Origin of the sequence: Martinezella lusitana, assembly GCF_010668395.1 — a bacterium.
Lineage (GTDB): Bacteria > Pseudomonadota > Alphaproteobacteria > Rhizobiales > Rhizobiaceae > Rhizobium > Rhizobium lusitanum_A.
The window spans coordinates 398,963-455,341 of sequence record NZ_WUEY01000005.1; the positions used below are offsets into that span (position 1 = coordinate 398,963).

General features: G+C 60.5%; 54 protein-coding genes and 2 tRNA genes (2 of these 56 only partly in view). 33 read left to right on the plus strand and 23 right to left on the minus strand.

Annotated elements, in window-relative coordinates; translation table 11 throughout:
- A protein-coding gene (locus GR212_RS14585) for a nucleotide sugar dehydrogenase (RefSeq protein ID WP_163987280.1) crosses the window boundary here: on the plus strand, positions 1 to 316 show its end. It extends 971 nt beyond the left edge of the window; the window shows 316 of its 1,287 coding nt (coding positions 972-1,287); its start codon lies beyond the left edge, outside the window; the stop codon is at positions 314 to 316.
- Positions 317 to 331: 15 nt separating this feature from the next.
- Here the strand turns inward: GR212_RS14585 and GR212_RS14590 are convergent, their stop codons facing one another.
- On the minus strand, positions 332 to 1,267 hold the full coding sequence (locus tag GR212_RS14590; protein WP_163987281.1) for a UDP-glucose 4-epimerase family protein: 936 nt from the start codon (positions 1,265 to 1,267) through the stop codon (positions 332 to 334).
- Between the two features lie 188 nt (positions 1,268 to 1,455).
- Here GR212_RS14590 and GR212_RS14595 point away from each other — a divergent pair, with 188 nt between their 5' ends.
- Both GR212_RS14595 and GR212_RS14600 read left to right on the plus strand, forming a co-directional pair.
- Positions 1,456 to 2,031 (plus strand): sugar transferase, encoded by a 576-nt coding sequence (locus tag GR212_RS14595; protein ID WP_163987282.1) that lies wholly within the window; start codon positions 1,456 to 1,458, stop codon positions 2,029 to 2,031.
- Positions 2,032 to 2,188: 157 nt separating this feature from the next.
- Entirely contained in the window at positions 2,189 to 3,574 is a 1,386-nt protein-coding gene (locus tag GR212_RS14600; protein ID WP_163987283.1) for an O-antigen ligase family protein, read from the plus strand.
- A 63-nt stretch (positions 3,575 to 3,637) separates the two neighbouring features.
- Here GR212_RS14600 and galE read toward each other — a convergent pair whose 3' ends face one another.
- The 4 genes from galE to GR212_RS14620 all read right to left on the minus strand — a co-directional run bounded on the left by galE (position 3,638) and on the right by GR212_RS14620 (position 9,531).
- Complete coding sequence (gene galE, locus GR212_RS14605) at positions 3,638 to 4,621, minus strand: UDP-glucose 4-epimerase GalE (protein ID WP_163987284.1); 984 nt, start codon at positions 4,619 to 4,621, stop codon at positions 3,638 to 3,640.
- A gap of 123 nt (positions 4,622 to 4,744) precedes the next feature.
- Entirely contained in the window at positions 4,745 to 7,417 is a 2,673-nt protein-coding gene (locus GR212_RS14610; protein ID WP_163987285.1) for a methyltransferase domain-containing protein, read from the minus strand.
- Between the two features lies 1 nt (position 7,418).
- Entirely contained in the window at positions 7,419 to 8,789 is a 1,371-nt protein-coding gene (locus GR212_RS14615; protein ID WP_163987286.1) for an ABC transporter ATP-binding protein, read from the minus strand.
- Entirely contained in the window at positions 8,779 to 9,531 is a 753-nt protein-coding gene (locus tag GR212_RS14620; RefSeq protein ID WP_246725757.1) for an ABC transporter permease, read from the minus strand. The genes GR212_RS14615 and GR212_RS14620 overlap by 11 nt, the downstream gene beginning before the upstream one ends.
- Before the next feature lie 650 nt (positions 9,532 to 10,181).
- On the opposite strand from GR212_RS14620, the gene GR212_RS14630 reads away from it, so the two are divergent.
- Positions 10,182 to 11,015: a glycosyltransferase family 2 protein gene (locus GR212_RS14630; RefSeq protein ID WP_163987289.1), complete on the plus strand. Its 834-nt coding sequence runs from the start codon at positions 10,182 to 10,184 to the stop codon at positions 11,013 to 11,015.
- Positions 11,016 to 11,219: 204 nt separating this feature from the next.
- Here the strand turns inward: GR212_RS14630 and rfbC are convergent, their stop codons facing one another.
- The 7 genes from rfbC to GR212_RS14665 all read right to left on the minus strand — a co-directional run bounded on the left by rfbC (position 11,220) and on the right by GR212_RS14665 (position 16,589).
- A complete protein-coding gene (rfbC, locus tag GR212_RS14635) occupies positions 11,220 to 11,768 on the minus strand; it encodes a dTDP-4-dehydrorhamnose 3,5-epimerase (RefSeq protein ID WP_163987290.1) in 549 nt (182 codons plus the stop codon).
- Positions 11,769 to 11,828: 60 nt separating this feature from the next.
- Complete coding sequence (gene rfbA, locus GR212_RS14640) at positions 11,829 to 12,716, minus strand: glucose-1-phosphate thymidylyltransferase RfbA (RefSeq protein ID WP_163987291.1); 888 nt, start codon at positions 12,714 to 12,716, stop codon at positions 11,829 to 11,831.
- Between the two features lie 82 nt (positions 12,717 to 12,798).
- A complete protein-coding gene (gene rfbD / locus GR212_RS14645) occupies positions 12,799 to 13,701 on the minus strand; it encodes a dTDP-4-dehydrorhamnose reductase (RefSeq protein ID WP_163987292.1) in 903 nt (300 codons plus the stop codon).
- Complete coding sequence (rfbB, locus tag GR212_RS14650) at positions 13,698 to 14,765, minus strand: dTDP-glucose 4,6-dehydratase (protein ID WP_163987293.1); 1,068 nt, start codon at positions 14,763 to 14,765, stop codon at positions 13,698 to 13,700. Before rfbB ends, rfbD begins: the two co-directional genes overlap by 4 nt.
- Positions 14,766 to 15,089: 324 nt before the next feature.
- Positions 15,090 to 15,163 (minus strand) — tRNA-Gln (locus GR212_RS14655).
- A gap of 237 nt (positions 15,164 to 15,400) precedes the next feature.
- A complete protein-coding gene (locus GR212_RS14660; protein ID WP_163987294.1) occupies positions 15,401 to 16,036 on the minus strand; it encodes an NrsF family protein in 636 nt (211 codons plus the stop codon).
- Positions 16,023 to 16,589 (minus strand): sigma-70 family RNA polymerase sigma factor, encoded by a 567-nt coding sequence (locus GR212_RS14665; protein WP_163987295.1) that lies wholly within the window; start codon positions 16,587 to 16,589, stop codon positions 16,023 to 16,025. Before GR212_RS14665 ends, GR212_RS14660 begins: the two co-directional genes overlap by 14 nt.
- A gap of 303 nt (positions 16,590 to 16,892) precedes the next feature.
- On the opposite strand from GR212_RS14665, the gene GR212_RS14670 reads away from it, so the two are divergent.
- The 6 genes from GR212_RS14670 (at position 16,893) to GR212_RS14695 (ending at position 21,076) form a co-directional block, all read left to right on the plus strand.
- Complete coding sequence (locus GR212_RS14670) at positions 16,893 to 17,159, plus strand: BufA1 family periplasmic bufferin-type metallophore (protein WP_163987296.1); 267 nt, start codon at positions 16,893 to 16,895, stop codon at positions 17,157 to 17,159.
- A 46-nt stretch (positions 17,160 to 17,205) separates the two neighbouring features.
- Positions 17,206 to 17,490: a BufA1 family periplasmic bufferin-type metallophore gene (locus tag GR212_RS14675; protein ID WP_163987297.1), complete on the plus strand. Its 285-nt coding sequence runs from the start codon at positions 17,206 to 17,208 to the stop codon at positions 17,488 to 17,490.
- Positions 17,491 to 17,576: 86 nt separating this feature from the next.
- Positions 17,577 to 18,428: an MNIO family bufferin maturase gene (gene bufB / locus GR212_RS14680; protein ID WP_163987298.1), complete on the plus strand. Its 852-nt coding sequence runs from the start codon at positions 17,577 to 17,579 to the stop codon at positions 18,426 to 18,428.
- 10 nt (positions 18,429 to 18,438) lie between these two features.
- Entirely contained in the window at positions 18,439 to 19,194 is a 756-nt protein-coding gene (locus GR212_RS14685; RefSeq protein ID WP_163987299.1) for an HvfC/BufC N-terminal domain-containing protein, read from the plus strand.
- Between the two features lie 18 nt (positions 19,195 to 19,212).
- Positions 19,213 to 19,698, plus strand: a complete 486-nt coding sequence (locus GR212_RS14690; protein ID WP_163987300.1) for a DoxX family protein — start codon at positions 19,213 to 19,215, stop codon at positions 19,696 to 19,698.
- Positions 19,699 to 20,152: 454 nt separating this feature from the next.
- Positions 20,153 to 21,076 (plus strand): DUF1003 domain-containing protein, encoded by a 924-nt coding sequence (locus GR212_RS14695; protein WP_163987301.1) that lies wholly within the window; start codon positions 20,153 to 20,155, stop codon positions 21,074 to 21,076.
- A gap of 140 nt (positions 21,077 to 21,216) precedes the next feature.
- Here the strand turns inward: GR212_RS14695 and GR212_RS14700 are convergent, their stop codons facing one another.
- Entirely contained in the window at positions 21,217 to 22,398 is a 1,182-nt protein-coding gene (locus GR212_RS14700) for a TCR/Tet family MFS transporter (RefSeq protein ID WP_163987302.1), read from the minus strand.
- Between the two features lie 75 nt (positions 22,399 to 22,473).
- Between GR212_RS14700 and GR212_RS14705 the strand changes: the two genes are divergently transcribed.
- The gene (locus GR212_RS14705; protein ID WP_163987303.1) at positions 22,474 to 23,184 is read left to right on the plus strand and encodes a TetR/AcrR family transcriptional regulator C-terminal domain-containing protein; all 711 of its coding nucleotides are present in this window, start codon (positions 22,474 to 22,476) and stop codon (positions 23,182 to 23,184) included.
- Here GR212_RS14705 and GR212_RS14710 read toward each other — a convergent pair.
- Both GR212_RS14710 and GR212_RS14715 read right to left on the minus strand, forming a co-directional pair.
- Positions 23,116 to 23,901 carry a flavin reductase family protein gene (locus GR212_RS14710; RefSeq protein ID WP_246725758.1) on the minus strand — a complete coding sequence of 262 codons (786 nt, stop codon included), beginning with the start codon at positions 23,899 to 23,901 and terminating at the stop codon, positions 23,116 to 23,118. The genes GR212_RS14705 and GR212_RS14710 overlap by 69 nt on opposite strands.
- 33 nt (positions 23,902 to 23,934) lie before the next feature.
- The gene (locus tag GR212_RS14715; protein ID WP_163987304.1) at positions 23,935 to 25,305 is read right to left on the minus strand and encodes a GGDEF domain-containing protein; all 1,371 of its coding nucleotides are present in this window, start codon (positions 25,303 to 25,305) and stop codon (positions 23,935 to 23,937) included.
- Between the two features lie 530 nt (positions 25,306 to 25,835).
- On the opposite strand from GR212_RS14715, the gene GR212_RS14720 reads away from it, so the two are divergent.
- Genes GR212_RS14720 through GR212_RS14730 form a run of 3 tightly spaced genes read left to right on the plus strand, consistent with a single transcriptional unit; the run spans position 25,836 to position 29,590 of the window.
- The gene (locus GR212_RS14720) at positions 25,836 to 26,906 is read left to right on the plus strand and encodes an ABC transporter ATP-binding protein (protein ID WP_163987305.1); all 1,071 of its coding nucleotides are present in this window, start codon (positions 25,836 to 25,838) and stop codon (positions 26,904 to 26,906) included.
- A gap of 32 nt (positions 26,907 to 26,938) precedes the next feature.
- Positions 26,939 to 27,898, plus strand: a complete 960-nt coding sequence (locus tag GR212_RS14725) for an ABC transporter substrate-binding protein (RefSeq protein ID WP_163987306.1) — start codon at positions 26,939 to 26,941, stop codon at positions 27,896 to 27,898.
- A gap of 12 nt (positions 27,899 to 27,910) precedes the next feature.
- The gene (locus GR212_RS14730) at positions 27,911 to 29,590 is read left to right on the plus strand and encodes an ABC transporter permease (protein ID WP_163987307.1); all 1,680 of its coding nucleotides are present in this window, start codon (positions 27,911 to 27,913) and stop codon (positions 29,588 to 29,590) included.
- Between the two features lie 37 nt (positions 29,591 to 29,627).
- Here GR212_RS14730 and GR212_RS14735 read toward each other — a convergent pair whose 3' ends face one another.
- Entirely contained in the window at positions 29,628 to 30,089 is a 462-nt protein-coding gene (locus GR212_RS14735) for a winged helix-turn-helix transcriptional regulator (RefSeq protein ID WP_163987308.1), read from the minus strand.
- A gap of 156 nt (positions 30,090 to 30,245) precedes the next feature.
- Here GR212_RS14735 and GR212_RS14740 point away from each other — a divergent pair, with 156 nt between their 5' ends.
- Both GR212_RS14740 and GR212_RS14745 read left to right on the plus strand, forming a co-directional pair.
- Positions 30,246 to 31,166 (plus strand): alpha/beta fold hydrolase, encoded by a 921-nt coding sequence (locus tag GR212_RS14740; protein ID WP_163987309.1) that lies wholly within the window; start codon positions 30,246 to 30,248, stop codon positions 31,164 to 31,166.
- A gap of 209 nt (positions 31,167 to 31,375) precedes the next feature.
- On the plus strand, positions 31,376 to 31,771 hold the full coding sequence (locus GR212_RS14745; RefSeq protein ID WP_163987310.1) for a cupin domain-containing protein: 396 nt from the start codon (positions 31,376 to 31,378) through the stop codon (positions 31,769 to 31,771).
- Between the two features lie 1,000 nt (positions 31,772 to 32,771).
- Here the strand turns inward: GR212_RS14745 and GR212_RS14750 are convergent.
- Positions 32,772 to 32,861: transfer RNA gene (locus GR212_RS14750), tRNA-Ser, on the minus strand.
- Positions 32,862 to 33,168: 307 nt separating this feature from the next.
- Between GR212_RS14750 and rplU the strand changes: the two genes are divergently transcribed.
- The 11 genes from rplU (at position 33,169) to modC (ending at position 42,780) form a co-directional block, all read left to right on the plus strand.
- Entirely contained in the window at positions 33,169 to 33,486 is a 318-nt protein-coding gene (gene rplU / locus GR212_RS14755; protein ID WP_047634068.1) for a 50S ribosomal protein L21, read from the plus strand.
- 32 nt (positions 33,487 to 33,518) lie between these two features.
- Positions 33,519 to 33,788: a 50S ribosomal protein L27 gene (gene rpmA, locus GR212_RS14760; protein ID WP_163987311.1), complete on the plus strand. Its 270-nt coding sequence runs from the start codon at positions 33,519 to 33,521 to the stop codon at positions 33,786 to 33,788.
- Positions 33,789 to 33,917: 129 nt separating this feature from the next.
- Entirely contained in the window at positions 33,918 to 34,553 is a 636-nt protein-coding gene (locus GR212_RS14765; RefSeq protein ID WP_163987312.1) for a GNAT family N-acetyltransferase, read from the plus strand.
- Positions 34,550 to 35,137 carry a GNAT family N-acetyltransferase gene (locus GR212_RS14770; RefSeq protein ID WP_163987313.1) on the plus strand — a complete coding sequence of 196 codons (588 nt, stop codon included), beginning with the start codon at positions 34,550 to 34,552 and terminating at the stop codon, positions 35,135 to 35,137. The genes GR212_RS14765 and GR212_RS14770 overlap by 4 nt, the downstream gene beginning before the upstream one ends.
- A 267-nt stretch (positions 35,138 to 35,404) precedes the next feature.
- The gene (gene obgE, locus GR212_RS14775; protein ID WP_163987314.1) at positions 35,405 to 36,505 is read left to right on the plus strand and encodes a GTPase ObgE; all 1,101 of its coding nucleotides are present in this window, start codon (positions 35,405 to 35,407) and stop codon (positions 36,503 to 36,505) included.
- Positions 36,502 to 37,671 (plus strand): glutamate 5-kinase, encoded by a 1,170-nt coding sequence (gene proB / locus GR212_RS14780; RefSeq protein WP_163987315.1) that lies wholly within the window; start codon positions 36,502 to 36,504, stop codon positions 37,669 to 37,671. Before obgE ends, proB begins: the two co-directional genes overlap by 4 nt.
- Positions 37,664 to 38,947: a glutamate-5-semialdehyde dehydrogenase gene (locus GR212_RS14785; protein ID WP_163987316.1), complete on the plus strand. Its 1,284-nt coding sequence runs from the start codon at positions 37,664 to 37,666 to the stop codon at positions 38,945 to 38,947. Before proB ends, GR212_RS14785 begins: the two co-directional genes overlap by 8 nt.
- 37 nt (positions 38,948 to 38,984) lie before the next feature.
- Positions 38,985 to 39,566: a nicotinate-nucleotide adenylyltransferase gene (locus tag GR212_RS14790; RefSeq protein WP_246725775.1), complete on the plus strand. Its 582-nt coding sequence runs from the start codon at positions 38,985 to 38,987 to the stop codon at positions 39,564 to 39,566.
- A 558-nt stretch (positions 39,567 to 40,124) separates the two neighbouring features.
- Entirely contained in the window at positions 40,125 to 40,922 is a 798-nt protein-coding gene (gene modA / locus GR212_RS14795) for a molybdate ABC transporter substrate-binding protein (RefSeq protein WP_163987318.1), read from the plus strand.
- Positions 40,923 to 41,008: 86 nt separating this feature from the next.
- Positions 41,009 to 41,710 (plus strand): molybdate ABC transporter permease subunit, encoded by a 702-nt coding sequence (gene modB, locus GR212_RS14800; RefSeq protein WP_163987319.1) that lies wholly within the window; start codon positions 41,009 to 41,011, stop codon positions 41,708 to 41,710.
- The gene (modC, locus tag GR212_RS14805; RefSeq protein WP_163987320.1) at positions 41,707 to 42,780 is read left to right on the plus strand and encodes a molybdenum ABC transporter ATP-binding protein; all 1,074 of its coding nucleotides are present in this window, start codon (positions 41,707 to 41,709) and stop codon (positions 42,778 to 42,780) included. The genes modB and modC overlap by 4 nt, the downstream gene beginning before the upstream one ends.
- Before the next feature lie 6 nt (positions 42,781 to 42,786).
- Here the strand turns inward: modC and GR212_RS14810 are convergent, their stop codons facing one another.
- Positions 42,787 to 43,170 (minus strand): winged helix-turn-helix domain-containing protein, encoded by a 384-nt coding sequence (locus GR212_RS14810; RefSeq protein ID WP_163987321.1) that lies wholly within the window; start codon positions 43,168 to 43,170, stop codon positions 42,787 to 42,789.
- Between the two features lie 401 nt (positions 43,171 to 43,571).
- On the opposite strand from GR212_RS14810, the gene rsfS reads away from it, so the two are divergent.
- From rsfS to GR212_RS14840, 6 genes are all read left to right on the plus strand, one after another.
- Complete coding sequence (gene rsfS, locus GR212_RS14815) at positions 43,572 to 44,018, plus strand: ribosome silencing factor (protein ID WP_163987322.1); 447 nt, start codon at positions 43,572 to 43,574, stop codon at positions 44,016 to 44,018.
- Between the two features lie 171 nt (positions 44,019 to 44,189).
- Complete coding sequence (gene rlmH, locus GR212_RS14820) at positions 44,190 to 44,672, plus strand: 23S rRNA (pseudouridine(1915)-N(3))-methyltransferase RlmH (RefSeq protein WP_163987323.1); 483 nt, start codon at positions 44,190 to 44,192, stop codon at positions 44,670 to 44,672.
- A gap of 190 nt (positions 44,673 to 44,862) precedes the next feature.
- On the plus strand, positions 44,863 to 46,302 hold the full coding sequence (locus GR212_RS14825) for a murein hydrolase activator EnvC family protein (RefSeq protein WP_246725759.1): 1,440 nt from the start codon (positions 44,863 to 44,865) through the stop codon (positions 46,300 to 46,302).
- A complete protein-coding gene (locus GR212_RS14830) occupies positions 46,292 to 47,620 on the plus strand; it encodes a S41 family peptidase (protein WP_163987325.1) in 1,329 nt (442 codons plus the stop codon). Before GR212_RS14825 ends, GR212_RS14830 begins: the two co-directional genes overlap by 11 nt.
- A gap of 218 nt (positions 47,621 to 47,838) precedes the next feature.
- A complete protein-coding gene (locus tag GR212_RS14835; RefSeq protein WP_163987326.1) occupies positions 47,839 to 49,023 on the plus strand; it encodes a divergent polysaccharide deacetylase family protein in 1,185 nt (394 codons plus the stop codon).
- A gap of 15 nt (positions 49,024 to 49,038) precedes the next feature.
- Positions 49,039 to 49,578, plus strand: a complete 540-nt coding sequence (locus GR212_RS14840) for an RNA pyrophosphohydrolase (protein ID WP_163987327.1) — start codon at positions 49,039 to 49,041, stop codon at positions 49,576 to 49,578.
- 46 nt (positions 49,579 to 49,624) lie between these two features.
- Here the strand turns inward: GR212_RS14840 and bfr are convergent, their stop codons facing one another.
- The 5 genes from bfr to GR212_RS37070 form a co-directional block, all read right to left on the minus strand.
- Entirely contained in the window at positions 49,625 to 50,110 is a 486-nt protein-coding gene (bfr, locus tag GR212_RS14845) for a bacterioferritin (RefSeq protein ID WP_149637944.1), read from the minus strand.
- A complete protein-coding gene (locus tag GR212_RS14850; RefSeq protein WP_163987328.1) occupies positions 50,076 to 50,387 on the minus strand; it encodes a (2Fe-2S)-binding protein in 312 nt (103 codons plus the stop codon). The genes bfr and GR212_RS14850 overlap by 35 nt, the downstream gene beginning before the upstream one ends.
- A gap of 140 nt (positions 50,388 to 50,527) precedes the next feature.
- Complete coding sequence (locus GR212_RS14855) at positions 50,528 to 53,992, minus strand: error-prone DNA polymerase (protein WP_163987329.1); 3,465 nt, start codon at positions 53,990 to 53,992, stop codon at positions 50,528 to 50,530.
- Entirely contained in the window at positions 53,989 to 55,416 is a 1,428-nt protein-coding gene (locus GR212_RS14860; protein WP_246725776.1) for a Y-family DNA polymerase, read from the minus strand. Before GR212_RS14860 ends, GR212_RS14855 begins: the two co-directional genes overlap by 4 nt.
- Before the next feature lie 40 nt (positions 55,417 to 55,456).
- Positions 55,457 to 56,379 carry the 3' portion of an ImuA family protein gene (locus tag GR212_RS37070; protein WP_246725760.1) on the minus strand. 28 nt of this gene lie beyond the right edge of the window, so 923 of the gene's 951 nt are visible here — the last part of the coding sequence; its start codon lies off the right edge, out of view — the gene reads right to left on this strand; its stop codon occupies positions 55,457 to 55,459.

The window sequence follows — 56,379 nt, forward strand, 5'->3', positions numbered from 1 at the left end:
CGTGCCCGACCTGCGCAACAGCCGCGTGCCCGATATCATTCGCGAGCTGCATCAGTTCGGCCTGGAGCCGCTGGTGCACGACCCGATGGCCAGCCATCAGGAGGCCGAAGAGGAATACGGCATCCGCCTGGTCGAACTGAAGGATTTCGGCAAGCTCGACGCGCTCGTCCTCGCCGTTCCCCACAAGTCCTATCTGGCCGATGGCGCTGCCGAGGTCCTCGATCTGCTCAGCGAAAGCGGTGTGGTGGTCGACGTGAAGGCAGCCATCGATCGAACCAATCCCCGGCTGGAGGGCTATTCCGTCTGGAGCCTATAAGGCTTGCACTCCGGCTCAGTGCGCCTTCGCTCCGGCATCGGCGGCCGTCACCGCCAGTCCCTCGTCGACTGAAAAAGGCGGCGACCAGCCCGTGATCGCCGTGGTTTCGCCGATATCGACCTGAAGCGAGCCAAGGAGCCGTTGCGCGGCGGCACGACGCCCAAAAAGTGCGGCCAGCCCTTCCAGCAGCACCGGCGGCACTGGCAGCATCAAGGCCTTGCGCCCCGACGCCAAGGATAGTTTGGCGATCAGCTGGCCGATGGAAAGATCTTCGCCGTCGCTGACCAGAAACACCCGATGCCCCACGGACGGATGGCTGGCACAGAGCAGCATGAAGTCGACGAGATTGCCGACGAAGACGAGCGACCTGCGGTTTCGAGCCATGCCGAACGGCCACGGAAACGGCCGGCCCGCCCATGCCATCAGGCTTGCGAAATTCGCCTTCACGCCGGGGCCGTAGACCAGCGGCGGCCGGATGACGACCACCTCCATGCCGGTTTCCGCGCCGATGGCGAGCAAAGCCTCCTCGGCCTCCAGCTTCGAGCGGCCATAGGCATCCTCGGGATGCGGCGCATCGGAAGCCCTGAACGGCTTTCCCGCCGCCGTCTCCTCGCCATTGACCTTGATCGAGCTCAGGAAGATGAACCGCCTGACGCCGGCGCTGGCGGCCTGTCGCGCCAGATTGGCCGTCGCGTCGACATTGACGGCGCGAAATGCGGCCAGCGGATCGGCGGCGCTTTCGTTCATGACATGGACGCGGGCCGCCAGATGCATGACGACATCGACACCGGCAAGCGCCTCGGACCAATCCGTATCGCCGTCGATCGCCCCGATGGCGACGAAGCCCGGAGCGGACGCGCGGCTGACCGGCCGATAGTCCGTTTTCCGGCGGGAAAGCTCGGCACACAATGCCTGTCCGACGAAACCCGTCGCACCCGTCACCAGGATCATGCGTCCACCCGCCTCCGCTCTTTCGTGTCCATCATCGTCGCAGACATGCTTTGCACGGGATATCACCCCGGAACAAGGCCGGGGAATCTTGGTGGGGGCAGTTGTGCTTAAATTCGCGATATGAGATGCACTGAGCAACGACGCCCTTCATCGCCGCCCGACCGCTGACGATGCAACGACAAGAGACGATGTTCTATACGATCGCCAAGCGCCTTTTCGATTTCCTCGCCGCTCTTGCCGCGGCCATCGTCTTTTTCATTCCGTTCCTGATCGTCGCCATTGCCGTGCGGCTGACCTCGCGAGGCCCGATCCTCTATTGGTCCGATCGGGTCGGCCGGAAAAACAGCATCTTCCGCATGCCGAAATTTCGCAGCATGCGCACCGATACCCCCGCCGTCGCGACGCATCTCCTGAAGGACCCCAGGATCTACCTGACGCCGATCGGCTCCTTCCTGCGCAAATCGAGCCTTGACGAGCTGCCGCAGCTTTGGTGCATCCTGAAGGGCGAGATGAGCATCGTCGGCCCGCGCCCTGCTCTTTTCAACCAGCACGACCTCATCGCCCTGCGCACGGAACGCGGCGTCGACGCGCTTCTGCCCGGCCTGACGGGCTGGGCCCAGGTCAACGGCCGCGACGAACTGCCGATCCCGCAGAAGGTGGCGCTGGACGAGGACTATCTGCGCCGGCGCTCCTTTCTCTTCGATCTCAAGATCATCCTCCTGACCGCGTTGAAAGTGGTTCGACGCGACGGAGTTGCCCATTAGCAAGCATCCGGCAAAATCGACATCGCCGATATGCCGGCATGGGAAAAATGCCGCATTCCTGCCCCTTTGCGACAATAGGGGCCGTCGTGGGGGCCAGGAATGCCGGAAATAAACCGACTATGGACGAAGGCGGACGACGACATTGGACGACTCGCGCATGAACACACCGCATGCTGATCTCGCAGCCGGACCGATCGGCGTCACCAGGGCTGGAAGCAGCATGGCAAAACCCGTGGCGATCATCGGCGGCCTTCTCTGGCTGATCGTCGCCTCCCCGACCGTCCTCGAGACCGACGCCTACCGCTATGCCACTGCGCTCCTGTCTCTGATCGCACTCGTCTACTATATGAGGGCGCCGGTGCGGCCGCGCACGGACTGGATCGGCTGGCTCTGCATGGGCTGGGCCTTCTATGTCGTGGTCCGTTTCGGCATCACCCTCTGGCTGACGCCACAGCACGATATCGGCGCCTCGGACTGGCTCTACGCCTTCCCGTTCTTCTTCCCCATCATGGGTGTCGCCCTCCTGCTTTACGAGGAGGTGATGGAAAAGATCGTTGCGGCCTATTTCGTCATGGTCCTCGTCATGCTGATCGCCACGCAGCATTTCCGCGAGGTCTTTGCCGGCGAAACCGTGCGCCCGCTGATCATGAACAATCAGATTCACGGCGCCGTCGCCTGCGGCATGATCGTGATCTTCACCATATTCTGGCTGCTGCACTACGTGACCGAAAAATCCAGCGACCGCCGGATCGCCCGCTACGCCTATGTCGTTTCGCCCTTCATCCTCGCGCTCTGTCTTATCGCCATCTATGGCGCCAAATCGAAGGGTGTCTGGTTGGCGCTCGGCATAACCCTGCCGCTCCTCGCCCTCCTTTCCCTGACCTATCTGCGCATGAAGGCCGGCCTCATTGCCATTGTCGTACTGGCGGCCCTGCTGATCGCCGGCATCTATGGCGTGCGGCACAACCTCGACAAGACGGCCGGCCCGACCGTGTCGGCAGCCGTTTCCATGGTGGAAAACATGGCCGACGGCCATGAGGTGGGCGGCGTGGTATCGAATGCGATCAGCTCCACCAACACGCCGGTATCGATGGACGAGCGCCTGCAGCTCTGGTCCAACAGCTGGGAGGTCTTCTCCTCCGCACCGATCTTCGGCTGGGGCAACCGCTGGCTGGAGCGCTGGGCCGAGACGCGCTATTCCCACGTCCAATACACGCTGCTGCACAATGGCTATCTGGAGATCCTGGTCCGATACGGCCTGTTCGGCGCGGCCGTGATGGGCTTCATGCTCGGTGTCTTCATCCGCGCCGTATGGCGCGCCTGCAAGGCGGGGGTCATCCCCCGCGCCGCATGGCACGCCTATATCGTATGCCTGTTCTTCTTCTCGCTGACCCTGCTCAGCAATTCCAACAACCGCCTGGCCATCGGCGAAAGCCTGGCCATAGCCTCCTCCGCCTTCGCCTGTTGGTGCCACATGCGCACCAAGGGCGAATATCTGGCGGCGGCAAGGCCGGTTTCGCAGGGAGCAGCTGCAGGCGCTTGAGCTTAAATACGGCCCACGCCTATACCTGCCAGGCAGAAAACCGCGACTTTCCCCGGTCGCTGTTCAAACACTAAGTGTTCTCTCCCAGCTGAGCGCTGTTTTAACAATGAATTCCAAATCATTGTGCTGAGGAATCCAATCCAATTCCGACATGGCTTTTTGTGCATTGGCAACAACCGACGCAGCGTCTCCTGGACGGCGGGGAGCTAAATTTACTGTAAAATCAGTCCCCGAAACACGCTTGACGCAGTCCAGAACCTCCAGGACAGAGTATCCCGTACCGTACCCGCAGTTGGCGATTAAGGAATCGCCACCTTGGCGCATCCGGTCAACTGCTTTCAGATGCGCATTGGCAAGATCACTGACGTGAATATAATCACGCACGCAGGTGCCGTCTGGCGTCGGGTAATCGGTTCCGAACACGCTGAGGCTTGCACGTTTCCCTAAAGCCGTCTCACAGGCGACCTTCAACAGGTGCGTTGCACCCGCTGTGGACTGACCGACGCGGCCTTTTGGATCACTCCCTGCAACGTTGAAGTATCTAAGTGCGGTATAGTTGAATTCGGGGTGCGCAAAAGCAGCATCGCGGAGCATAATTTCGGTCATCAGTTTTGACGATCCGTATGGTGATTCAGGATGCAGTTCTGCGGTTTCCAAAACCGGGTCTGAACTTACGGGCGTTCCATATACAGCCGCAGTTGAAGAAAATACGAAGTTTCGGATACGCGCTTCTATCGCTGCAGCAATCAACGCACGCGATTTTGCTGTATTGTTCTCGTAGTACTTAAGGGGATTTGCAACTGATTCTGGAACAGCGACAGAGCCAGCGAAATGAATAATGGTGTCGATTTCGTGGCTTGAGAATATCTGGTTCAATAGCGCCTGATCGGCAATATCGCCTTTGTAAAGAATGGCCTCTGGCGCTACTGCCCATTCAAAACCGGTTGAAAGACAATCTAACACAACCACACGTTCTCCCGCTTCAATGAGCGACCAAACCGTATGGCTACCAATATAGCCGGCTCCGCCTGTAACTAGAACCGTCATGATGTTCTCCTAAGTTTGTATTCTGTGTGAAGGCAAAAGCGAGCTGAGACGCTCCGTTGCAACCCCTAAACGCGCAACCATCAAGCCGGCCGACTTGCGTACCGCCGACCGGCCGACGTTAAATCAGGAATAGGTATCCACTTTGACGGTCTGCGCGTTTTTCTCGCCCTCTAACCATCGTTTCGCTAGATCGGAAATCGTTTTTTCGGCTTGGGCAATCATCTTGGAATATTTGTCATTCTCAAATCCCCAAAGAGTCGAGGCGACATCTTCTCTATGACCAACGAGAAATGGGAGGGCGACGACGATCACCAAGTCATCGCTGTTCTCAAGATATCTGTCGATCGCATTGCTATCCACGTCGGTATTCTCAGGATCCCAACGCGCCAGGAGATTTAGTGCACGATTGTTGTAAATGTTAAAGACTGTGCTTGTCATATGGTCCAGCCTGACAAACATCATGCCTTTCCATACCTCTACACCAAGTACACGAGTATTAGGATGGACCGAGGCTATCACTCCCGAGAAGATATCCCATCTACCGGTCTGTGCGAGGTACTCGCGGATGATCTCAACCTTGCCTTCATGACCTTCATGAAAGAGCACATCATCTTCGAACACGGTCAATTGAGGCAGCCCCTTGGCTAAAGCATAGCGTGCCAAAGCGGAATAGCTTGCCCCGCAGCCGACCCAACCTTTCGTATTGCGAATACCGTCGAAAATTGCGCAATCCTTGGGTTTCTCAGCGAGAAATGTCTGCCGGCGATCAATCGTTTCGGGCATGGAAAGCACGACCTGGGCACCGTCACTATCGAGATAAATCTCGCCTTCGAGCATTTTGCCCATGCGAAGGGAACCGATGTTCGCCAAGAAGCGATCGATCATGAACGTGAAACGGCTCGCGCTTGCTTGCGCCGATTTCCGGACAGCAACATCAATCTGGTCGCCTTCAGCGATGATTGCCTTTGCGGCCTCCAGCATCGCCTCGATCGAACCCTGCTCAAAAAACCGAACAGCGTCTCCGAGCTCCGGGTAATCTTGCTGATCCTGCGAACTCTCCGACAAAACCGGAACGCCTAGCGACAGACATTCCTGTATACGCGGCATCTCCAACAGGGCGTTCTCATAGTAGTGAATATTGATGACCGCCCGCGCTTTGCGAATCAATTGGTGCATTTCGTCGCCAAAGACGTCGTTGCAGAGCTTCACCGAAAAATGCTGCTTGAGAGCATCAAGCATTGGGCTTCGCCTCGGCGAGCTGTAGTAGTCACCATAGAAGATAAAATCGTATTCCTTCTGAGAAGGATCGACTGGCGCCGGCGGTTCCAGCGATGTGCCAATGGGCAGATAATTGACGTGTGGATAGGCTATGCTCTTGCTTGCCAGGAACTCTATATTTACGGTTGCATATTCCAGGACCGCCAACGAGTTCTGCAGAGCATTTAGGTAGGCCGGGGTGAACCAACGAGAGCTTACGGATTGCTCAAGTTGAAAGATGACACGCTTCTCGCCAGGCGGCAGCCGCTCGAACATCTGCGCACAAAGCACTATGTAGAGATCGTGATTAAACACCCTTGGAGCTTCAGTCATGATCTCTGTGGCGATACCGTGCCGCTCCAAGCGCTCCGCAATACATTGCGCAATGAAAAGGGTATGAGGGGTACTCATGATTCCCCAAACCCGTCCATTGGCCTGCTGCAGCCGACTACGGATATACTCCAGTTTCGCCTGCCTGCGATAATACGTTGCTCTGCTCAAAAGACCCTTCACATCGCCTCTACGCAAATACCCAAGAGCATTGACGGCGCGGCTACGCGATGCGCGAAGATGGGCTGAAAGCCTAGGCGCTTGGCCGAGAGCACGCCTGACGACGCGCAACGGTCTCGTCACTTTCCACGACGAGGATGCAAGAATCGCTTGGTATTTCTGCTCCGACACCTCTCGCGAAAGCTGCTCCGCCTCAAGCCCCGCCTGAAGTTTCGGTATTTCAGCAACTAGGTTGCGCAAGCGATCCAGCTCATCGTCTCGCCAGGCGACTTCCTTGGTCCAGGACTGCACCACTTCCGTATCGTTGAGTGGCTGCTCCAGAAGTCCGGTCTCCATGGTTCCTATCTCGCCGTCGGAGGCCAAGGCAAGCAGGTAGAGCGGTTCAGTGACACCCCGAGCGGCTTCTAGTTCTCCTGATCTGAGGACATAGCTCCGTGCCGATGATAAGCCATCTGTCGGAAGAAGTAGCGATCCATAGCAAATTCTCTGCGAGAAATAATTAACATTCCTAAAGTATTTTTCCATAAGTTCATGGAACTCCTCCTCGTAGAGTTCCTTGACATGAAATTCGTTATGGAAATTACGAAGGTCAGAGTAGTATTTCTTATCAGGGCTTGAGATTAACAACTGCCCACCGGGCCGCAGGACGCGCTTGAACTCCCGGAAAGTTTCATCGTGCTTGTCGTGATGCTCAAGCGTTTCGAAGCTCACGATCAGATCAATACTATTATCTGCACATGGGATCGCCGCACATTCGCCTACCCGGAAGGTAAGATTGGGTCGCTGATATTTCGCATTGGCATGGTCAACGGCTTCAGCCGCGATATCGACACCGATAACCTGGGCGGCATGGAGCGAGAGAAGATCGCTTCCGTAGCCTTCGCCACTGGCTATATCAAGAACCACTTTACCCTTCGCAAGCTCTACGGCACTTAGGTAACGATGCAAGTGCTCAATAACGATATTGCCAGAGACTTCGGGTACAAATCGTTCGCCAGTGAATTCCATTTTATCCTTCAAACCAGACATATCACGCCTCCGCTCTGAGGCTAACATTCGACATCGGAACCCCAACAAGACCTGTCGCGACCATCGAGGTTTCGGATCGTATTACCATGGCGTCATAAATCCAATGATGCTGGACATGTACGTTCTGGTTACCATCCGCGATTGCTACGCCTAGCGCGTAGTCGCCTGCAGGCAGAATGGGCATACGGAATGCGAACTCAGCCACCAGCTTTCCCCCGGCCGGGCAAGATACCCGATGATCTATTGTCGTCAGATAGGTGTTTTCACCAAAAAGAGTTTGCCCGAGCCTATCCTTGAACATGAACCCAATAATCGGCGATGCAAGATCCTCGTAGATTTTCGCTTCGACTTGCACGACCACATACTCGCCGCCAATAACCCAGCTCAATGGATTTCCAGCTCTATTGCGTAAGGTCACATTGACGATCTCGGCATGCTTCTTCCCAAAGCTGTCGCTATCTGGGTTGAACGTGAAAACCTGCAAGTCGTTTCTAAGGTTGGATGCATTCAGAAAAGCCAGTCGGCCATCGATAATTGCTTCCATCTGGGCGTCTTCCCGCGTGCTCTCCATTCCCTCAGACACGGTAGAATTCATCGTTGGCGTAGCGTCGTCCTGTGAATAATAGGCTTCCAAATAGCGGTTGCAGACATCTTTTGGCTGCCCATCCATAACGACAGCACCCTTATCCAGCCAAATCGCCCTCGTGCAGAGCCCACGGACAGCCGCAGTGTCATGGCTAACGAAAATGATGCTCCCGCGCTTTATAAAATCATGCAGAAAACGCATGCACTTCTGCGTGAAGAATGCATCCCCCACGGAAAGCGCCTCGTCAATGACAAGCAAATCCGCGTCGATGTGAGCTATGACCGCAAATGCCAAGCGTACATACATGCCGCTGGAATATGTCTTTACCGGCTGATCGATAAAATCGCCAATATCAGCGAAGCTCAGGATCGCATCGAAGCGATCCTTAATCTGCTGATCCGTCAGTCCAAGAAGGGAAGCGTTGAGAAAAACATTCTCACGTCCAGTGAACTCAGGATTGAATCCCGAGCCTAGCTCCAGCAGGGCCCCGATGCGACCGACGGTGGACACCTCTCCCGCAGTTGGATTCAATGTTCCACAGATCATCTGCAACAGCGTCGACTTGCCACTGCCATTACGACCGACAATGCCAACCGTTTCCCCCTTCTTGATGGTGAAGGAAACGTCGTGCAGAGCCCAAAATTCACGAAAATAGTTGCGCGCACCAAATCCAAACAGTGATCGCATTCGTGGTACGATCATCTGCTTGAGGCGATCACGAGGATTGTCATAAATGTGGTAGCATTTGGAGAGCCCGCTTGCTGCGATCACGGTGTCAGAGGACATCAGCAAAGCCCTTGCGTGTTTTCTGGAACCAAGCAAACCCCAGCCAAGCCACAACAGCGGATCCGAGGAGTTCAAGCCAGTAATATGTCAGGTCCGTCGGCTGCCTCCAAAAAAGGATCTGCCGCATCTGCTCGATCACCATTGCCAGAGGATTCAGCAACACTATGGACTGAAATCTCTCCGGCAAGGCGGAGACGGGGTAGAAAATCGGCGAAAGGAACATCGTTATCGTTACGACGATGCCAACGAGTTGACCCACATCCCTGACATAGACACCAAGAGAAGCAAGCCCCCACGATAGCCCCATAATGAACAGGATCAACGGAAGAATAACGAGCGGAAGCAGCAATAATGATGGCGCCGGAAGACCAAAAAGAAAAACAAACACCACAAGCCACACCGAAAGACTAATAAGAGCATTTAGCAGGGCAACAAAAATATTCACCCACGGCAATATCTCCAGAGGAAATATTAGCTTTTTGACATAATTACTATTACTGATAATAGTTGCTGGCGCTCTGGATATACACTCGGAGAATATATTAAAAATAATTAGCCCGAGAAACAGCAACAAGGCGAATTCGGTTTTAGAGTCGCCGCCGCCGCCCCAGCGCGCTTTGAAAATGACGCTGAACACAAATGTATAGACGACCAGCATCAAGAGAGGGTTGAAGAGCGCCCATAAGATACCAAAAATCGACCCCCTATATCGCGCCGCCATGTCCCGCCGCACGAGAGTCATGATAAGGTGCCGATGAACGTAGAGACTGCGAATTGCCGCGACAGGGTGTATTGGATATTTATTCATAGCTGATGACACATCTTTCGGCCGTTGCATCGCAGATTTGAAGCCCGCCTGGCTAGAACGTCAGCATCTTTAAGGGATAAAGAAACAGCGTCCCTTCAATAGGCCAGTGAATACCCAGATCAACACCACGCCAATCTGCGTTGAACTCGGATGCGGGAATGAAAAAAATCGGCAGTTTTATAGAGGGAATGCGCGTACTTGTTCAAAATGACAAATCCATGCAAAAACCCTCTCTGGCCCCAAATTGCTTCTGTTCTCCGTGTTAAGGTATAGGCGTACCCGGTGTCCCAAATAAGATGAAGAGCGTCGGATGTCTACCGAAACATCGCGCATTTCACCATCCGCCATGAGTACCGACTTATAGCGCTTCATATCTTGCACCGTTTCAACACGAACGACACCGAGGGACTAAAACTTTGAAACTTTCATCGATTTTCCTTTTTTCTAGTGGAATCATAAGTGGAAATTCCGGTTCCAGTAGTTCAATTTAAAAGATGCGCGGCATGCCAAATATTCATGGAAACACAATTCTCACTCGCGCGCCTTAATGCAGCCTTGCATTGGTAATCGCCATGGATAGTACAATGACGATTGATATCGTTGAAGATCAGTGTCAACAGGGCGCGGCGCTCCTCTCTATTTGCATCGTCACGTATCGCCCGGAGCTTGCGGTCCTTGGCGCAACTCTCGAAAGTCTGAGGGTTGCAATCGCTCGGCTCGATGGCAACCATGCAGCCGTAACGATCGTCGACAACTCGCCGGAGGGTTCCCTTTCCGGCTGGTTGGCTGATCATTTCCGCGATCTTTCCGTTCGCCTGTTGAGCGGACACGGAAATGTCGGCTTTGCGCGCGCGAACAACATGGCGATGGATGATGTCGGCGATCTCCATCTCGTACTCAATCCGGATGTCGTTCTGAGCCCCGACAGTCTCGCAAACGCGGTGGACTTCCTGAAGCAGCACCCTGACTGCGGGCTGGTGACCCCTTTGGCCGTGGGAACAGATGGCACGCGCCAATATCTGTGCAAGCGGTATCCCGCTCTCTTCGATCTCGCATTAAGGGGTTTTGGGCCAAAAAGCTTGCGCCGGCTTTTCAAGAAGCGGCTTGACCATTACCAGATGGCGGACATCTCCGACGACGGCGTATTCTGGGACCCGCCGATCATCAGCGGATGCTTCATGCTCTTCCGTGGCGAGATTTTCCGAAAGCTTTCCGGTTTCGATCCCAGCTATTTTCTCTATTTCGAGGATTTCGACCTGTCTTTGCGCGCGGGCGGCGTGACGCGCATAGCCTTCCTTCCGACGGTTAGAATCGTTCACGGTGGCGGGGACGCGGCGCGCAAGGGCCTCTGGCACATCCGGCAATTCGTTCGCTCGGGATATACCTTCTATCGGAAATTCGGCCTGAAGCTGCTTTGACGCAATATGATGGCGAACGTCATTCGTCCCGGCAGCTCTTCCGAGATACTCCTGTTGCCGTCTGGCAGAAGGCCGATGATACCCAACACCGGTCGTAGATCGATACCCCTGTTCAGACGGGAGCTATTCCGGACGGAAAACCGCTGCACACTTTTCCTGGAATTTCTCTAAGCTCTGAACAGTTTGCTCGGGACGGACGCCGCTTCAGGCGAACGTTTCGGCATCGGCGAGCAAGGGCTGGCGCTGGTCCTTCGGTGAGAGAGTCGGCTGCCCGGTGAGGTTCCAGTCGATGCCGATGCGTGAGTCGTCCCAGCGAATACCGCGGTCGCTCTCCGGGGCGTAGTAGTTGGTGGTCTTGTACAGGAACTCGACATGATCGCTCAATGTCAGGAAACCATGGGCAAATCCCTCCGGAATCCACAGCTGGCGCTTGTTGTCGGCCGAGAGAAGAACGCCGACCCATTGTCCGAATGTCGGCGAGGATTGTCTGATGTCGACGGCGACATCATAGACTTCGCCGACGACGACGCGCACCAGCTTGGCCTGGGCGTTTGGCGGCAGCTGATAGTGCAGGCCGCGCAGGACGCCCCTTCCAGACCGGCTATGATTGTCCTGCACGAAATCGACGCTTTTGCCGACCGCTGCCTCGAACTTCGCCTTGCTGAAGCTTTCGAAGAAAAAACCTCGGTCATCTGCAAACACCGCGGGCTCGATGATCTTGACGTCGGCAATGGCGGTATCGATGGCTTTCATTCGTCTTCCTGCTCGGATGATTCATATGGAAAGGCGGCGGCGCGGGCGCGCCGTAGCGGCTTAGAATACCTTTTCGCGCAACATGCCCAGAAGATATTGCCCGTAAGCGTTCTTCTTGAGGGGATCCGCCAATGTCTCGACCTGCGATGCGCTGATCCAGCCGCCGCGATAGGCAATCTCCTCGGGGCAGGCAACTTTCAGGCCTTGCCGGTTCTCGATGGTGGCGATGTAGTGGCTCGCCTCCAGCATCGATTCATGCGTGCCGGTATCGAGCCAGGCATAGCCGCGGCCCATGGTCTGCACATCCAGTTGCCCGGCTTCGAGATAATGCGTGTTGACGTCGGTGATCTCCAGCTCGCCGCGCGGCGAAGGCCGGATGGACTTTGCGACGTCGACGACACTCTCGTCGTAGAAATAAAGGCCGGTCACCGCATAGTTGCTCTTCGGCAGCTTCGGCTTTTCCTCCAGGCTGATTGCCCGGCCCTGGCCATCGAACTCGACCACGCCATATCGATGCGGATCCTGCACATGATAGGCAAAGACGGTCGCGCCGGCCCCCTTCCCGTTCGCCTCGTGGAGCAATCGGGTAAAGTCGTGCCCGTAGAAGATATTGTCTCCCAGCACCAGGGCCGACGGCGCGCCATCGAGGAACGCTTCGCCGATCAGGAATGCCTGGGCAAGCCCATCCGGGCTCGGCTGGACCGCATATTCAAGCCTGATCCCCCATTGGCTGCCGTCGCCAAGCAGCTGCTCGAAGCGAGGCGTGTCCTGCGGCGTCGAGATAATCAGGATCTCGCGGATACCCGCCAGCATCAAGGTCGTCAGCGGATAGTAGATCATCGGCTTGTCGTAGATCGGCAGGAGCTGCTTGCTGACCGCAAGCGTCACCGGATAAAGCCGTGTTCCCGATCCACCGGCGAGTATGATCCCTTTGCGTGCTTTCGTCATGGTCCAGCGCCTCGTCTTCAATCCATCTATGTCTGGCCGCTTCGCAAGGGAGGTTCGGGTCTTTATGGAACCCGCAACCCTCTCAATTCGACGCTGGCTGCAATCTTTCAACGACGTCGCTGACGCCCTCCTGCCATGCGGGAAGGACGATACCGAAGCGATCCATCAGCTTTGTGCAATCCAGCCTTGAATTGGCCGGGCGCTTGGCAGGCGTCGGGTATTCCGATGTCGATATTGGCTTGAGCGCATCAAGGGAAAGCGCAAGCTTGAAGTTTCCTGCCGATGCCTGGCGAACGATATGGGCGGCATAACCATGCCACGAGGTGCTGCCCTGCGCGGTGAGATGATAGGTTCCCGAAAGATCGTCCGGCGCATCCGAACCTGTCAAGCGTTCGATCACCGTGCGCGTCACATCGGCGATCAGAGCCGCCGAGGTCGGCGCGCCTACCTGGTCGGCGACGACATTCAACGCGCTTCGCTCCTGCGCCAATCGAAGAATGGTCTTCAGGAAATTGCTGCCGTGATGGCCGTAGACCCAGCTCGTCCGCAAAATGGCGTGACGCGCGCCGGATGCGCGTACCGCCTCTTCGCCCCGCCACTTGCTTTCGCCGTAGACGGATTGCGGGTTGACTGCGTCCTCTTCCACATAGGGAACGGCTTTCGTGCCCTCGAAGACATAGTCGGTCGAGTAGTGGATGAGCCAGGCGCCGTTTTCCGCAGCCCAGCGCGCCATGACGCCGGGTGCGGCGGCATTGACCGCCATCGCCAGCTCGGCATCGCTCTCGGCACGATCCACTGCCGTATAGGCGGCGGGGTTCACAATGATATGCGGCCTGTGTTCCCGAAGGGCGGCAAGAATGCTTGCTTCGCTGGCGAGATCCATCTCCGCACGCGTCAGCGCGACAACGGTTCCCAATGGCGCAAGCGAGCGCTGCAGCTCGAAACCGACCTGCCCATTGGCACCGGTCACGAGAATCGCGCTCACAGCTCGACCTCGTATTGCTTGCCGACCCATTCGCGGTAGGCGCCGCTGGTGACGTTGCGCACCCAGTCCTGGTTTTGCAGATACCATTCGATCGTCTTGCGGATGCCGGTCTCGAACGTCTCCCGCGGCTTCCAGCCGAGTTCGCGCTCAAGCTTGCGTGCATCGATCGCATAGCGGCGATCATGGCCGGGCCGGTCCTTGACGAAGGTGATCTGATCGCCGTAGCGGCCGCCATCGGCCTTCGGCCTGAGTTCGTCGAGGATCGCGCAGATGGTATGCACGACATCGAGATTGGGCTTCTCGTTCCAGCCGCCGACATTGTAGGTCTCGCCGACCGCGCCGGCTTCCAGCACGCGGCGAATGGCGCTGCAATGGTCGCGGACATAGAGCCAGTCGCGAATCTGCTGTCCGTCGCCATAGATCGGCAGGCTCTTGCCCGAAAGCGCATTCAGGATCACCAGCGGGATCAGCTTTTCCGGAAAATGATAAGGGCCGTAATTGTTGCTGCAGTTCGTCGTCAGCACCGGCAGGCCATAGGTGTGGTGCCAGGCGCGGACCAGGTGGTCGGACGCCGCCTTGCTGGCGGAATAAGGGCTGTTCGGCTCATAGCGGTTGAGCTCGTTGAACGGCGCATCGTCCTTGGACAAGGTGCCGTAGACCTCGTCCGTCGAGACATGAAGAAAGCGGAAGGCCTGCTTCTCGCCCTCGGGCAGACCGTCCCAGTAGCCGCGCACCGATTCCAGCAGATTGAAGGTGCCGACGATATTCGTCTGAATGAAATCGCCAGGCCCGTGTATGGAACGGTCGACATGGCTCTCGGCAGCGAAATTGATCACCGCGCGCGGCCTGTGCATCGACAGCAGATCGCCCACCAGCTCGCGATCGCCGATGTCGCCATGTGTAAAGACATGACGATTGTTGCCCTTCAACCCCTTCAGCGTATCCAGATTGCCGGCATAGGTCAGCTTGTCGAGATTGACGATCGTTTCCTCTTGCAGTTCAAGCCAGTCGAGGACGAAATTCCCGCCAATGAAACCGGCGCCACCAGAAACCAAAATCGTCATTTAAAGCCCATTTCCACCGTGCCTTATCAACTGCGACGGTTCCACTCACGACAAGCCGATCTCACAACAGCAAGAAGAATCTTACCTCGCAGAGATCTCATGAAATAAAGGAGATATTTCCCGAGTACCTGAATTGTACAAACCAAATAGCCCGAGATACTCCCGAACACAACACAGTAGGCCATACATAGACGAAGATCGCAATCTTCTCGCGAAACTTCAGTTTCAGAAAACACGACAGAGAGGCAAAACCAGATTTCCCCACAACGAACACGTCGCGGCAGAACCGGCAAACAATCAACGAATTCAGTGAAGGCGCGGGATTGGCTGGGGAACCTGGACTCGAACCAAGATTAACGGAGTCAGAGTCCGTCGTTCTACCATTGAACTATTCCCCATCGACCGCTGGACATTGTATGTCCGGCGGGGAAAGCATGGCCTCTATAATCGAATTTTCCGCGGATGCAAACACTTTAACGCGGGCAGGCGCAATTTTTTGGAGGATCGGCACGGCGAGCGATGGTAGCCCCGAAGTTCGGTGTTTGCGGCGGATATTCCAGACCTTGCCGTCGTTGCCGTTCCAAAGCCCGATCGAGGAAAACCCCTCTCCTGCTCGGCGGATGCGGCAGCCGCTTTCACCAGCGCAGAATGCGCTTGCCGAGGACGTATCCCACGGCTGTCACCAGGGCAATCGCGATCGGATACCAGAGCAGCACGAAAAGCGGGCTGTCATCCGTGCAGTTGGAGGCATAGAAGGTCGCGGCGATGCCGCTGGCGGCAAGCCCGGCGACGGCGCCGGCCACGCCCGGCTTTTCCGGCGCGCTATAGCGCAGCGCCAGAAGAAAGCAGGCGAGGGGGCCAATCGACAGCAGCGGAATGAGCGTCAGGCAGAAACGGGCATTGTGCCCGATCATTCGCGCACTCCAGCTGTCGGACGGCATGACGGCCATTTCGACGGCAGCGGCCGCAAGCAGCAAGAGAGGTGCCGCCAGGAGCGCCCAGCCCGAGACGCGCAACGACGTGCCCGGCCGCCCGATGCGGAAGACGACGGCGCAGGCCGTCACGGCAAGCGCGATCGTCACGACGAACTTGAACAGGAAGCGTATGGTTTGCATTGCGGTGTCTATGTCGGCGCGAAAGCCGATCATGGCGAAGAACAGACCGCCGCTGATCAGGATGCCCGCGACGACCGCAATGGTCAGGGCCTTGCCGATCCGCATGCGGACCGGCGCGTCCTGCGCCAGAAGATTGATGAGGTCATCGGTTTTCACTGGTTTCACTCCGATAGAGGGCCGCAAGCGCCTTCAGCGCGCGGTGCAACGCCACACGCACCGCCCCTTCCGTCATCTTCAGCCGGTCCGCCGTCTCCCGCACGCTGCTTCCCTCGACGGAAATCGAGCGCACGATCGTTTTCTGCGGGTCCTTCAACTGTTCCAACATACGATCGACATCGAACCGATCCATGGAGTCGGTATGCTCTTCCGCCTCGAGAAAATCGATCACGTCATCGATCGGCACACTCACATGTCTCCCACGCCGGCGCAGGCTGTCGATCAGCTTGTTGCGCACGATCGTCGACAGCCAGGGTCCGATCGGTCGCGATGAATCCCATGTGCCGCGCTTCAGATGGATAGCCAGCAGCACCTCCTGAACCACATCCTCGGCCTCGCTCACGGGCGCACCCAGCTGATCGCAGCGCCTTCGCGCCATAGTGCGCAGATGCGGCGTCACCGCGGACAGGAAACGGTGGTAGGCCTGCGCATCGCCGCTGATGGCGGCGCGCATCCAGACTGCCCATTCCTCTTCGCGCGCCGAATGATTCATCCGACATCTCCTCTACGCGGGACCGCAGGAATTCGTTACCGGCAACGGCACTTATTTTTCAAGCCCTTTCTCCTTCCTCAGGGCTATCGAATTCAGGCGCCTTTCGCCCGTGCACGTATCAGGCTCATATCTTGCCATGCCGGTATATGCAAAAGTCGGATAACCTATCCAGGCCGATAGCCGGCACAGTAAGGTTGAAGCCGTCTCGAAAAATTTCCGATACGGCTGTAACATCTGCCCGCGACGCTCCGTAGACCTTGATGCAAGCCAATGACGGCTCGCATCCATTGAGGAGACAGATCCATGAAGAACAGCATCATCACTCTGGCTATCGCGGGCTCGATCGCATCGGCACTGGCATCCATCGCCGTCCCGGCATCGGCAGCCGACTCCAAGGAAAAATGCTACGGCGTTGCCCTCAAGGGCCAGAACGATTGCGCCGCCGGCAAGCATGATTGCGCCGGCAAGTCGACGATGAACTACGACAAGATGTCCTTCAAGCTCGTTCCCACCGGCAGCTGCGTCTCCATGAAGACCCCGAAGGGCCATGGCTCGCTGACCCCGGCGTGATCGGAAATCGGACCAACGGTCAACCACCTGTCGTAAGGAGTTTCTCATGAGCAAGATGTCCGCACTCGCCTTGGCCGCATCGGTCGCAACCGCGGTGACGCTGGTCGCCGGCGCAACGACCGCCTCGGCCGCAGACGCCAAGGAAAAATGCTACGGCATCGCCCTCAAGGGCCAGAACGATTGCGCCGCCGGCCCCGGCACGACCTGCGCCGGCACATCGAAGGTCGATTATCAGCGCAACTCGTGGAAGCTGGTTCCCGGCGGGACCTGTGAAGCGATCAAGACGCCGAACGGTCACGGCACCTTGGCACAGGGTCCGGCGCCGGTCTGACAAGGCAGCGCGAACGCGTGGGCGGCGCATCTTCTCACAGGCGCCGCCCGCCTCCCGAACGGAACATTCTACCCCGGAGGCCCGCAATGAAACCGTCAGAACTTCCCCGTCGCGCCGGCGTCGGCTTCAAGCCCGAGCATTTCGCCGCGATCGATGCCGCCAGCCAGCCGATCGGCTTCTTCGAGGTCCATGCGGAGAACTATATGGGTGCCGGCGGGCCGCCGCATGCCCAGCTCGGCAGGCTTCGCCGGGATTATGCCCTGTCCATTCATGGTGTCGGCCTTTCCGTCGGCTCGATGCAGCCGTTGGATACGGACCATCTTGCCCGCCTGAAGATCGTTTGCGACCGCTACGAGCCCGAAAGCTTTTCGGAGCACCTGGCTTGGTCGAGCCACGACACGACCTTTCTCAACGATCTGCTGCCCCTGCCCTACACCGAGGCGACCCTCGCGCAGGTCTGCGCCCATGTCGATCAGGTCCAGACGCTGCTTGGCCGCCGGATGCTGCTGGAGAATCCGGCTACCTATCTGCTCTTCGAGGAAAGCACGATAGAGGAAACGGATTTTCTGGCCGAAGTCGCCAGGCGCACGGGCTGCGGCCTGCTGCTCGACGTCAACAACGTCTTTGTTGCCGCCACCAACCATCGCATGGATCCCGGCGCCTATCTCAAGCGCTTTCCGGTGCAATGGGTGCGCGAAATCCATCTGAGCGGCCATTCGGAAACCATCGACGATTCAGGCGCGCCGCTCCTGATCGACAGCCATGATACACCGGTGAAGGATCCCGTCTGGGAGCTTTACGAGGAGCTCATCGGCCGCACGGGGCCGATCGCCAGCCTGGTCGAATGGGACAACGACGTGCCGGAATGGCCTGTCCTGAGGGCCGAGGCCGAGGCTGCCGACGCCATCCTGAAACGCGCCGCGCGCCGGGCGGCCTGAGGAGGAGACGATGTCTCTCGCCACTCAAAACGAATTCGCCGCAGCGCTCGTCGATCCCGGCTTGGCCGTGCCCGAAGGGTTGACGGCCTGGAACGGCCCCCGGCCTGAGCGGCGCTTCGCCGTGTATCGCAACAATGTCGCCGTCGGCCTGAGCGGTGCGCTCGCCTCGCGTTTTCCGGCGGCACAGAGGATCGTCGGGGAGGAATTCTTCGCCGCCATGGCGTATGAATTCATCGGGCTGCATCCGCCGCGATCGCCGCTGCTGCTTGCCTATGGCGATGATTTCCCGGACTTCGTGGAGGCTTTCGAGCCGGCGCGGGAAATCGCCTATCTGCCCGATGTCATGAGATTGGAGGCAGCCCGGGGTCGGGCCTATCACGCCGCCGATGCAATGCCGCTTGATGCCGCTCTGCTGGCGAGCGTCGAACCGGCGGGGCTGGCCGAGATGGGCCTGGTGCCGCATCCCTCCGCCTCCGTGCTGCGCTCCGCATACCCGGCCGTCACCATCTGGGCGATGAATACCGGTGAAATCGAGCTCGGCGATATTGCCGACTGGATGGCCGAGGATGCCCTCGTCGTTCGCCCGCAGATGATCGTCGAGGTCCATCGCCTGCCGCCAGGCGGCGCGACCTTTCTGGAGCGACTATTTTCCGGCGACGATCTTGGCCGCGCCTTCGAGGCTGCTCTTGCCGAAGCCGCGGATTTCGATCTTTCCGCCAACCTCGCCGGCGCGTTCACGGCGGGCGCTTTCATGGCCATCCGCTGAACGCCAAGGAGACCCGACATGCAGGACCAGATGATGACGGCCGCTTCGGCCGAACGCGAAACCGTGCCGCAAAGGTTCTATGGCGCCCTGAGACTTCTCGACAGCATTCCGCATGACCTGATCGCGCTTGTCGCGCGGCTGTCGATTGCCGCCGTCTTCTGGCAATCGGGCCAGACCAAGGTCGATGGCTGGCACGTCACCGACAATGCCGTCTATCTCTTCCAGACGGAATATAAGCTGCCGCTGGTCGATCCCTGGATCGCCGCCCATATTGCCGCCTTCAGCGAGCATTTCTTTCCCTTCCTGCTCGTCATCGGCCTCGCGAGCCGGCTTTCCGCGCTGGCGCTGCTCGGCATGACGCTGGTGATCGAGATCTTCGTCTATCCTGATGCCTGGCCGACACACGGCACATGGGCGACCTGCTTTCTGGTGATCATCGCCGGCGGGCCCGGGCGGATCGCGCTCGACCACCTGATCGCCAGATGGTTCGTCCGCGCATCCTAGGGCCGCAGGAGGAGAGCGCCGAATTCGAACGGCGCTCTGACATAGAGGCTATCCTTTCCGCACTTTTGCAAAATCCGCGACTGCAGGCCCGCCGTCCTGTTGTCGCGGTGTAATCCTTTGAAACTTTGATATTTATTCGCACTATTAAATATATACTGCGACACGGTAGACGGATGTCTCCCAACGTCGATCAAGAGGGCGAGCGATCAACGCGATTGAAGCGAAACGGTCGTCTGCAGGCTTGAACGATCCGGCTGACACAAAGAGATTCTGGAACAGTGCATTTCATTTGCCGTTGCTTAGGATAAAGGCGCTAAAAATCCAGAGGCGCAGATGGAAGAACGAAGATTGCGGACGCCTAGCGGCGGCTGCGATTCCGATAGTCTTCTAACAGTCATATTCCTGTTCGCATTATTGGTTAGATGAGCGAAAAACGTCAAAGAAAGCCCCTTATATGACAGAAGCGAAAACCTTTGATCCGGCGGAAGGCATAGTCGATTTCGATGCGGGCGAGGGCGAAACCCCGACCGTGGTCGAGATGGACGACTATACCAAGAGCCTCGCCCAGGCGAAGGCCAAGTCCGTCAAGCTTATCGACGCCATCACCGGGCAGGTGCTGAAGAAAAAAGATGCGGTCCACGTCGATGATCTTCGCCCCTCGCTGGCGGATTTCATGCGGCTGAAGCATCCCGAACTTCGCGCCGACGACTATATCAGCCGCAAGGTCATGGACGATTATCGCGCCCAGTATATCGCCGAGCTTCTGACCGACGAGCGCGGCGAGCTTTCCACCCTCGAGGACGAGGTGGTCGAGAGCCTGAAGACGCATGATACGCTCGCCGAGAATATTGAAGAGGATTATGAGGATCACCGCTCCATCGGCGACCGGATGGCCGACGGGGTCGCGATATTCGGCGGCAGCTGGACCTTCATCATCTCCTTCTGCCTGTTTCTCGCGGTCTGGATGGCTATCAATCTCCTGATGGGCGAGAGGCAGGCCTTCGACGCCTATCCGTTCATCCTTCTCAATCTGGTCCTCTCGACCATCGCGGCACTGCAGGCGCCGATCATCATGATGAGCCAGCGCCGCCAGGAAGAGAAAGATCGCCTGCGCGCCCTCAACGACTACAAGGTCAACCTGAAGGCCGAACTGGAAATCCGCCATCTGCATGAAAAGGTCGACCATCTCCTCAATCGCCAATGGGAGCGGCTGACCGAGATCCAGCAGATCCAGATCGAGATGATGCTGGAACAGGCCAAGGCCGCCACGCGCGCGATCAAGGCCAACAAGGCGGCGAAGGCAAAGACCGGGGCACTGAAGAGCCTGTTCAGCAAGGTCAAGGACCCCGATCCGGATCCGGACGAATCCTTGAATTGAGCCGCGGGTAACGCGCGATGCCATGGCCCTCGGCCACGGCATCGCCGCATCGTCGGCCATCCAGCGAGCGTCTATCGATCACCCCGCCGAGCATTCTTAACGGCGAACCGTCTTGCAGAGAGACAACGCCTTCAGGAGATTCATGCGCCCGCTGCCCGCCGCCTGTTTGCGAGCAGAACCAGCATGCATATGAGCAGCAGCGAAGCGCCGAGAACCCACACCAATCCTGGAAAGACCTCTCTCGACGCGAAATAGATCTCGCTGATCGCCAGCGGTGCTATCATCGAGGCGAGGCTCGTCAAGCTGCCCAGCACACCCTGCAGGCGCCCCTGCTCGTCCGCAGCCACCCGTTTTGTCATCAGGGACAGCAGCGCGGGCTGACCGATCCCCCCGAGGCAGAAGAGGGGAAACAGCAGGAAGGCGACGAAACCGCGCGTGGCAAAAGCAATCGCGATATAGGCCGCACTGTCGCAGATCATTGCGACGACGAGCGCGCTGCGCTCACCCCAGCGTTCGCTCAACGGGCCGGCGACGAAAGCCTGGGCCAAGGCGTGGAAAAAGCCGAAACCGGCGAGAGACAGGCCGACGGTCGCGGTATCCCAGCTGAACTTGTCCTGACCGTAGAGCACCCAGACGGTGCCGCCGACCTCGCCGACGATGCTGAGGACGATGAAGATCGACAGCAGCGGCAGCAACGCCGGAAAGGCACCGATCCAGCGCAACGGCGCCAGCGGATGAAATGCGGCCGGGTCGATCCGCTCCGGCTTCACCGTCCGCGTCTCCGGCAGCACGAGCAGCGCGACGATGAAATTCACCATCACAAGCAGCGCAGCGGCAACGAACGGCGCCCGCACGGAAATCGTGCCCAGCATCCCACCGATGACCGGCCCTAGAATGAAGCCGACGCCGAAACACGCGCTGAGAAGCCCGAAGGCGCGGGTCCGCCGCTCGGGTGGAGTGATGTCGGTGAGGCAGGCGGTCGCCACGGCGGCATTGGCCGCCGTCAGGCCGGCGATACCCCGTCCGAGGAACAGCCACCAGAAGCCCGGCGCCCACGCCATGAAGGCATAGTCGATCATGCCGCCCGCCAGTGAAACGAGCAGCACCGGCCTGCGGCCATAGCGATCGCTCAGCGTCCCGAGGATGGGTGAGGCCAGAAACTGCAACGCGGCATAGAGCGACAGGAACGCGCCATAGCGCCAGCTGAGATCCGTCGTATGCGCGACGCTGCGGAGAAGCTCCGGCAGGATCGGCATGACCAGGCCCGTGCCGGCAGCATCGAGAACGACGACGGCCAGAATCGTCCAAAGCATCTTGTTCATAGCAGAAAACTTATCATTGATAAGGAACTTTATCGGCGATAAATTATCTGCGGGAGACTGTCAATCGGAGACGCAATGAAAATCGATCGGGATCAGATCGTCGATGCGGCGCTGACCATCTTGAACGAGGTCGGTATCGACAAGTTGTCGACGCGGCTGATCGCGCAGCGCCTCGGGGTTCAGCAGCCGGCGCTCTACTGGCATTTCAAAGGCAAGCATGCCTTGCTGGCGGCCATGAACACCGAGATGCTGAAGCGAAGCCATACTCGCAACATTCCTGTGCCTGGGGAGAGCTGGCAGGAATTCCTGCGCGCCAATGCCCGCAGCTTCCGCTCTGCTTTGCTGGCCTGGCGTGACGGCGCGCGCGTTCACGCGGGAACGGAGGCTGACCCCTCGCATCTCGATGCTATCGAAGCCCAGCTTGAATGCTTGCTCGCCGCCGGCTTCGATCCCGGAAGAGCTCTGGAAATTCAGATTGCGATTGGCCGCTATGTGGTGGGATGCGTGCTCGAAGAACAGGCGGATGGCGCCGATCCTTCGGACCAAGCCGCGCTCGACGCTGCGGCTGAACGCCACCCCAATCTTGCCAGAGCCCTGGCGTTCTACCGCGCCAGCGGTCACGAGGCCCTCTTTGAAGCTGGCCTGGAGCTGCTGATCGGCGGCGCTGGAGCCGCTGGGGGAGTTGGCGTTCGCTGCGACGGCTTTATCCGGACTGCATCATCTTTCGGCCTTGAAGGTACGGCCGAGATCCGGTCCCGTGCCGAAGTAATGTCGAAACACGTATAGCAGCGGGCTCCAGCGACTTGTGTCGATATGGTTGGTGCCGGCAATCACGATATCCCTGTGCGCGTGGACGCGAACGACTTTCGCTTCGACGATCCAGAAAGCCTCCGGACGCTCCAAGGGCCATTCCGCACCGGGAGAATGCGCCGCCACGACCTCCGCTTCGAATTGAATCGGGCATTCGGCGATACGCGGCGGCCGAACGAGATCGGCTGCTTGAGGTGTCAGGCCCGCCACGTCGAATTTGTCGGCCTCGAAACGATAGCCGTTTTTCTCCTTATGCGGGGGAACCGGGTCGCGACCGGTTGTCGGAGCGATCGCCTCGATCTTCGGCCACAGGTCCGGCGACGGAAAATTCAACACCAGCTGCCGCTCGCGCATGAGATTTTCCCGGCCCTTGCTTGTCGATGTCAAACCCAGAACGACACGGTCGAAGAGGCTCCAGACGGAGGACATGGGAGAAATATTCGTCGTGCCGTCAGGATTGAGGCTCGTAATCAGCGCCACGGGCGTACCGACATAGAGCACGCTGGGCTTGATCTCGATGTGCTCGTGGTCGCCTTCACCAGCAGCTAATTCGGTCTTGTTCGTCAACATCGCAAACTCTCCTCTGAGAGTTCCAGTGTAGTCGATCGGAACCCGCGACAGTTCGGCGACGAACGAACTGTCGCGCCGGCGCTCGAAACGATCGGCGTCAGCCAGCCGAACGCTGCCGGGCATGAGGTCAAGCCCGGCGGTGCCCCCTCATCTTCGTCAGGATTCCGGCGCCAGCGTCACCCTGTTCCGGCCGCCTTCCTTTGCCTCGTACACGGCCTTGTCGGCACGCGCGAGGATGCGCTCGTAGTCGAGCTCGCCCTTGAAGGCGGCAACGCCGATGCTGGCGGTGACGGCAAATTTGCCGCCATCGGCAAGCGGGATCGACAGTTTCGCTATTTCCGAGCGGATCTTCTCGGCAACCTGGAGGCCCATCGCCTCGTCGCACTCGACAAGCACGATCAGCATCTCCTCGCCGCCATAGCGGAAGACGAAATCGGTCTGGCGAACGGTTTCGGTGATCGCGGCAGCGACGGACCTGAGCGCCAGGTCGCCGACCTTGTGGCCATGCGTGTCGTTGATGGTCTTGAAGTGATCGATATCCAGCAGCAAGACGCAGAAACCGGCGGCGGCGGACACCTTCTGCAGCTGTATCTCGCGCATCATCACGGACGGCATGAACCGGCGCGTCAGCAGCTGCGTCAGGGGATCGCGGCCGCTTTCAACCTCGATATGCGCCTCGAAGATACTGTTCAGCAGGAACTTTATCGCAGACAGCTCCTCTTCGATCCGCCCCGCGGCATCGCTGATCTGCGACCTGTCGCCAAAGCTGACGCGCTCCAGCGCCGGAACGAGCTCATTGTCGATGCGGTTGACGAGCTGCTTGATGAGTTCGAGTTTCGGCTGGCGCTCGAACAGAATATGCGCCTTGTGGTTCAACCACAGGCCGAACTCGCTTTTCCAGAGCCGAGGGAGCTCGCTGGAAGCGGCGTTCTGATAAAAGGCGGCCAGGATGCCGTGGCCCCATTCCATCAGCGCGGCCCTTTGCCGTTCCCGTTCCATCCCGAGGTTCTGACCCAGCAGGTGCAGGCGATAGGCTTCGTTCACCCGCGCATTGGAAGCGACGCCCTTCTGATAGCTGGCTTCGCGGACTTCCAGGGCAATATCGAACAGCCCGATGACGAAGGTCATCGCATCGACAAGCTGCTGACGGGAGACATCGGCCTCGGCCAGATGCCGCAAAAACCAGAGCTTGATCTTGCGGATCGACCGCGAGACGGCGTGCGGCGGAAAACCGATGCGCGCCATCGTGTCGCCCAGGCTATCCTGCTCGGAGAAAAATATCTCGCCCGAAGTGGCATTCGGATCGACGAGCTTCTTCATCCATTCCAGGAACCGGTCGGTGAATGCGGTCAGGTTGGTGCTCTCCCCGATCAGGGATGCCAGGTCCGGATCTCCTTCCAGATAGGCTCTATAACGCTGCTTCAACTCGTCTTCATAGTCATGGACGATCGAATAGACGATCTGGTGCGTTTCCGTCGACGTCTGCTCGACGAGACTGTTCCATTCCCGCGCGATACGTTCAGGCATTACGGTGCTTTCTCGGCTCAAAGATCGATTCCCTGATGTTGTGCCATTCGATCGGCCCCCTGCCCTTGAGACCGGAGTTCCGAAGCACACTCATCGCAACGAATTCTACCTCCGTCTCGAAGCCGCAAAGGAGTTCAAGAATCGACGGGCAAGATAACCTGCCGCCGGATTTCCACCCGAGCAATTCGATTGCAGATCGAAGCGAACTGGAATTGAACAACCGAGTCGGGTCGCTCAATAACCCATTGAAGGGAAGAGTAAACCCCTTTAGTCATACTAAATGGGAATGGCTGTATTGCCGATCTAATCGATCAAAAGCTTATTATTAGTAAAATAGCGGTCATCGACAACCGCTATGGTCTGCGATCAACTTGCGCAGGCCGCGGATGTATCTGTCCTCCTTTGTGAGAGGATTGTCGTGCCATCCGCCTCCATCGCGGCACGCAGTAAATTCGTCACACCATTGTCACGCAGTTGTCATGCGGCGCCTCTACTCAGGCTTGTAGTTTTTCGAAACGCTGAATTTTTAGATGACAAGTGACGCAAACCGAATCCAGGCTGCCGTTTCGGCAACGGGATTGGAACTTCATTACGACAAGACGATCGTTCTGGGCGGTATCGATCTGTCGCTTGCCAGGGGACAGACGCTCGCGCTGCTCGGCCCGTCCGGCTGCGGCAAGACGACCCTTCTGCGTCTGGTCGCCGGCCTTCTCGCTCCGACCAAGGGCAGGATCAGCATTTCCGGTCAAGTGGTTGCCGATGCGGCGACGGGGACTTTTGTGCCGCCGGAGAAGCGCAATCTCGGCATGGTCTTTCAGGATTATGCCCTCTGGCCGCACCTGACGGTCGGCGGCAACGTCTCCTTTCCGCTCGAAATGCGCGGCGTCCCGAAGGCGGAACGGGAAAAGCGCACCATGCGGGCGCTTGAACGCGTCGGCCTTGCCGCCCTTGCGCAGCGACGCCCGAGCGATCTTTCCGGCGGCCAGCAGCAGCGTGTCGCGATTGCCCGCGCTATCGTCGCCGAGCCGCAGCTGATCCTGTTCGACGAGCCGCTCTCCAACCTCGATCGCGAATTGCGCGAAAACATGGTCGGCGAGCTTGCCGCGCTCATCGCCACGCTCGGCCTGACGGCGATCTACGTCACGCACGATCACAGCGAAGCCCTGACGCTGGCCGACGAAGTCGCCATCATGCGGTCAGGCGAAATTGCCCAGCTCGCCTCGCCGGATATCCTGATCGAAAGCCCGGCCTCGCCCGAGGTCGCCGAGTTCCTGCGGCTCGGCAGCACGGCCGACCTGGAATGGCGCGACAATGGCTGGCGGCTGACGGGAAGTCCGCATGTGCTGTCGGACGCGGCGCGGCCCGGCCAGCAGAAAGCCAGAATTCTCATCCCCACGCGCGCCATTTCGCTTGGCGAGACCGCATGGCCGAATCTGCCGGCGACAGCCCTGCGTTCGCATTTTCGGGGAGACGGCCATCTCGTCACCGCCGTGCCGCACGGCACGACCGGCGTCGAGCTTCAGGTTCTGAGCCCGGTCAAAATTCGCCCCGGAGAACTGATCGGTCTTTCGGTCGATGCCAACAGCATCCTGTGGTTCTAGCAGGACCATCACGAAGCCATAGAGAGGAAATCATGTTTAAATCTTTGAAAACAATAGCAATTGTTGCACTATCGACCGCCCTTCTGGGCGGCGTCGCCCATGCCGATATCACCGTCTACACCGCCGGCCCGCAGAACCTCATCGACAAGCTTTCCGCCGGCTTCACCGCTCAGACCGGCATCAAGGTCAATGTCTTCCAGGCAACGACCGGCAAGGTCATGGCCCGCATCGAGGCCGAAGCCGCCAATCCGGCCGTCGACGTGCTGATCTCGGCATCCTGGGATACGGCCACCGATTTCGCCAAGCGCGGCTGGCTGGTTTCCTATACCAGCCCGAACGCTGAAAAGGTTCCGGCATTCCTGAAGTCGGACACCGCGGTCGCTCAGGGCATTTCGGCTCTCGGCATCGCCTGGAACACCAAGAGCGGCACGCCTGAGCCGAAGGAATGGGCCGATCTCGCCAAGCCCGAGTTCAAGGATCTCGTCAATATTCCCGATCCCGCCCAGTCCGGCTCCTCCTTCGAGCTGACCGCCGCGCTCGGCGCCAAGGACAACGACAAGCTCTTCAAGGATCTCAAGGACAACGGCGCCATCATCGCCGGCGCCAATGCCGAAGCGCTGAACCCGGTGCTGCAGGGCGCCAAGGCCGCCGTCTTCGGCGCGGTCGACTACATCACCTTGGCCGCCAAGGCCAAGGGCGAAAGCATCGACGTCATCTTCCCGCAGTCAGGCACCGTCATCGCGCCGCGCCCGGTCATGATCCTGAACTGGTCCAAGCATCAGGACGAAGCCAAGAAGTTCGTCGACTACATGCTCTCCGATGAAGGGCAGAAGCTCGTCGCCGACACGTATCTGATGCCGGCCCGCTCCGATATCCCGGCCTCGCGTCCGCTGATGAGCGATCTGAAGCTGCTCGATTACGACGTCAACGCCGTCTACGGCAAGCGCAAGGAAATCCTGAAGCAGATCGGCGATCTGTTCGGCGGCAAGTAAGGCTTCACGAGAATGAATGCAAAGGGAACAGGCGCTCCGGTGCCGGCAGCTTGGCTCGCAGCCCTGGGGCTGGTCATTATCGTCGCCTTTCCCTTCGCCGCCGTCGTGCTGCAGGCGGTCTTTCCCTCTTTGGGGCAAGGCTCGTTTGCGGCGCCCTTCTCGGCCATCGGCAAAACGCTGGCCGACGAAGCGCTGATCGGCATGACGGCGAATACGATCATTCTCGGCTGCGCCGTCGTTCTCGCCTCGGCACTGATCGCAGTCCCCCTGGGCGTGCTGCGCGCGCTTTATCGCATTCCCTTCGCGCCGATGTGGGACGTGCTTCTGCTGACGCCGTTCATGATCCCGCCCTATATCGCGACGCTCGGCTGGATCATGACGCTGCAGCCACGCGGCTATCTCCAGCAGATCGCCGGTTTCAATTTGGCCCCAACCCTCTTCTCGCTCGCAGGCATGACCGTGGTCATGACCTTCAACACCTTTCCGGTCGTCTATTTCGCCGTCTCGCGCACAGTCGAGGCCGTGGGTGCCCGCTATGCCGATGTCGGCCGCGTCTTCGGCGCCTCGCCGGCACGCGCCTTCTGGCGCATCACGCTGCCGCTATCCGCCCCCGGCCTTGCCGCCAGCCTGCTGCTGGTGTTCGCCGCCGCGATCGAGGAATACGGCACACCCGCCGCACTCGGCCGCCGCGCCGGTTTCCAGGTTCTCGTGACCGGTATCGACACCCGCATCGGCGATTGGCCGATCGATCTGCCGGGCGCGGCCGTCCTGTCGCTGACCCTCGTCGTCATCTCGCTGATCGCCTTCCTCATCCAGCGCCGGATCCTGTCGCGACGCTCCTACCAGACGGTGAGCGGCAAGCCGCAGAACAAGGACAAGCGCCCGCTCGGAGCAATGACGGCACCGGTCCTGCTGGCCTTCGGCATCGTCTCCTTCCTTGCGACCGGCGTGCCCATGCTTGCGATCCTCGCAACCGCCCTCTCGAAAACGATCTCGCGCGGCCTCGTCGTCGACAATCTCGGCCTCGACAATTTCGCAGCCGTCTTCGGCAACAGCGCCGGCGCCCTCGCCGCCCTTGGCAATAGCCTGGCGCTCGGCATCGGCACCGCCGTCATCACCGGCCTGATCGGCGTCATGGCCGCCTATACCGTCGTGAAGACGAAAATGCGCGGCCGCATGCTGATCGACATCATGACCGTGCTGCCCAATGCCCTGCCCGGCATCGTCGTCGCCGTCGGCCTGATTCTCGTCTGGAACATGCCCGGCCTGCCGTTCACGCCCTACAATACCGCCCTCATCCTGCTGCTCGCCTATTGCTGCATCCTGCTGCCGCAGACGGCGCGCTATTCGTCCGCCGCCTTCCAGCAGATCGGCGACAACCTCGAGGCCGCCGCCCGCGTTTCCGGCGCCGGTACGCTGACGGTCTTCCGCCGCATCCTGCTGCCGCTGGTGCTGCCGAGCCTGGCATCGGCCATGCTGCTCGTCTTCGCGCTTGCCTCCCGCGAACTCGTCGCCTCGATCGTGCTGGCACCTGTCGGCATGCAGACCATCGCCACCTTCATCTGGCGGCAATTCGAGCAGGGCTCCATCGGCCTCGGCATGGCGATGGCCTTCGTGACCATCATCCTGACGACGCTGATCCCGCTTCTCTTTCTTTCGCTCCTGCGCCGAAGCGGTCTGGTCGCCGAATAAGCAGCGAACGACGCCCGCCGGGACTTTGCCGGCTAACTTATCTGCTCCCGCTTTCCGGCGGCGCCACGACCACCGTGTCCTCCGCCATCAGCATGCGCCCATCCTGGGCACGCAGCTCCAGCCGCCGCACCGGTTGATTGGTCTTCCGGTCGACCAGCATCACATGCGGCTCATCCGGCTGGAAGAAGAAATCCTCACCCCATTGGCGAAGTGCGACCAGCAGCGGAAACAGGCCGAGCCCCTTCTGGGTCAGCACATATTCCTGATAGGGGCTGCCGTCCGATGCCGGCACGGTATCGAGGATGCCGTGAGCGACGAGATTGCGCAGCCGGGCCGAGAGGATGTTCTTGGCAAGGCCGAGACTCTTCTGAAATTCTCCGAAACGGCGCAGGCCATCGAAGGCATCGCGGACGATCAGCAGCGACCACCAGTCGCCGATCGCATCCAGCGGCCGTGCAACCCCGCACAGGGAATCCTTGTGGCTTACTCTCTTGGCCATCCGACCCGCCCTCGCTTCCTTCCGATCTTTGCCGGCGCCTCATCCCACCGTGAACAAGTGCCCGCCGAGCCGGCTCAACATAGCGGTTGCAAATTAAAACTACAAGGACTACAGAAATCATGGTTTCAAATTAAAACCACATATGGAGAGCAACCTATGATTCCTTCGGATGCGACATTCGCCGGCACCTTTCCCTTCGCGCCGCGCTTCACCGAGGCGCCTGGTTTCCGGATGCACTACGTCGATGAAGGACCGCGTGATGGCGAGGTCGTCCTCTGCCTGCACGGCGAGCCGACCTGGGGCTATTTGTTTCGCCATCTCATTTCGACATTGAGCCGAACATACCGCGTCGTCGTTCCCGACCATATGGGCTTCGGCAAGAGCGAAACGCCGGCCGGCCGCAGCTATTGGCTGCAGGACCATGTCGCAAATCTCGAAGCCTTCGTGCTCGCGCTCGACCTTACCGGCATCACCCTTGTCATGCATGATTTCGGCGGCCCCGTCGGCATGGGCTTTGCCGCCCGCCACCCCGATCGCATCCGCCGTATCGTCTCGGCCAACGGGCCGACACCCTTCGGCCAGCCAGACCTCTTCGACCGGCTGGTGGCGAACGCAGCCGTATCGCCGTGGTTCCAATGGATCGCCAGGGCCGCGGCAGACGGCACACTTGAGCCCGTGCTCGGCAATCTCGGCTTCAACATTCTCAGCACGCTCAAGCTCAACGGCTTCGAGAACAACGCCATCATCACCGACACCTGGATCGATGCCTACGGCGCTCCCTTCGCAACGCAGGCCGATTGTCTCGGCGCGCTCGGCTGGGCCAGGGGCTTCGCGAACGACGCCCACCGCTTCGAAACGCCCACCCCGGCGGCCGACCGCACCATCCGCGACAAGCCGGCTCTGGCAATATGGGGCGAGGCGGACAGGACGCTTCATGCCGGGCATTTCCTGCCGCTCTTCTCCGCCATCTTCCCGTCCGGCCACATCGAGCGGCTCGCGGGCGTCGGACACTATTGCTTTGAAGATGCGCCGGATGCGATCTCGGAGCTGATCTCCGACTTTCTTCGGCGGACCTGAGCCCCGCATCTGGCAACAAGACCGGATCGAAACGCGGGAACGGGAGGGCCGTCCCGTTCCCGCGCGCAGCCATCTCCCTTCGACGTTGCCTTTCATCGGAACAAGTCCCGGCATGCCGGCGGGCGCCGCGTCCAAGACCAGCCCGATTGACATTCCCTGCCGTTGTGACACCGTTCCGGACCGTTGCTGACACACTGTTTCGAGGCGAAATGACCAAGCGATCGCAAGCTGTCATCACCACTGCAGAAGAACGCCCCCGCGACGGATGGAACGATCCGGTCCATGGCCGCATATCCTGGCATACGCTGCTCAGCAGCGACATCACCCCCACCGACAGCATGAGCGCCGGTATCGCCGAACTTGGGCCCGGCGACGAGCTCAAGCCGCATCGGCATGATCCGTCGGAAATCTATTTCATCGTCGAGGGATCCGGTATCGTGCGGATCGACGGCGAGGAGACGACGGTCAGGGCCGGCACGACGGTCTTCATCCCCGGCAATGCCGAACACGGCATTCGCAACGAATCAGGCGCTATCCTGAAATTCTTCTACGTCTTCCCAACGGGGTCGTTTGCGGACGTGGTCTATCGCTTCCCGGAGAACTGACGGCGCCGCCGGCCCATCGTGGAATATACGCGGAATCGGGGCGGCCCGAGCCGCCCTTTCGTTAAAACCATCGGGCGCTGTAAGTTGACTTCCCGCCTTTCATCGAACCCCGGTCGCTTTCACCCCTGCTTGTGCTGGTCACGGTGTTGCGTTGCATGCCGGATGCCAGCTGGGCCAGACCGCCGGTCTCGACCGTGGACCGTTCGGTTTCCGACTCAGACCGCAAGGCTGCGAACGCGGCCATGACGAATGTGACCGGCGCCAAGACGGCAACGATGTTTTCCTCGAAAGCCTCCTTGGTTCGAACCGCGCCGGATAGGCGCGGGAACCTGGCGTGGAGGCGTCGGCAGCCGATAAACATGGGACACATGCCCTATTTCGGCGCGACAAAGGCCTGCGAAATCATGGCTCGGTTTGACATGTCGAGGCCACGGCCGCCGATCAGGCACCTTTGACGATCGGCATCAAACGATCAATTGTTGCCGCCTTGGCGCGGTATCCTGCGATGATGACCACCACCCGATCGACCATCATGACGGTATCCGGGACGATGCCCGGAATATTGAGGCCTGCCCGGACGATTATAATGGCGGCGATCGCCGCGGTAGCGATAGGAATTATAGCGATATCCGGGCCGATAGTGGTCACGGCTGCCGATGATTACACCGCCGCCGCTATAATAACCACTGCTATATCCCTCGTATCCGTAAGACCCGCCACCCTCGACGCAGCTCGATAGAGACAAGCCGGCGAGACCAAGAACAGCAGCCACAAGCAGAGATTTCAGTTGCATGGACATTCCTCCTACGCAGGGATGTAGATAAACCTATCCTGTCGTCAATGGAACGAGAATCACGCAACCCCAACCTGATTAGGACAAAAGACCCCCAGTATCATCATGGTCGTCCACGCATGGCCGGGAAACAAACGGAATTTGAGGGGCGCGGTTGTCGATAAATCAGGGAATATACGGCGATACTGGCCTGTCACAGAAAGCAAATGGCGGAGAGGGTGGGATTTGAACCCACGATACCCTTGCAGGTATGCCGCATTTCGAGTGCGGTGCATTCGACCACTCTGCCACCTCTCCGGTTATGCTGGTCGGCGCTTGTTCGGCGCGGGCTGTCTCATAGCGACAGACGGGAAGGATGGCAAGGGCGAATATGAAAGCTTTTCATCCTTTTGCCTTGACAGATCAGGGACGCTTATATATCCCGTGCGGCGCAATAGGTGTGGATAAGTCCGCGCCTGGCCAGCCCGGCCTTTTGGCGGGGCTTCACCGGCAGAATTTTTTGAGGGCCTGAGGCCTTTGGAATCCCTGCTAAGTTTCGACTGATAAAAAGACGGCCGCTCGTCCTTGAGGCGAGAGAGCCGGAACGAACATGAAAGGATAAAAAATGTTCGCAGTCATCAAGACCGGCGGTAAGCAGTATCGCGTGGCAGCCAACGACGTGCTGACCATCGAGAAGCTCGAAGTCACCGCCGGCGGCACCGTAGAATTCACCGAAGTCCTCGTTATCGGCGAAGGCGCCGACGCTGCGATTGGTGCTCCCTTCGTTCAGGGCGCTTCCGTCAAGGCCGAAGTGGTCGAGCACAACCGCGGCAAGAAGGTCATCGCCTTCAAGAAGCGCCGTCGTCAGAACTCGAAGCGTTCGCGCGGCCATCGCCAGCACCACACTGTTGTCCGCATCACGGACATCGTGGCTGCCAAGTAAGTAACGGGATCAGGGTTTAAAGGAGAACTCCAATGGCACACAAAAAAGCTGGCGGTTCCTCGCGCAACGGTCGCGATTCCGAATCCAAGCGCCTTGGCGTGAAGAAGTTCGGCGGCGAAACCGTCATCGCAGGCAACATTATCGTGCGTCAGCGCGGTACGCAGTGGCATCCGGGCACCAATGTCGGTCTCGGCAAGGATCACACGATTTTTGCGCTTACGGCAGGCAACGTGAATTACCGTACGAAGGCCAACGGCCGCGTATACGTATCTGTAATGCCAAAAGCGGAAGCAGCGGAATAAGCCGGTAGCGCTCTAAAACAGCCGGCGTCTCATCGACCCGGCTGACCGCATCAGGTTCAGACCAGAAAAAAGGGGAGATGGGACGCCATCTCCCCTTTTTCTTTACCCTCAACCAAGGAGGACTGAACCATGCAAGGCGAATTGTTAAGGGAAGACCAATCACGGTCTCCCGAAGAACGGCTGAGGCCGGATAGGTTAAGGACCGATTGCCCCGTCTTACTGTCGGAAAGGCTCGTTCTGCGCGCGCCCCACGAAGAAGACATCGACGCCCTTGCCCATCTCGCCAACAACGCCAATGTCGCTACTATGGTATCGCGTATGCCGCACCCGTATACGACCAATGATGCCGCCGATTTCGTGCGACGCACGAAACTTGGCGAGATTGGCAAGTGCGTCTATGCGATTACGAAAGCTGAAAATGGCGCCTTTCTCGGATGCTGCGGTGTCGAGCCGACGGCCGACCCCCGCACCGTCGAGATCGGCTACTGGCTGGGCGAACCCCACTGGAACCAGGGCTACACGACGGAAGCCGCACACGCCCTGATCGACATGGTCTTCCGCACGCGCGAAAACGTCGCCCAGATCGACGCCCGGTGCCGGGTCATGAACGTCGCTTCGAGACGGGTCGTCCAGAAGTGCGGCTTCCAGTTCCAGGGTTCCGGTCTTGCCGCGTCCCTGGCGCTCGGCGGCACCGTGCCGGTCGAGTGGTACAGGCTCGACCGCAAGACCTGGATATCGTTGCGCAGCTGGGGAGGCTTGAGATGAACGCACTCGCCCTCACCAGCCGCAACGCCAGGATCCTGATGCCCGGCCCGACGCCTGTCATCCAGACCGGTCGGCTGACCCTGCGCCCGCACAGGCTCGGCGATGCGGACGCGATTGCGGAATCGCTCTCCGATTTTGCCGTCACCCGCATGCTGGCCCGCGTGCCCGCGCCATACGATCGGCAGGATGCGCTGGACTGGCTGGTCGAGCACACCTCCGGTCTGGGCATGGATTGGGAACTTGCCATCACCGAGCGGGATGATGCCCATGTCGGCTGCGTCGGCATCGAGCTCCGCCACGGCCGCTGGCACCTCGGTTACTGGCTGAACCGCTACTACTGGCGGCAAGGCATCATGACCGAGGCGGTCAAGGCCGCGCTCGAACGCTTTGCCCGCCGCATGCCCGAAGTCGCCGTCCATTCCGGCGCCTTCGCCGACAATCCGGCATCGCTCAAGCTGCAGCAGAAGCTCGGCTTCGAGATCACCGGTTGCTCGGAGATCTACAGCTTCGCCCGCAACACCATGGTTCCGCATATCGAAACCGTGTTGAGGCCGGGCGCGCTGCGGCTCTCGCAGGCGGCATGAAGCCCTGAAAATCAGCCATCGCCGGCCCCGCCGGCGATGGCGCCACGCCAATCGCGCTGTTCTTGATGTTATGACACGTCGGCTGCACGATATTCTTTGACCTTAGCCCGAAGCGCCTATATCGAAGGCGCATGACGGGTAAATGGCCGGCCGATGCGTCCGTATGGATGCGCAAAGGACGGCTGAAATCGATAAAGAGCGCATAGGCTTTTCCCAGTCCCATTCGATGCGAAGGGATATGCGCCGACACCGGGTGACGGACGTAAGATGAAATTTCTCGATGAAGCAAAAGTCTATATTCGCTCAGGCGACGGCGGCGCGGGCAGCGTCTCCTTCCGGCGCGAGAAGTTCATCGAATTCGGCGGGCCGGATGGCGGCGATGGCGGCCGCGGCGGCGATGTCTGGGTCGAAGCCGTCAACGGTCTCAACACGCTGATCGACTTCCGTTATCAGCAGCATTTCAAGGCCACGATCGGCACGCACGGCATGGGCAAGAACCGCGCCGGCGCCAAAGGCGAAGACGTGACGCTGAAGGTGCCTGTCGGCACGCAGATCTTCGAGGAAGACGGGGAAACCCTGATCTGCGACATCACGCAGGAAGGCCAGCGCTTCCGCCTCGCCGCCGGCGGCAATGGCGGCTTCGGCAACGCCTATTTCAAATCCTCGGTCAATCAGGCGCCGGACTGGGCCAATCCCGGCCTGCCGGGCGAAGAAAAGACCATCTGGCTGCGGCTGAAGCTCATCGCCGACGCCGGCCTCGTCGGCCTGCCGAATGCGGGCAAATCGACCTTTCTCGCAGCCGTCAGCCGTGCCCGGCCGAAGATAGCCAACTATCCGTTCACGACGCTTCATCCCAATCTCGGCGTCGCCACCATCGACGGCCAGGAATTCATTCTTGCCGATATTCCCGGCCTGATCGAAGGCGCGCATGAGGGCGTCGGCATCGGCGACCGCTTCCTCGGCCATGTCGAGCGCACACGCGTGCTGCTGCATCTGGTCTCCGCCCAGGAAGAAAAGGTCGGCAAGGCCTACAAGACCGTGAAGCACGAGCTTGAAGCCTACGGCAACAGCATTCCCGACAAGCCTGAAATCGTGGCGCTGTCGCAGATCGACGTGGTGGACGAGGAAACGCTGAAGAAGAAGACGCGCGAGCTCGCGCGGGCCTGCGGCAGGACGCCGTTCCAGATTTCCGCCGTCACCGGCCGGGGCATGACCGAAGTGCTGCGCGCGCTGCGCGATGTCATTGTCGAAGCCAATTCAGGCGAAGCGGACAAGCCGGCAAAGACGCACAAGCTGCGACACCGCGACATGCAGCTTTCCGACGATGCGGGCGAAGATGAAGGCGAGGACGAGGATCATCAGGGATGACCGCCCGCAAGCCGCTCGACCGTTACCGCCGCATCGTCATCAAGATCGGCTCCGCCCTTCTCGTCGATCGCAAGACCGGCTTGAAGAAATCCTGGCTCGACGGCATGTGCGCCGACATCGCCGCATTGAAGGCCAAGGGCATTGATGTCCTCGTCGTCTCCTCGGGCGCCATCGCGCTCGGGCGCTCGGTGCTCGACCTGCCTTCCGGCGCGCTGAAGCTGGAGGAAAGCCAGGCCGCCGCGGCGGTCGGGCAGATCTCGCTCGCCCGCGCCTGGTCCGAGAGCCTGTCGCATGACGATATCGTTGCCGGCCAGATCCTGCTGACGCTCGGCGACACCGAAGAGCGCCGCCGTTACCTCAACGCCCGCGCCACCATCAATCAGCTTTTGAAGATCGGCGCCGTGCCGATCATCAACGAGAACGACACGGTCGCCACCAGCGAAATCCGCTATGGCGACAATGACCGCCTCGCCGCCCGCGTCGCCACCATGACCGGCGCCGACCTTCTGGTGCTGCTGTCGGACATCGACGGGCTCTATACCGCCCCGCCGCATCTCGATCCGCAGGCGAAATTCCTCGATTCGATCGCGGAGATCACGCCCGAGATCGAGGCCATGGCCGGCGGCGCCGCCTCGGAACTGTCGCGCGGCGGCATGCGCACCAAGATCGATGCCGGCAAGATCGCCACCGGCGCGGGCTGCGCCATGATTATCGCTTCCGGCAAGACCGACCGGCCGCTGAATGCCATCGAGAATGGCGCCCGCTCCTCCTGGTTCGCGCCGTCGGGAACGCCCGTCACCGCCCGCAAGACCTGGATTGCCGGGCAGCTGCAACCAGCCGGCGAACTGCATGTCGATGATGGCGCCGTCACGGCGCTTGGCGCCGGCAAGAGCCTTTTGCCCGCGGGCGTGCGCAAGGTCGTCGGCCACTTCGGCCGCGGCGATACCGTCGCCGTCGTCGGCCCCTCCGGCCGTGAGATCGCCCGCGGCCTTGCCGGCTACGATGCCGAAGAGGCCCGCCAGATCACCGGCCGCAAGTCGGCGGAGATCGAGGCCATCCTCGGCTATGCCGGCCGCGCCGCCATGGTGCATCGCGACGACCTCGTCATGACCGCTTCCGTCAAGACGAAGGCCGAGAAGTTGAAGAAGGATGAAGCCCATGCTTGATACCGTCGCACAAAGCCCCGACATCGATGCGCTGATGAACGATATCGGCCGCAAGGCCCGGGCTGCGTCGCGACCGTTGGCCTTCGCCACCACCGAGAGCAAGAACAAGGCCTTGAGCGCCATGGCGGACGCCATTCTGGCGCGCAAGGATCACATTCTTTCCGAGAACGCCAAGGATTTGAAGGATGTCGAGGGCACCGATATGCTCGCCTCCTTCGTCGATCGCCTGACGCTGAACGACAAACGGGTCGCCGAGATGGCAGAGGGTATTCGCGCCATCGCAGCACTTGCGGACCCGGTGGGTGAGGTCATCGCCGCCTGGGATCGTCCGAACGGGCTGAAGATCGAGCGCGTCCGCACGCCGCTCGGCGTCATCGGCGTCATCTTCGAAAGCCGGCCGAATGTCACTGCCGATGCCGGCGCGCTGTGCCTGAAGGCTGGCAATGCCGTCATCCTGCGCTGCGGCAGCGATTCGCGCCGCTCTTCCCAGGCGATTCATGCCTGCCTGGTCGAAGGGTTGAAGGCGGCGGGCCTGCCCGAGCATGCCATCCAGCTCGTTCCCGTCAGCGACCGCGCCGCCGTCGGCGCCATGCTGCGCGGCCTGGAAGGCAATATCGACGTCATCGTGCCGCGCGGCGGCAAAAGCCTGGTCGCCCGCGTGCAGACCGAGGCCCGCGTGCCGGTCTTTGCCCATCTCGAAGGTCTTTGCCACATCTACATCGATGCCTCGGCCGATCTCGACATGGCGAAAGCCATCGTCGTCAACGCCAAGATGCGCCGCACAGGCATCTGCGGCGCGGCCGAGACGCTTCTGGTCGACAGAAAGGTCGCCTCCACGCATCTGAAACCGCTGCTCGACAACCTCGTCGAAGCAGGCTGCGAAATCCGCGGCTCCGCCGAGGTGCTGAAGCTCATTCCCGGCCTCAAACCGGCGACGGAGGAAGACTGGACGACGGAATATCTGGCGGCCATCATTTCCGTTGCTCTCGTCGACGGCATTTCCGGCGCGATCGATCATATCGGCAAATATTCGTCCAACCATACCGAGGCCGTCATCGCCGAGGATCCCGCGGTGGTCGAGCGCTTCTTCACCGAGATCGACTCGGCGATCCTGCTGCACAATGCCTCGACGCAATTTGCCGATGGCGGCGAATTCGGCATGGGCGCGGAAATCGGCATCGCCACCGGCAAGATGCATGCCCGCGGCCCGGTCGGCGTCGAACAGCTGACCTCCTTCAAATATCGCGTTCGCGGCAACGGACAGATACGGCCCTGACGTGCTGAAAGAAGAGGTCGATCAACGCTATCTGCGCATGCCCCATGCCGAGCGCGGCATGGTGGTCGGTCTTTTCGGCGGCTCGTTCAATCCGCCGCATCGCGGCCATGCGCTCGTGGCCGAGATCGCCATACGCAGGCTCGGCCTCGACCAGCTCTGGTGGATGGTCACGCCGGGCAATCCGCTGAAGAACCACAATCACCTTGCGCCGCTCGCCGAACGCATCGCGCTCAGCGAGCAGATGCTCCACAATCCGCGCATCAAGGTGACGGCATTCGAGCAGGCGCTCGGCATGAGCTACACGGCCAATACGCTGGCGCGCGTGAAGGCGCGCAACAGCCATGTCCACTTCATCTGGATCATGGGTGCCGACAGCCTCAATACGTTTCATCGCTGGCAGAAATGGGAAGAGATTGCCCGCACCTTCCCGATCGCCGTCATCGACCGGCCGGGATCGACGCTATCCTACCTCTCCGCCAAGATGGCAAAGACATTCCACTACGCGCGCGTCGACGAGGATGACGCCCGCGTGCTGTGGAAGAAGCGCGCACCCGCCTGGACCTTCATCCACGGACCACGCTCGGCGCTCAGCTCGACGGCCTTGCGCGCCGCACAATAACCGGATCGAATTTTTGGGATGATTGGAAAATAAAAAGCCCGACGGGGGAGGAGGATCCGTCGGGCTTTTGAACCTGATCAGCAACTGGGAGGAGGATAGTTGCTGATCCACATCGAACGGCATTGGGAGGAGGAGATCGCCGTTTCGATGTTTATGTTTTAGCAGATTTTACCGATTGATAAATGGCCGATTGCGCAATGCAGCAATGTAATCAGAGCATAGCTTCAAAAATTTTCTGCCCAAAAAACGCTTATTTCAGGAAAAGGCGATCTTTGCCTTTTGTTACCACAGCGAAACTTAGCGCTGAATAGTCCGCAATTCCACGGTTTGTAACGTTACGTTTCGCTTCGTGAGCGTTCGCCAATCAAGTGGGCGAATCCAGCCATGCGTTATCGTGAAGGCCACGACCCGTTCATATGCAGCGCGATATCGAAAGTCCATAAAATTCGTAGGGTTACGCTGTGGGATCACGATGTATTTTTGCAGATACATCCCTAGCCAAGCTTCGCGCATCGTTATATCTCTCGAAATATGTCGACATCTTTGGGGAGAAATAAGATGGCCACCAGCCGCCGCAGATGGATCAAGCTTGCAACCGCCGCACTATCAGCCGCATGGCTCAGCCTCTCGGTTATGCCGGCACCGGCCTTCGCCGCCGACAAGATCGTCGTCTTTGCCGCCGCCAGCATGAAGAATGCGCTCGACAATGCCGATGCCGCCTTCACCAAGGAAACCGGCAAGGAAGTCACCGTCTCCTATGCGGCGAGCGGCCCGCTCGCCAAGCAGCTCGAAAACGGCGCACCGGCCGATGTTTTCATCTCCGCCGACACCAACTGGATGGATTATGTCGCCCAGCGGAAGCTGATCAAGGACGACAGCCGCGTCAACCTCCTCGGCAACAAGCTCGTCCTCGTCGCCGCCAAGGACAAGGCCAAGCCGGTCGAGATCAACCACGGCTTCGACCTGGCCGGATTGCTCGGCGATAGCCGCCTCGCGATCGGCCAGCCGGAATCGGTGCCGGCAGGCAAATACGGCAAGACGGCGCTGGAAAAGCTCGGCGTCTGGGCTTCGGTTGAAAAGAAGGTCGCCGGCGCTGAAAGCGTGCGTGCCGCGCTTGCGCTGGTTTCGCGCGGCGAGGCACCCTACGGCATCGTCTATCAGACCGATGTCTCGGCCGATCCGGGCGTTGCCGTCGTCGGCACCTTCCCGGCCGACAGCCATCCGCCGATCGTCTATCCGTTCGCCATCACTGCCACCAGCAAGAACCCGGACGTACAAGCCTATTTCGACTATCTGAAATCGGCTAAGGCTGTTCCGTTCTTCGAGCATGAGGGCTTCACGATCCTGAAGCAGTGAGCGTCGTCACCGCACGTCAGGCATGACAGTTCAACCATCAGGCTCGCCGACCAGTGGCGGGCCTGAGACGTTTTAAGGGGCAGGGTTTGGACGCATTGGGTTTGAGCAGCGACGAATGGACGGCCATAGAGCTGAGCCTGCGCGTTTCCGTCGTCGCCATGCTGGTGAGCCTGCCCTTCGGCATCGCGGCCGCCTATCTGCTTGCGCGCGGCCGCTTCTGGGGCAAGTCGCTCCTCAACGGCGTCATCCACCTGCCACTGATCCTGCCGCCTGTCGTCACCGGCTTTATCCTTCTCATTCTCTTCGGCCGCAAGGGGCCTATCGGCTCGCTGCTCGACCAGTATCTCGGCATCGTCTTCTCCTTCCGCTGGACGGGCGCCGCGCTCGCCTGCGGCGTGATGGGCTTTCCGCTGATGGTGAGAAGCATTCGCCTGTCGATCGAGGCGGTCGATCGCAAGCTGGAGGAAGCCGCCGGCACGCTGGGGGCCAGCCCAGCCTGGACTTTCCTCACCGTGACCCTGCCGCTGATCCTGCCCGGCGTGATCGCCGGCATGATCCTGTCCTTCGCCAAGGCCATGGGCGAATTCGGCGCCACCGTCACCTTCGTCTCCAACATCCCCGGCGAGACCCAAACCCTGTCTTCGGCCATCTACACCTTTACCCAGGTTCCGGGCGGCGATGCCGGCGCCATGCGGCTGACCATCGTCGCCATCGTGATCTCCATGGCGGCGCTGCTCGCATCGGAATTCCTCGCCTATCTCGCCGGCCGGAGGGTGGATTTCGAATGACGCTCTCGGTCGATATCCGCCATCGCCTCGGTGCCTTTTCGCTGGAGACGTCATTCACCTCCGAGGGCGGGGTGACGGCCCTTTTCGGCCGCTCCGGCTCCGGCAAGACGTCGATCGTCCGCATCATCGCCGGCCTCACCCGGCCCGATCATGGCCGCGTCAGCCTCGACGACACGGTACTTGCCGACACCACCAGACAGATCTTCGTTCCCCGCCACCGCCGTCGCTTCGGCTATGTCTTTCAGGAATCGCGTCTTTTTCCGCATTTCTCGGTACGGCAGAACCTCAATTACGGCCGCTGGTTCGCGCCCCGGAACGAGCGTAGCGAAAGCTTCGACGGCGTCGTCGATCTGCTTGGCATCGAGAAGCTGCTCGACCGCCGGCCGGCAAAACTCTCCGGCGGCGAAAAGCAGCGCGTCGCGATCGGCCGCGCATTGCTTTCCTCGCCGCGGCTTTTGCTGATGGACGAGCCGCTTGCCGCACTCGACGAGGCGCGCAAGGCGGAAATCCTTCCCTATCTCGAACGGCTGCGCGACGAGACCAGGATTCCCATCATCTATGTCAGCCACTCCATCGCCGAGGTGGCGCGTCTGGCAAGCCGCGTCGTCGTCATGCGTGACGGCAAGGTCGAGACGATCGGCGCTGCCGTCGATATCTTCAGCCAGCTGTCCGGCCCGCTGGCAACCGACCGTCGCGAAGCCGGCGTGCTGCTGGAAGGCCGCGTCGAGTCGATGGATGACCGGCATCGTCTGACCGTCGTCGCCCTGAAGACGGCAAAACTCGTCGTGCCGGGTCAGGCCGCCGCGATCGGCAAGACCGTACGCGTCCATATTCCCGCCCGCGATGTCATGCTGGCGACAGCCCGGCCCGAGGGTCTCAGCGCCCTCAACATTCTCGATGGCGTAGTGCGCGACATAGGCGCGGCCGCCGATGGTACCGCGGAAGTCAGGGTCGATTGCGGCGGCGACATCGTCACCGCCCGTATCACGCAGTTCTCGGCAGAGCGTCTTGGATTGAAGGCCGGCCTGCCGATCCATGCGGTCATCAAGACGGTGGCGCTGGAGCAGTAGAACCGGTCAAGCCTTCTTGGACGAACCGTCCGCCGGGTTGCGGTTGGCTTCGAGCCAGTTCAGATCGTCGGCGATGGCGGCGCGCAGGGTCGTTTCCATGTCGCGGAAGCGCCGCAGCAACTCCTCGCCGAACGGGGTCAGAGCAGCCCCGCCGCCCTTCTGGCCGCCGCGCTGCGATTCGACGACCGGCTCTCTGAACATGTGGTTCAATTCGCTGATGAGCATCCACGCCCGGCGATAGGACATATCCATGGCGCGGCCGGCGGCCGAGATCGAGCCGGTCTCCTGAATATGTTCGAGAAGCTCCATCTTGCCGCGCCCCAGCCGGTCCTGCCCGGAAAAACTGATGCGGAGGATGGGCTTCAACGATGGCTGCGGAGCGTCTGTCATGGCACCTGTGGCGGTTTGGTCCTCATGGTGTATACGCGGCCTTCGCCTGGCTGTACATGCCACAGGAAATGGGTTGTTGCGAGCCGGTTGTCCCGCGATCTTCATCCCGGAATAGAGCAGGCTCAAACCTGATATCGCTCGGCAAAATATGCGCTCGCCTGCAAAATTCGCGATCGGCCCCCTGGCCGCACCTCTGGCCGCAACCTCATTCTTCTCGACCAAGCGGTCCTGTGAAGGCCGGTCCGATGGCCCCCGAAGAGGCATTCCACCCATATCTGGTGCGAAAATGCCGGTTTCGGACACAAATCCTTGTCTTGTGCGCCATCTCGACACCGCCTGCGTCTTGAAACCTTAATGCTTTGATGCCTATCTTTGTAGCGTGATCGACTCAGATCGCGTATGTGCCTGTTCTGTTACTCAAGGAAGGAAGAGCACTGACAACAGTACACGCCAAGGGAAGAACGCCTGTCGTTATCCCGAAGAGCCCGGAACGTGGCGCTGATGCCGCTGCCCGCGCCCTGCAAGCCGTCCTCGCAAGCCTCGAGGACTCCAAGGCCGAAAATATCGTCACCATCGACATTGCTGGCAAGTCTGCGCTTGGAGACTACATGGTCGTCGTCTCCGGTCGATCGAGCCGCCATGTCCTGGCGATTGCCGACCATCTCACGACCGATCTCAAGGACGAGGGCTTCGGCAACGCCCGCGTCGAAGGTCTCGATGGCGGCGACTGGGTGTTGATCGACACCGGCGACATCATCATCCATGTCTTCCGACCGGAGATTCGCGAGTTCTACAACATCGAAAAGATGTGGGCCGCACCCGATCTCGACGAAGGCACGCTGCACTAACCGAGCGACGGCATTCCGAGGAAAAGCGCGCAGCGGTTTTCCGTCCGGAATGCGGAAATGCTCCAGGGGGCTTTCCCGGCCCCGGTTGGCAGCCTCACATCGCCGGACATGATTGTCCGGCAAGAGTTTTGTTTTGTGCCGCCATAAAGGCGGATAGGCTTGGGAGCGGGAATGCGGATAGGTCTTTTTGCGGTGGGACGGTTGAAAGCCGGCCCTGAAAAGGATCTTGCGGCTCGCTATCTCGACCGTTTCGCCAAGGCCGGGCCGGCCATCGGCCTGGAAATGGCGCGCATGACCGAAGTCGCCGAAAGCCGCGCCTCCAACAGCGAGACCCGCAAGCGCGAAGAGGCGGGCCTGCTGCAGAAGGCACATCCGGACGGCGGCGTCCTCATCCTTCTCGACGAACGCGGCAACGCGCTGGACAGCGAAGCCTTCGCCACCATGCTTGGGACGTTCCGCGATCAGGGCAAGCGCGACCTGACGATCGCCATAGGCGGTGCCGACGGCCTCGACCCCTCGCTGTACGACAAGGCCGACATGACCGTTTGCCTCGGCAAGCTGACCTGGCCGCACCAGCTTGTGCGCATCCTCATCGCCGAGCAGCTCTACCGCGCCGTCACCATCCTCTCCGGCCATCCCTACCATCGGGTATAGGTGCCTCGGCCCGGCTTCGAAAACAGTTTGGCTTTCGGTCTTTTTGCGTTAACGAAACGCTCACACAGGCGTGTTTTGATTCCCGCCTCGAAAATGACGATGCTTCCTAGCTGATCGCGGCAAATCAGCCTATTTTTACGCGATCCGAAGGGACCAGGCCCGAACCGACTGGATGAGAAAAGCCCCGCCCATGCTTTCGCGTCTCGTGCTGCCAGCTTTGGCGGCATGTCTCGGTGCGGGCGCTTACATGGCCGGCCCCTTCTCGTTGAAGGACGTGGCGCTGGCGCAGGAGACCGATGCCGCCACACCGCAAGGCCCCGACGACCGTCCTTCGACGACGGCATCGACCCCGCCTGCGCAACAGGCAGCCGATCCGGCGGCGGATCTCGCCCGCAAGCGCGATGAAACCCGCACGCAACTCGACGAGCTTTCCAGGACGATCAGCCTCTCCTCCGACAAGACCAAGGAACTGGAAGACAGCATCGCTTCGCTCGACAAGAGCACGAGCAGCCTGCGTCAGGCACTGATCGACAGCGCTGCCCGCCGCAAGGAACTGGACCGCAAGATCCAGCAAAGCGAGAAGACGCTGACGGATCTTGCCGTCAAGGAAGACAAGATCCGCGCCTCCCTGCACGATCGCCGCGCCCTTCTGGCCGAAGTGCTGGGCGCGCTGGAGCGCATGGGACGCAACCCGCCGCCGGCGCTGCTGGTGACGCCGGACGATGCGCTCGCCTCGGTGCGCAGCGCCATTCTTCTCGGCGCCGTCGTGCCGGGAATGCGCAAGGAGACGGACAAGCTCGTCGCCGATCTTACGGATCTCAGCAAGCTGCACGCCGATGCCGCCGCCGAAAAGGCCAGCTTCACCGACACCATGACCAACAGTCTGGAGGAGGAGCGGCGCATGGATCTGCTGATTGCGGAGAATGACAAGCATAGCAAGGAGAATGCCTCGCAGCTCGAGACGGAGCGCAGGCGCGCCGAGGAGCTGGCGGGCCAGGCAACCAGCCTGGAAGGGCTCGTCGCCTCGCTGGAAAGCCAGATCGGCTCGGTGCGCGATGCCGCCGCTGCCGCCCGCGCCGAGGAGGCGCGCCGGGCGCAGATGACCGAACAGCAGCGCGAGCAGGCGAAAGCCCTAGCCGAAAACGGCGTGCCCGATAAAAACCGCATTACGCCCGCATATCCCTTTTCGGACCTTAAACAGAAGTTGGAGCTGCCCGTGGCGGGCGATATTCTCCGCCATTTCGGCGACGACGACGGTACCGGCCATACCGCGATGGGACTGACCGTCGCGACCGGTCCGGATGCGCTCGTGACGGCTCCCGCCGATGGCACGGTCGTCTATGCCGGCGCGTTTCGCAGCTACGGACAAATGATCATTCTGGACACGGGCGACGGCTATCACATGGTGCTGTCGGGAATGGACGCGATCAAGACGCGCCCGGGCAGATTCGTCTTCGCCGGCGAGCCGCTCGCCACGATGGGCCAAAAAAGAGTCGCGAGCGCGACCGCATTGGCGCTGGAAACGGATCGGCCAACGCTTTACATTGAATTCCGAAAAGATGGGAAGCCGGTCGATTCTCGGCCCTGGTGGACCTCCAAAGACACTGGAAAGGCACGCAATGATACGTAGGGCTTCTCTTGTTCTCGTTGGCGCATTGATGGGTGCGACCGCGATGAGCGTTATCTACTCGGCGGTAGCGCCGGCGGAAGCCGCTGGCACTTCCACCTACAAGGAGTTGTCGATTTTCGGCGACGTCTTTGAGCGCGTCCGAGCCCAGTATGTAACGCCGCCGCAGGAAGACAAGCTCATCGAAGCCGCCATCAACGGCATGCTGACCTCGTTGGACCCGCATTCGAGCTACATGAATGCCAAGGACGCGGAAGACATGCGCACCCAGACGAAGGGTGAATTCGGCGGTCTTGGCATCGAAGTGACGATGGACAACGATCTCGTCAAGGTCATCACCCCGATCGACGATACGCCCGCCGCCAAGGCGGGTGTGCTTGCAGGCGACTATATCACCGCGATCGACGGCCAGTCCGTTCGCGGGCTGAAGCTGGAAGACGCCGTCAATAAGATGAAGGGCGAAGTCAAGACGCCGGTCAAATTGACCTTGATGCGCAAGGGCGTCGACAAGCCGATCGAACTTACGGTCGTTCGCGACGTGATCGCCATTGCTGCCGTCAAGTCGCGCGAGGAAGGCGGCGACGTCGGCTATATCCGCATCATCTCCTTCACCGAAAAGACGACGCCGGACCTCGAAGCCGCGATCGCCAAGATCAAGAAGGACATTCCGGCCGACAAGTTGAAGGGCTATGTCCTCGACCTGCGCCTCAATCCGGGCGGCCTGCTCGACCAGGCGATCAACGTTGCCGACGACGTGCTCGAGCGTGGCGAGATCGTCTCGACCCGCGGCCGCAATCCGGACGAAACCCGCCGCTTCAACGCCACCCCCGGCGATCTGACCGATGGCAAGCCGATCATCGTTCTGATCAACGGCGGCTCGGCTTCGGCTTCGGAAATCGTGGCCGGTGCGCTTCAGGATCTGCGTCGCGCCACCGTCCTCGGCACCCAGTCGTTCGGCAAGGGCTCCGTTCAGACGATCATCCCGCTCGGTGACGGCAACGGCGCGCTTCGCCTGACGACGGCGCTCTACTATACGCCGTCGGGCCGCTCGATCCAGGGCACGGGCATCACGCCTGATGTCAAGGTCGACCAGCCGCTGCCGGACGATCTGAAGGGCAAGCTGACGACGGAAGGCGAATCCAGCCTGCCGGGCCACATCAAGGGTCAGAGCGAAACCGACAAGGGCTCGGGCTCCTCGGCCTACATGCCGCCGGACCCGAAGGACGACATCCAGCTCAACTATGCGCTCGACCTGCTGCGCGGCGCCAAGACGGATCCGTCCTTCCCGCCGAACCCGGAAAAGGCAGTTTCCTCCAAGTAAGGAGATCGCGCCGGGCTGGAAACAGACCCGGCGCTTTCACAACCGGGGAGCGGAACAACGCGTATCGTTCCGCTCTCTCCGGCCGAATGAGTTCGGCCCTGTTCAAAACAGTTTCGTTCATGTTTTAGCACTTTCAGTGCTGCGGGCATTCTTTTCGCTTCGGCGAGAGCGGAACGCTCGAGGCCGACACAATTTTCCGCTTGGGGTGGATAGGAACTTTGGGAACGGATTTGCATGCACCGTTGGGACAGAATCGCGGCCCCGGCCGGCCGCGCCGCCCACCACCCTTTGGGCGCATTCTCGGCGGTTTCTGCCTGATCGCGATCGCGGGCTTTTCCCTGTATTCGGCGCTTATGCGCGACGACCTGCGAAAGACCCAGCCGGTCGAGACGGCAAAGAAAGAAGATCCGGCGCCGCCGGCCGACGCAAAGCCGGCGCCGGCCAGCCAGGCGGGCCTGACCCAGGTCGATCCGCAGTCCGGCGCCAACACGACCCGCGTCGTTACCGGCGACGGTTCCGTCGTCACCATGTTCAGCCCGGGCAACCGCGACGGCAGCGGCCCGGTATTGATCAACGCCAACCAGGTGGGCCAGGACCCGCGCATGGCGGCAACGCCGAACGACAGCCTCCTGGAAGACTCGCCCTTCGGCAAGCTGCCGATCGTCTCACCGAGCGGCCTGAGGCCGATGGATCAATATGCGCGGCCGTGGTCCGGTGCCCGCGGCACGCGCGTCGCCATCGTCGTCAGCGGCCTCGGCCTCAGCCAGACAGGCACGCAGCGCGCCATCGAGAAGCTGCCGGAGGAGATCACGCTCGCCTTCGCCGCCAGCGGCAACAGCCTGCAGCGCTGGATGCAGGAAGCAAGGCGCGGCGGCCACGAGATCCTGATCCAGGTGCCTTTCGAGCCCTTCGACTATCCCAGCAACAATCCGGGACCGGAGACGCTGCTGACCTCGCTATCGGCCGCGAAGAACATCGACAACCTGCACAAGGCCATGGGCAAGATCACCAACTATACCGGCGTGATGAACTATCTCGGCGGCCGCTTCCTGGCCAATCCCGGCGCGATGGAGCCGATACTGCGCGATGTCGGCAAACGCGGCCTGCTGTTCCTCGACGATGGTTCTTCCGCGCAGTCGCAATCCGGAACGCTCTCCAAGACACTGGAGGTTCCGCATGCCTTTGCCGATGTTCAGCTCGACGGAGAGCTGCAGCAGGACGCGATCATGAAGAAGCTCGACGAGCTGGAGCGCATCGCTCGCCGCAACGGTTCCGCGATCGGCGTCGCCTCCGCCTTCGACGAAAGCGTCGACGCCATCAGCAAATGGAGTGAGGAGGCCGCCATGCGCGGCATCGAAATCGTGGCGGTCTCGGCGCTTGCCGACGACCCGAAACATCCCTGACCGCTGGAGAGAAAGATGAGCACGCCCCACGCGCCCGTGAGAGCCGAAGACCTGCCTTACCGCCCCTGCGTCGGTATCATGATCCTGAACCGGGATGGCCTCGTCTGGGCCGGCCGGCGCATTCCGATCGGCAATTCCGAATATGACGGCTCGCCGCAGCTCTGGCAGATGCCGCAGGGCGGCATAGACGAGGGCGAGGATTCGCTGAAAGCCGCCTATCGCGAGCTCTACGAGGAAACGGGTATGAAAACCGTGACCCTGCTGGCCGAGGCGAAGGACTGGATCAATTACGATCTGCCGCCGCAGCTGATCGGCATTGGCCTGAAGGGAAAATATCGCGGCCAGACGCAGCGCTGGTTCGCCTTTCGCTTCGACGGCGACGAGAGCGAGATCGCCATCAATCCGCCGCCGGGCGGCCACGAGCCGGAGTTCGATGCTTGGGAATGGAAGCCCATGGCAACGCTACCGGGCCTGATCGTCGCCTTTAAACGATCGGTCTACGAGCAGGTCGTTTCCGAATTCAGCCATCTGGCCGGCCTGAAGGCCGAAGACTGAGCGGGGAAGGCCGGCCGCCCGAGCGGCCGGTTCCATGGAGCATCGATTATTCTGCGGAATCGGCGGAATCAGCGTTGAGCTGGCCGTACTTGGCTTCGCCGATCTTTCCGAGAAGGTCGAGCTGGGTTTCCAGGAAGTCGATGTGACCTTCCTCATCCGCCAGCAGCTCTTCGAACAGCTTCATCGAAACATAGTCGCCGGCGTCATGACAGATGTCGCGCGACTTCTTGTAGGCCGTGCGGGCGTCGTATTCGCCGGCAAGATCGGCCTCCAGCACTTCCTTGACGTTCTGGCCGATGCGCAGCGGCGCCAGCGTCTGGAGGTTGGGGTGACCTTCAAGGAAGATGATGCGTGCAACGAGACGATCGGCGTGCTGCATCTCCTCGATGGATTCCGCACGCTCCTTCTTGGCGAGCTTCGTGTAGCCCCAGTCCTCGAGGAGTCGATAGTGAACCCAATACTGATTGACTGCGCCAAGCTCGAGGAACAGCGCCTCGTTAAGCCGCTCGATGACTTTTTTGTCGCCTTTCAATGTCCGCTCTCCTGTTTTCTTCGTGGAATTTTTTCAGGCGGGACATGAAATCAAATATTTCGGCTTCCGTCGAGTGGCGACGGGCGTGATATTCTTCGGTTGTCTGTATAATGATATCAACGACATTCGGGAAACAGCCGCAGCAACGGCCGCGCTTTTCCATGGCGTGATAGACCTTGGCGGGGACGATGAGCTGCCAACAGTCCTGATCAAGGAGTTCAGTGATGACGTCCCGGATTTCCCTGTCAGTGATGTAATTACAGCTACAAACCAGCATTCTTCGTTCAGCCCGTCAAACATGACATTTGCTGTCTTGTTATCTGCTAAAGAAGACGCCCTTTGTCAAGAAAGAAACGATTCGAATTAATGCGCCCGTGCGGCCGGCGCTGATCGTCTCCGGATGCGAAGGCCGCAATCTCAATGGAAATTGCGCCCCCGCGGCATGACTTGCGCCGGTTCGACACCATTGGTGCGGCCTTCCGCCGCTGTCCCGGTGTCAGGCCCGCGCGGCAGCAGCGCACGCTTCTTCTGCCTGTGGTCCATGGTCGGCCGCAACGCCTCGTCCGCCCGATCGCTGACGCCGAAGCGCCGCGCCTCGCGTTGGAGAATGCCGAGCGCCGGGGTCATGTCATCGATGTGATCGACCACCACATGGATGACGCCGCTTTCGCTCTGTAGGCGGCCGCGGATCTTCACCAGCCGCGCGCTCATGACGATGGCGCGGTATTTCTCGAATTTTTTCGGCCAGACGATCGCATTGGCGACGCCGGTTTCGTCCTCGAGCGTCATGAAGATCACGCCCTTGGCCGAGCCCGGCCGCTGGCGCACCAGCACGAGCCCGGCGATCGTCACCATCCGGCCGTTGGCGACATCGGGCAGGTCACGGCTCCGCACGATGCCCTGCCGCGCAAAATCGTCGCGCAGGAAGGAAACCGGATGCGCTTTCAAGGAGAGCGACAGGTAGCGGTAATCCTCGATGACCTGCTCGCCGGGCAGCATTTCAGGCAGCGAAACCGCCGGCTCGATCTGCAGCTCCGCCTGACCGCCGAGATCGAAGAGGGGGAGCTTTTCGGCAGCGCTGCCGGCATCGAGTGCCCGCACCGCCCATAGCGCCTCCCGCCGGCTGAGGCCAACGGAACCGAACGCATCCGCATCCGCCAGTCGTTCGATCTGCGCCTTGGCGAGGCCGGACCGCAGCCAGAGATCGCGCACGGACCGATAGCCATCGCCGCGATGCTCGACCAGCTGCTGCATCTCATCCTCGGACAGGCCCTTGACCTGTCGGAAGCCGAGACGAACAGCACACTGCGACTTGATATGGTCACGCATCGTCGCATGACGTGACTCGACAGCACCGCGATCGAAAGGCGCCTTCTCCAGCAGGCAATCCCAGACGGAATGATTGACATCCACGGGCCGCATCTCGACGCCATGCTCGCGCGCATCGCGCACCAGCTGCGCCGGCGCATAAAAACCCATCGGCTGGGCATTGAGGATCGCCGCGCAGAAGACATCGGGATAATAGGCCTTGAGCCAGGAAGAGGCATAGACGAGCAGAGCGAAGGAGGCCGCATGGCTTTCGGGAAAGCCGTATTCGCCGAAGCCCTTGATCTGCTCGAAACAGTTCTTGGCGAACTCACGGTCGTAACCACGAGTAACCATGCCGCTGATCATCTTTTCCTCGAAGGTATGAATGGTCCCGGTTCGCTTGAAGGTCGCCATCGCACGGCGCAGCTTGTCCGCTTCCGCAGGTGTAAACCCTGCCGCCGTAATGGCGATCTGCATGGCCTGTTCCTGAAACAGGGGAACGCCCAGAGTACGCTTTAGCACCGCCTCCAGCTCTGGACTCGGATAGTCGAGTTTTTTTCCCGCCCGTTTGGCCTCCCGCCGCTTGAGATAGGGGTGCACCATATTGCCCTGGATCGGGCCGGGCCGAACGATCGCTACCTCGATGACCAGATCATAGAATTCGCGGGGCCTGAGACGCGGCAGCATGCTCATCTGCGCCCGGCTTTCGATCTGGAAGACGCCGATCGTGTCGGCGCGGCAGATCATGTCATAGACCGGCCCGCCATCGGGATAATTGGCGTAACCGAGATCGGAGAGCTGTTTCTTTACGTCGTAGTGCAACAACAGCAGGTCGAAAGCCTTGGCGAGACAGGTCAGCATGCCGAGCGCGAGCACGTCGATCTTCAAGATATTGAGATTGTCGAGATCGTCCTTGTTCCACTCGATCATGTAGCGATCGTCCATCGCCGTGTGCATGATCGGCACCACCTCGTCCAGCCTATCCTTAGTGATGACGAAGCCGCCGACATGCTGGGTCAGGTGCCGCGGAAATCCCATCAGCGTCGAGGCATAGGACAGGACGTTCTTCGTTGTCTTGTCGATGAGATCGAGACCGGCAAGCTTGGCCTCGCGTTCGGACAGTCCCTCCGTCGACCAGCCCCAGACGCCGCTCGCAAGGGCCGACTGCACATCCTCCGACAGGCCGAAGGCCTTGGCCACCTCACGGCCGGCCGAACGCGCCCGATAGCTGGTGACCGCCGCCGTCAGCCCGGCATGCTCCTTTTCGTAATGCCTGTAGATGAACTGGATGACTTCTTCGCGCTTCTCATGCTCGAAATCGACGTCGATGTCAGGCGGCTCCTCACGTTCCGTCGAGATGAAGCGTTCGAACAGGAGCATCGTGATCTCGGGATTAACCTCCGTAATCCTGAGACAGTAACAGACCGTCGAATTGGCCGCCGACCCGCGCCCCTGGCACAGGATATTCTCGCTGCGGGCAAACTCCATGATGCGGTGCACTGTCAGGAAATAGGGCTCATATTGCCGCTCGCGGATGAGCTTGAGCTCATGCTCGATCTGCGTCGAGACCTTTTTGGGAACCCCGTCGGGATAGCGCCAGTTCGCCCCCTCCCACGTTAGTCGCTTCAGCGTCTCTGCAACGGTCTCGCCGGGAACGCTTTCGTCGGGATAATTATGTTTCAACTCGTCCAGCGAAAAAGACAGTCGGCTAAAGAATTTTCGCGTATTGTCGATGGCCTTCGGATAGTCTCGGAAAAGGCGAGCCATCTCGGCAGCGCCCTTCATGTAGCGTTCGGCATTGGCCGCCAATTTGAAGCCGGCCTCGGCGATCGGCACATGCTCGCGGATCGAAACGACGATATCGGCAAGCGGCTTGCGTTCGGTCGCATGATAGAGTGGCTGGTTGCTGGCGATCAGCCGCACCCCGTTGCGCTGCGCGATGATGGATAATGTGGTAAAGACCAGACGGTCTCGTCCGTCATAGGCCGGCGACAAGACCATATGAAGTTTTCGGCCGAAGCGTGTCCACAGTCGCACCAGGCATTGCTCCAGTCTTGCCTGCCCCTCTTCCGTCTCGACGCTCTCCGCATCGGGAACGAGCGCCAGCATCATCTCGTCGCCCCATTCCGTCAGGTCGCTTTCGTTGAGGATACAGGCGCCTTTCTCGGCCCTGAGGTTGCCGGCGCTCAACAGCCGGCAGAGATGCGCCCACCCCTTGCGGCTCTGCGGATAGGCAAGGATGTCGGGCGTGCCGTCCGAGAACACCAGACGAGCACCGGGCTGGAAACGGACCGGCTTCAGGAGCGGTTTCACCGGTTCTTCCTTGGCGCTGAGTTCCAGATTTTCCCTGATGGTTCTCTCATATTCCGCCTGGAGAACTTTGGTATGCGCATGCGCCTTGACCACGCCGGCCACCGAATTACGATCGGCAATCCCGAATCCGGAGAGCTTCAGGAGGGCGGCCTGTATCACCATCTCCTCCGGATGCGAGGCACCTTCGAGGAAGGAAAAATTCGTCCTCACTCCTATTTCGAGGAAGGGTACGGGTTCGTGAAAGCTCGGGCGCGCGTTCATGCGAAGACCCCATGCATATACCAGTCCGGCGCCGTCCCGCTCCGGCCATAAAGCCCCTTGCGGAACAGCCAGAAGCGATGACCCTCTTCATCCTCGATCTGGAAATAGTCGCGGGCAGGCTCTTCCTTTTCCTCGGTCCACCATTCCGCCGAAAGCCGCTCCGGCCCTTCGGCCCGGCTGACCCGATGCATGACACGCCGCCAGCGGAACTGCCGGGGCGGACCATCAGGCACTTCGGCGGCAATAGCCTCGATCGGCTCCGGCATGCGAAACAATCGCAGCGGCCGCTCGCCGCGGAAGAAGCCGTGCCCGGCATCCTCTTTGGCGGTCCGCCGCCTGGAGGCGAGGATAGCCATGGCCGGCAGCGGCCGCACGGCCCGCTCGGGGATATGGCTCTGCCGCAATTCGAACCCTTGCAGGCAATCCGGACCCAGCCGTGCGGCCACCCGGTCGACAAAGGCGGCAAGCGAGCCGTCCTGGCGGCTTTCTCCGACGAAATCGCCCTGCATCGCATCGAAGGGCGCATATTGGAGCACATTGAGGCGGATGATCTCGAAGCCGTAACCGACATCCAGATCGTCGTGAATGGCACCGAAGCGCTCCGTGAACAGGCTGGCGACCCGGCTCGGCTCGCGCAAGGGCTGCGATGCGCCGGCGGCGATGCGGAAGACCGCGCCATCCACCCGGAAGAGCAGAAGCTCGAAGGTGCGGCCGCCGACGCCGCGTGCCTCCAGCCCCGGTTTCAGGGTTTCGGCAAGCTGGCGGGTAATCTGCAGAATATCGTCTTCCGCCTGCACCGGTTCGGCAAGCCGGCGCTCGGCCGACAATTGCGCGACCGGCCGGCGCGGCGAGATCGGCTCTTCGACCAAGCCGACAGCCTGATCGAGCCGCAATAGCAGCGGCGCGCCGAACCTGCGGGCAAGCGGCGCCCGCGGCGCGGCCAGAAGATCGCCCACCTGCTTCAGTCCCAGCTTCTGCAACGCGGCAATCGTCTCCTCGCCGAGCCTCAGCGACGCCACGGGCAGCGGCGCCAGCGCCTCTTCCATGGCTTCGGGGGGAACGATGCGACTCTCCTCGAAGCGGGCGACCGCCCAGGAGAGGCCGGGCGCGGAGGAAATGGCGCCGCGCACGTCGAGCCCCAGCCGGGAAATCCGGATCAATATATCCTCGAGCAGCGCCTCCTCGCCGCCGAAGAGATGGGCGCAGCCGGTAATGTCGAGAAACAGGCCGTCCTTGCCGTCGATCGCCACCAGCGGCGTATAGCGGTCGCACCAGTCGGCGATCGCCTCCAGCAGCTTGCGGTCCGCGGCGAGGTCTTCCTCGACGACATCGAGATCGGGGCAGATCGCCTTCGCCTCGGCCACGCCCTGCCCCTGCTTCAAGCCGATCCTCTCCGCACGCTCGTTGAGTGCGGTCAGACGCATGGTGTTGTTGAGCTTGCCGGCGCAGGCCAGCGGCGGCGCTTCAAGCCTGCCTGCCGAACGCCAGGACAGACCCCAGCGCTTGCGCGCGATCCGGTCGGTCGGCAGATGCGGGAAGGTCAGCGCCAGAATGCGCTGCGTGTTCGCCGGGAAAGGCAGGGCATTGAGTGTCGAGGATAGGGGCAAAGCGGCGGTCATGGGCATTCCACTCCAGGGTTATGGAAAGAGGCGCCGGGTTTCGGCTCTTTTCCAAGGTCAGACGAAAGGCCGGATGACCGATGCTGCCGCCAAGCACCGATCCATCCGGCAGGGGCCGCGCCTGCGCCGGCGCGGGTTCGACGGAAAAGCGGAAGAGGGCGCTGCTCGCTTCCTCCTCGCCTCCCTGTCGCAAGAGAAACAAGGGTCGCCCCGCCGCCTTGGCCCTGAGCGCCAGCCGCCGGCTTTCGGTCAGGCCGAAACGGGCCGGATTGCCGCGCACCTCCAGAATGACGACAGCAAAGGCGGCACTGCCAAGTGCGGCTTCCGCCACCCAGAGCGCGTCTTCCAGCTTGCGCGGCGACGCCTGCAGAAAGGCCGCCGGCTCCAGCCCGAAATCCCGGATGCCGATGGCATAGGGCAGGCCCGCCTCCATCGTGGCGACCGTATCGCCGATCCACAGGATCGGAGACGGGGCCGTATCCGTACCCGAAGCCTGCGCATGAAGCTGCGCGGCAAGCGCAAGGACAAAGCCGCTCGCCACCGCCGCATCGCGCAGGCCGAGCGAGCGGATTTCCGTGAGGGCGTCGAGGGGAATACCGCCCTGCATCGCCCCATCGAGATCCTCGACCCCGGTCGCAAGCAATGGCTGGGCAGCATCTACCGACGCAGGCGCCTGCTTCTCCGCAAGCGCTTCACGCGCCGACGCGGCCAGTGCCGGTAGCGGCCTGCCTTCCAGTCGGGCAATGGTTTCACGCAGGGCAAAAAGCG

Bases quoted from the DNA above. Each gene is read 5' to 3' on its own strand.
- GR212_RS14825 (WP_246725759.1), top strand. From the start codon at position 44,863: ATGCTTTCGCGTCTCGTGCTGCCAGCTTTGGCGGCATGTCTCGGTGCG.
- GR212_RS14700 (WP_163987302.1), bottom strand. From the start codon at position 22,398: ATGAACAAGATGCTTTGGACGATTCTGGCCGTCGTCGTTCTCGATGCT.
- GR212_RS14765 (WP_163987312.1), top strand. From the start codon at position 33,918: ATGCAAGGCGAATTGTTAAGGGAAGACCAATCACGGTCTCCCGAAGAA.
- GR212_RS14665 (WP_163987295.1), bottom strand. From the start codon at position 16,589: ATGAATCATTCGGCGCGCGAAGAGGAATGGGCAGTCTGGATGCGCGCC.
- GR212_RS14850 (WP_163987328.1), bottom strand. From the start codon at position 50,387: ATGCTGGTTTGTAGCTGTAATTACATCACTGACAGGGAAATCCGGGAC.
- GR212_RS14745 (WP_163987310.1), top strand. From the start codon at position 31,376: ATGACCAAGCGATCGCAAGCTGTCATCACCACTGCAGAAGAACGCCCC.
- GR212_RS14740 (WP_163987309.1), top strand. From the start codon at position 30,246: ATGATTCCTTCGGATGCGACATTCGCCGGCACCTTTCCCTTCGCGCCG.
- GR212_RS14730 (WP_163987307.1), top strand. From the start codon at position 27,911: ATGAATGCAAAGGGAACAGGCGCTCCGGTGCCGGCAGCTTGGCTCGCA.
- modA (WP_163987318.1), top strand. From the start codon at position 40,125: ATGGCCACCAGCCGCCGCAGATGGATCAAGCTTGCAACCGCCGCACTA.
- GR212_RS14695 (WP_163987301.1), top strand. From the start codon at position 20,153: ATGACAGAAGCGAAAACCTTTGATCCGGCGGAAGGCATAGTCGATTTC.
- rlmH (WP_163987323.1), top strand. From the start codon at position 44,190: ATGCGGATAGGTCTTTTTGCGGTGGGACGGTTGAAAGCCGGCCCTGAA.
- GR212_RS14830 (WP_163987325.1), top strand. From the start codon at position 46,292: ATGATACGTAGGGCTTCTCTTGTTCTCGTTGGCGCATTGATGGGTGCG.
- GR212_RS14670 (WP_163987296.1), top strand. From the start codon at position 16,893: ATGAAGAACAGCATCATCACTCTGGCTATCGCGGGCTCGATCGCATCG.
- GR212_RS14715 (WP_163987304.1), bottom strand. From the start codon at position 25,305: ATGCCTGAACGTATCGCGCGGGAATGGAACAGTCTCGTCGAGCAGACG.
- rplU (WP_047634068.1), top strand. From the start codon at position 33,169: ATGTTCGCAGTCATCAAGACCGGCGGTAAGCAGTATCGCGTGGCAGCC.
- GR212_RS14840 (WP_163987327.1), top strand. From the start codon at position 49,039: ATGAGCACGCCCCACGCGCCCGTGAGAGCCGAAGACCTGCCTTACCGC.
- modC (WP_163987320.1), top strand. From the start codon at position 41,707: ATGACGCTCTCGGTCGATATCCGCCATCGCCTCGGTGCCTTTTCGCTG.
- GR212_RS14630 (WP_163987289.1), top strand. From the start codon at position 10,182: ATGACGATTGATATCGTTGAAGATCAGTGTCAACAGGGCGCGGCGCTC.
- obgE (WP_163987314.1), top strand. From the start codon at position 35,405: ATGAAATTTCTCGATGAAGCAAAAGTCTATATTCGCTCAGGCGACGGC.
- proB (WP_163987315.1), top strand. From the start codon at position 36,502: ATGACCGCCCGCAAGCCGCTCGACCGTTACCGCCGCATCGTCATCAAG.
- GR212_RS14770 (WP_163987313.1), top strand. From the start codon at position 34,550: ATGAACGCACTCGCCCTCACCAGCCGCAACGCCAGGATCCTGATGCCC.
- rpmA (WP_163987311.1), top strand. From the start codon at position 33,519: ATGGCACACAAAAAAGCTGGCGGTTCCTCGCGCAACGGTCGCGATTCC.
- GR212_RS14790 (WP_246725775.1), top strand. From the start codon at position 38,985: ATGCCCCATGCCGAGCGCGGCATGGTGGTCGGTCTTTTCGGCGGCTCG.
- GR212_RS14705 (WP_163987303.1), top strand. From the start codon at position 22,474: ATGAAAATCGATCGGGATCAGATCGTCGATGCGGCGCTGACCATCTTG.
- galE (WP_163987284.1), bottom strand. From the start codon at position 4,621: ATGACGGTTCTAGTTACAGGCGGAGCCGGCTATATTGGTAGCCATACG.
- GR212_RS14860 (WP_246725776.1), bottom strand. From the start codon at position 55,416: ATGCGTCTGACCGCACTCAACGAGCGTGCGGAGAGGATCGGCTTGAAG.
- rfbB (WP_163987293.1), bottom strand. From the start codon at position 14,765: ATGACGATTTTGGTTTCTGGTGGCGCCGGTTTCATTGGCGGGAATTTC.
- GR212_RS14590 (WP_163987281.1), bottom strand. From the start codon at position 1,267: ATGATCCTGGTGACGGGTGCGACGGGTTTCGTCGGACAGGCATTGTGT.
- rfbC (WP_163987290.1), bottom strand. From the start codon at position 11,768: ATGAAAGCCATCGATACCGCCATTGCCGACGTCAAGATCATCGAGCCC.
- bufB (WP_163987298.1), top strand. From the start codon at position 17,577: ATGAAACCGTCAGAACTTCCCCGTCGCGCCGGCGTCGGCTTCAAGCCC.
- GR212_RS14725 (WP_163987306.1), top strand. From the start codon at position 26,939: ATGTTTAAATCTTTGAAAACAATAGCAATTGTTGCACTATCGACCGCC.
- GR212_RS14615 (WP_163987286.1), bottom strand. From the start codon at position 8,789: ATGTCCTCTGACACCGTGATCGCAGCAAGCGGGCTCTCCAAATGCTAC.
- GR212_RS14735 (WP_163987308.1), bottom strand. From the start codon at position 30,089: ATGGCCAAGAGAGTAAGCCACAAGGATTCCCTGTGCGGGGTTGCACGG.
- GR212_RS14720 (WP_163987305.1), top strand. From the start codon at position 25,836: ATGACAAGTGACGCAAACCGAATCCAGGCTGCCGTTTCGGCAACGGGA.
- GR212_RS14685 (WP_163987299.1), top strand. From the start codon at position 18,439: ATGTCTCTCGCCACTCAAAACGAATTCGCCGCAGCGCTCGTCGATCCC.
- GR212_RS14610 (WP_163987285.1), bottom strand. From the start codon at position 7,417: ATGTCTGGTTTGAAGGATAAAATGGAATTCACTGGCGAACGATTTGTA.
- GR212_RS14855 (WP_163987329.1), bottom strand. From the start codon at position 53,992: ATGAACGCGCGCCCGAGCTTTCACGAACCCGTACCCTTCCTCGAAATA.
- GR212_RS14600 (WP_163987283.1), top strand. From the start codon at position 2,189: ATGAACACACCGCATGCTGATCTCGCAGCCGGACCGATCGGCGTCACC.
- rfbA (WP_163987291.1), bottom strand. From the start codon at position 12,716: ATGACGAAAGCACGCAAAGGGATCATACTCGCCGGTGGATCGGGAACA.
- GR212_RS14595 (WP_163987282.1), top strand. From the start codon at position 1,456: ATGTTCTATACGATCGCCAAGCGCCTTTTCGATTTCCTCGCCGCTCTT.
- GR212_RS14710 (WP_246725758.1), bottom strand. From the start codon at position 23,901: ATGCCCGGCAGCGTTCGGCTGGCTGACGCCGATCGTTTCGAGCGCCGG.
- GR212_RS14675 (WP_163987297.1), top strand. From the start codon at position 17,206: ATGAGCAAGATGTCCGCACTCGCCTTGGCCGCATCGGTCGCAACCGCG.
- GR212_RS14810 (WP_163987321.1), bottom strand. From the start codon at position 43,170: ATGACAGACGCTCCGCAGCCATCGTTGAAGCCCATCCTCCGCATCAGT.
- GR212_RS14620 (WP_246725757.1), bottom strand. From the start codon at position 9,531: ATGACTCTCGTGCGGCGGGACATGGCGGCGCGATATAGGGGGTCGATT.
- GR212_RS14785 (WP_163987316.1), top strand. From the start codon at position 37,664: ATGCTTGATACCGTCGCACAAAGCCCCGACATCGATGCGCTGATGAAC.
- GR212_RS14690 (WP_163987300.1), top strand. From the start codon at position 19,213: ATGCAGGACCAGATGATGACGGCCGCTTCGGCCGAACGCGAAACCGTG.